50 protein-coding genes and 1 pseudogene (2 of these 51 only partly in view) are annotated in these 57,671 nt (G+C 61.1%); 23 read left to right on the top strand and 28 right to left on the bottom strand.

Annotated elements, in window-relative coordinates; all coding sequences use genetic code 11:
- Positions 1–112: the 5' portion of a pyridoxal-phosphate-dependent aminotransferase family protein gene (locus NCS00_RS21120; protein ID WP_008347825.1), read on the bottom strand. The gene continues 1,109 nt to the left of window position 1, outside the view; only the first 112 of its 1,221 coding nucleotides appear in the window; the start codon lies at positions 110–112; the stop codon falls past the left edge of the window.
- A gap of 164 nt (positions 113–276) precedes the next feature.
- Between NCS00_RS21120 and NCS00_RS21115 the strand changes: the two genes are divergently transcribed.
- Positions 277–1,032, top strand: coding sequence for a GntR family transcriptional regulator (locus NCS00_RS21115; RefSeq protein WP_034470980.1), 756 nt, complete (start codon positions 277–279; stop codon positions 1,030–1,032).
- Positions 1,033–1,110: 78 nt separating this feature from the next.
- Complete coding sequence (locus tag NCS00_RS21110) at positions 1,111–1,473, top strand: hypothetical protein (RefSeq protein ID WP_175980672.1); 363 nt, start codon at positions 1,111–1,113, stop codon at positions 1,471–1,473.
- Positions 1,474–1,485: 12 nt separating this feature from the next.
- On the opposite strand, the gene NCS00_RS21105 is transcribed toward NCS00_RS21110, so the two are convergent.
- Positions 1,486–1,653 carry a hypothetical protein gene (locus NCS00_RS21105; RefSeq protein ID WP_250440896.1) on the bottom strand — a complete coding sequence of 56 codons (168 nt, stop codon included), beginning with the start codon at positions 1,651–1,653 and terminating at the stop codon, positions 1,486–1,488.
- A gap of 160 nt (positions 1,654–1,813) precedes the next feature.
- On the opposite strand from NCS00_RS21105, the gene NCS00_RS21100 reads away from it, so the two are divergent.
- A complete protein-coding gene (locus NCS00_RS21100; RefSeq protein WP_008347822.1) occupies positions 1,814–2,737 on the top strand; it encodes a DNA-3-methyladenine glycosylase family protein in 924 nt (307 codons plus the stop codon).
- A 193-nt stretch (positions 2,738–2,930) separates the two neighbouring features.
- Positions 2,931–4,901, top strand: a complete 1,971-nt coding sequence (locus NCS00_RS21095) for an MFS transporter (protein WP_250440895.1) — start codon at positions 2,931–2,933, stop codon at positions 4,899–4,901.
- 5 nt (positions 4,902–4,906) lie between these two features.
- Here NCS00_RS21095 and NCS00_RS21090 read toward each other — a convergent pair whose 3' ends face one another.
- Positions 4,907–6,016, bottom strand: coding sequence for a peptidyl-alpha-hydroxyglycine alpha-amidating lyase family protein (locus tag NCS00_RS21090; RefSeq protein WP_284508164.1), 1,110 nt, complete (start codon positions 6,014–6,016; stop codon positions 4,907–4,909).
- Positions 6,017–6,161: 145 nt separating this feature from the next.
- Between NCS00_RS21090 and NCS00_RS21085 the strand changes: the two genes are divergently transcribed.
- Both NCS00_RS21085 and NCS00_RS21080 read left to right on the top strand, forming a co-directional pair.
- Positions 6,162–6,587, top strand: coding sequence for a hypothetical protein (locus tag NCS00_RS21085; protein ID WP_008347819.1), 426 nt, complete (start codon positions 6,162–6,164; stop codon positions 6,585–6,587).
- Positions 6,588–6,650: 63 nt separating this feature from the next.
- Positions 6,651–7,205 (top strand): TetR/AcrR family transcriptional regulator, encoded by a 555-nt coding sequence (locus tag NCS00_RS21080; protein WP_250440893.1) that lies wholly within the window; start codon positions 6,651–6,653, stop codon positions 7,203–7,205.
- Between the two features lies 1 nt (position 7,206).
- On the opposite strand, the gene NCS00_RS21075 is transcribed toward NCS00_RS21080, so the two are convergent.
- Entirely contained in the window at positions 7,207–8,160 is a 954-nt protein-coding gene (locus NCS00_RS21075) for a D-2-hydroxyacid dehydrogenase family protein (protein ID WP_250436418.1), read from the bottom strand.
- A 332-nt stretch (positions 8,161–8,492) separates the two neighbouring features.
- On the opposite strand from NCS00_RS21075, the gene NCS00_RS21070 reads away from it, so the two are divergent.
- The 3 genes from NCS00_RS21070 (at position 8,493) to NCS00_RS21060 (ending at position 12,608) form a co-directional block, all read left to right on the top strand.
- Positions 8,493–9,512, top strand: coding sequence for a hypothetical protein (locus NCS00_RS21070; protein WP_308196632.1), 1,020 nt, complete (start codon positions 8,493–8,495; stop codon positions 9,510–9,512).
- 171 nt (positions 9,513–9,683) lie between these two features.
- A complete protein-coding gene (locus NCS00_RS21065; protein WP_502801593.1) occupies positions 9,684–11,024 on the top strand; it encodes a TAXI family TRAP transporter solute-binding subunit in 1,341 nt (446 codons plus the stop codon).
- Positions 11,025–11,051: 27 nt separating this feature from the next.
- Positions 11,052–12,608, top strand: coding sequence for a phospholipase D family protein (locus tag NCS00_RS21060; RefSeq protein WP_250440892.1), 1,557 nt, complete (start codon positions 11,052–11,054; stop codon positions 12,606–12,608).
- 6 nt (positions 12,609–12,614) lie between these two features.
- On the opposite strand, the gene NCS00_RS21055 is transcribed toward NCS00_RS21060, so the two are convergent.
- The 4 genes from NCS00_RS21055 to NCS00_RS21040 form a co-directional block, all read right to left on the bottom strand.
- Positions 12,615–13,592, bottom strand: coding sequence for an aldo/keto reductase (locus tag NCS00_RS21055; RefSeq protein WP_008347811.1), 978 nt, complete (start codon positions 13,590–13,592; stop codon positions 12,615–12,617).
- A gap of 115 nt (positions 13,593–13,707) precedes the next feature.
- Entirely contained in the window at positions 13,708–14,604 is an 897-nt protein-coding gene (locus NCS00_RS21050) for a transglutaminase family protein (protein ID WP_008347810.1), read from the bottom strand.
- A complete protein-coding gene (locus NCS00_RS21045) occupies positions 14,601–17,225 on the bottom strand; it encodes a circularly permuted type 2 ATP-grasp protein (RefSeq protein ID WP_250440891.1) in 2,625 nt (874 codons plus the stop codon). Before NCS00_RS21045 ends, NCS00_RS21050 begins: the two co-directional genes overlap by 4 nt.
- 37 nt (positions 17,226–17,262) lie before the next feature.
- A complete protein-coding gene (locus tag NCS00_RS21040) occupies positions 17,263–20,697 on the bottom strand; it encodes a transglutaminase family protein (RefSeq protein WP_250440890.1) in 3,435 nt (1,144 codons plus the stop codon).
- A gap of 165 nt (positions 20,698–20,862) precedes the next feature.
- Here NCS00_RS21040 and NCS00_RS21035 point away from each other — a divergent pair, with 165 nt between their 5' ends.
- Positions 20,863–21,933, top strand: a complete 1,071-nt coding sequence (locus NCS00_RS21035; RefSeq protein WP_250440889.1) for a zinc-binding metallopeptidase family protein — start codon at positions 20,863–20,865, stop codon at positions 21,931–21,933.
- Positions 21,934–21,943: 10 nt separating this feature from the next.
- Here the strand turns inward: NCS00_RS21035 and NCS00_RS21030 are convergent, their stop codons facing one another.
- Together NCS00_RS21030 and NCS00_RS21025 are read right to left on the bottom strand one after the other, a co-directional pair.
- Positions 21,944–22,939, bottom strand: coding sequence for an alpha-E domain-containing protein (locus NCS00_RS21030; RefSeq protein ID WP_250436408.1), 996 nt, complete (start codon positions 22,937–22,939; stop codon positions 21,944–21,946).
- A gap of 60 nt (positions 22,940–22,999) precedes the next feature.
- Positions 23,000–24,472 carry a circularly permuted type 2 ATP-grasp protein gene (locus NCS00_RS21025; protein WP_250440888.1) on the bottom strand — a complete coding sequence of 491 codons (1,473 nt, stop codon included), beginning with the start codon at positions 24,470–24,472 and terminating at the stop codon, positions 23,000–23,002.
- 430 nt (positions 24,473–24,902) lie between these two features.
- On the opposite strand from NCS00_RS21025, the gene NCS00_RS21020 reads away from it, so the two are divergent.
- The 6 genes and pseudogenes from NCS00_RS21020 (at position 24,903) to NCS00_RS20995 (ending at position 30,852) form a co-directional block, all read left to right on the top strand.
- Positions 24,903–25,610 (top strand): YceH family protein, encoded by a 708-nt coding sequence (locus NCS00_RS21020; protein ID WP_033536182.1) that lies wholly within the window; start codon positions 24,903–24,905, stop codon positions 25,608–25,610.
- A gap of 3 nt (positions 25,611–25,613) precedes the next feature.
- A pseudogene (gene mnmC2 / locus NCS00_RS21015) lies at positions 25,614–26,341 on the top strand (tRNA (5-methylaminomethyl-2-thiouridine)(34)-methyltransferase MnmC2); the annotation flags it as partial.
- Positions 26,342–26,610: 269 nt separating this feature from the next.
- Positions 26,611–26,811: a DUF3311 domain-containing protein gene (locus tag NCS00_RS21010; RefSeq protein WP_309780095.1), complete on the top strand. Its 201-nt coding sequence runs from the start codon at positions 26,611–26,613 to the stop codon at positions 26,809–26,811.
- On the top strand, positions 26,808–28,289 hold the full coding sequence (mctP, locus tag NCS00_RS21005) for a monocarboxylate uptake permease MctP (protein WP_250436404.1): 1,482 nt from the start codon (positions 26,808–26,810) through the stop codon (positions 28,287–28,289). Before NCS00_RS21010 ends, mctP begins: the two co-directional genes overlap by 4 nt.
- A 128-nt stretch (positions 28,290–28,417) precedes the next feature.
- Entirely contained in the window at positions 28,418–29,353 is a 936-nt protein-coding gene (locus NCS00_RS21000) for an LLM class oxidoreductase (RefSeq protein WP_250440887.1), read from the top strand.
- 26 nt (positions 29,354–29,379) lie between these two features.
- Positions 29,380–30,852, top strand: a complete 1,473-nt coding sequence (locus NCS00_RS20995) for an amidase (protein WP_250441072.1) — start codon at positions 29,380–29,382, stop codon at positions 30,850–30,852.
- A gap of 14 nt (positions 30,853–30,866) precedes the next feature.
- Here the strand turns inward: NCS00_RS20995 and NCS00_RS20990 are convergent, their stop codons facing one another.
- The gene (locus tag NCS00_RS20990; protein WP_250440886.1) at positions 30,867–31,268 is read right to left on the bottom strand and encodes an H-NS histone family protein; all 402 of its coding nucleotides are present in this window, start codon (positions 31,266–31,268) and stop codon (positions 30,867–30,869) included.
- Positions 31,269–31,564: 296 nt separating this feature from the next.
- Positions 31,565–32,005, bottom strand: a complete 441-nt coding sequence (locus tag NCS00_RS20985; protein ID WP_008347795.1) for a DUF3331 domain-containing protein — start codon at positions 32,003–32,005, stop codon at positions 31,565–31,567.
- Positions 32,006–32,465: 460 nt separating this feature from the next.
- Here NCS00_RS20985 and NCS00_RS20980 point away from each other — a divergent pair, with 460 nt between their 5' ends.
- On the top strand, positions 32,466–32,735 hold the full coding sequence (locus tag NCS00_RS20980; protein WP_008347794.1) for a DUF1488 family protein: 270 nt from the start codon (positions 32,466–32,468) through the stop codon (positions 32,733–32,735).
- A 9-nt stretch (positions 32,736–32,744) separates the two neighbouring features.
- On the opposite strand, the gene NCS00_RS20975 is transcribed toward NCS00_RS20980, so the two are convergent.
- The 3 genes from NCS00_RS20975 to NCS00_RS20965 are packed head-to-tail and all read right to left on the bottom strand — an operon-like array spanning position 32,745 to position 36,706.
- A complete protein-coding gene (locus NCS00_RS20975; protein WP_008347792.1) occupies positions 32,745–34,004 on the bottom strand; it encodes a c-type cytochrome in 1,260 nt (419 codons plus the stop codon).
- A gap of 10 nt (positions 34,005–34,014) precedes the next feature.
- Positions 34,015–36,249 (bottom strand): xanthine dehydrogenase family protein molybdopterin-binding subunit, encoded by a 2,235-nt coding sequence (locus NCS00_RS20970; RefSeq protein WP_008347790.1) that lies wholly within the window; start codon positions 36,247–36,249, stop codon positions 34,015–34,017.
- A 1-nt stretch (position 36,250) separates the two neighbouring features.
- Positions 36,251–36,706, bottom strand: coding sequence for a (2Fe-2S)-binding protein (locus NCS00_RS20965; RefSeq protein WP_250440885.1), 456 nt, complete (start codon positions 36,704–36,706; stop codon positions 36,251–36,253).
- 708 nt (positions 36,707–37,414) lie between these two features.
- Here NCS00_RS20965 and NCS00_RS20960 point away from each other — a divergent pair.
- A complete protein-coding gene (locus NCS00_RS20960) occupies positions 37,415–38,539 on the top strand; it encodes a VIT1/CCC1 transporter family protein (RefSeq protein ID WP_008347784.1) in 1,125 nt (374 codons plus the stop codon).
- A 120-nt stretch (positions 38,540–38,659) separates the two neighbouring features.
- Here NCS00_RS20960 and NCS00_RS20955 read toward each other — a convergent pair whose 3' ends face one another.
- Genes NCS00_RS20955 through NCS00_RS20930 form a run of 6 tightly spaced genes read right to left on the bottom strand, consistent with a single transcriptional unit; the run spans position 38,660 to position 44,735 of the window.
- Positions 38,660–39,730: an alcohol dehydrogenase catalytic domain-containing protein gene (locus NCS00_RS20955; protein WP_250440884.1), complete on the bottom strand. Its 1,071-nt coding sequence runs from the start codon at positions 39,728–39,730 to the stop codon at positions 38,660–38,662.
- Between the two features lie 41 nt (positions 39,731–39,771).
- The gene (locus NCS00_RS20950) at positions 39,772–40,518 is read right to left on the bottom strand and encodes an SDR family oxidoreductase (RefSeq protein WP_250440883.1); all 747 of its coding nucleotides are present in this window, start codon (positions 40,516–40,518) and stop codon (positions 39,772–39,774) included.
- A 10-nt stretch (positions 40,519–40,528) separates the two neighbouring features.
- Positions 40,529–41,509 (bottom strand): sugar-binding transcriptional regulator, encoded by a 981-nt coding sequence (locus NCS00_RS20945; RefSeq protein WP_008347778.1) that lies wholly within the window; start codon positions 41,507–41,509, stop codon positions 40,529–40,531.
- Positions 41,510–41,543: 34 nt separating this feature from the next.
- Positions 41,544–42,395 (bottom strand): carbohydrate ABC transporter permease, encoded by an 852-nt coding sequence (locus NCS00_RS20940; RefSeq protein ID WP_284508162.1) that lies wholly within the window; start codon positions 42,393–42,395, stop codon positions 41,544–41,546.
- A gap of 11 nt (positions 42,396–42,406) precedes the next feature.
- Positions 42,407–43,336, bottom strand: coding sequence for a carbohydrate ABC transporter permease (locus tag NCS00_RS20935; protein WP_235366216.1), 930 nt, complete (start codon positions 43,334–43,336; stop codon positions 42,407–42,409).
- 28 nt (positions 43,337–43,364) lie between these two features.
- Positions 43,365–44,735 (bottom strand): ABC transporter substrate-binding protein, encoded by a 1,371-nt coding sequence (locus tag NCS00_RS20930; RefSeq protein ID WP_250440881.1) that lies wholly within the window; start codon positions 44,733–44,735, stop codon positions 43,365–43,367.
- Between the two features lie 190 nt (positions 44,736–44,925).
- Here NCS00_RS20930 and NCS00_RS20925 point away from each other — a divergent pair, with 190 nt between their 5' ends.
- Positions 44,926–46,047, top strand: a complete 1,122-nt coding sequence (locus tag NCS00_RS20925) for an ABC transporter ATP-binding protein (protein WP_175980626.1) — start codon at positions 44,926–44,928, stop codon at positions 46,045–46,047.
- A 453-nt stretch (positions 46,048–46,500) separates the two neighbouring features.
- Positions 46,501–47,370, top strand: a complete 870-nt coding sequence (locus NCS00_RS20920; protein ID WP_008347768.1) for an EAL domain-containing protein — start codon at positions 46,501–46,503, stop codon at positions 47,368–47,370.
- Between the two features lie 77 nt (positions 47,371–47,447).
- Here NCS00_RS20920 and NCS00_RS20915 read toward each other — a convergent pair whose 3' ends face one another.
- Complete coding sequence (locus tag NCS00_RS20915; RefSeq protein WP_250440880.1) at positions 47,448–49,355, bottom strand: M60 family metallopeptidase; 1,908 nt, start codon at positions 49,353–49,355, stop codon at positions 47,448–47,450.
- Between NCS00_RS20915 and NCS00_RS20910 the strand changes: the two genes are divergently transcribed.
- Positions 49,354–49,536, top strand: a complete 183-nt coding sequence (locus NCS00_RS20910) for a hypothetical protein (protein ID WP_008347765.1) — start codon at positions 49,354–49,356, stop codon at positions 49,534–49,536. The genes NCS00_RS20915 and NCS00_RS20910 overlap by 2 nt on opposite strands.
- 45 nt (positions 49,537–49,581) lie before the next feature.
- Here NCS00_RS20910 and NCS00_RS20905 read toward each other — a convergent pair whose 3' ends face one another.
- Together NCS00_RS20905 and NCS00_RS20900 are read right to left on the bottom strand one after the other, a co-directional pair.
- Positions 49,582–49,869: a DUF4148 domain-containing protein gene (locus tag NCS00_RS20905; RefSeq protein ID WP_008347763.1), complete on the bottom strand. Its 288-nt coding sequence runs from the start codon at positions 49,867–49,869 to the stop codon at positions 49,582–49,584.
- Positions 49,870–49,956: 87 nt separating this feature from the next.
- Positions 49,957–50,400: a MarR family winged helix-turn-helix transcriptional regulator gene (locus NCS00_RS20900; protein WP_175980620.1), complete on the bottom strand. Its 444-nt coding sequence runs from the start codon at positions 50,398–50,400 to the stop codon at positions 49,957–49,959.
- Between the two features lie 145 nt (positions 50,401–50,545).
- Here NCS00_RS20900 and NCS00_RS20895 point away from each other — a divergent pair, with 145 nt between their 5' ends.
- Entirely contained in the window at positions 50,546–52,087 is a 1,542-nt protein-coding gene (locus NCS00_RS20895; protein ID WP_033536180.1) for a DHA2 family efflux MFS transporter permease subunit, read from the top strand.
- Positions 52,088–52,170: 83 nt separating this feature from the next.
- On the opposite strand, the gene NCS00_RS20890 is transcribed toward NCS00_RS20895, so the two are convergent.
- From NCS00_RS20890 to NCS00_RS20880, 3 genes are all read right to left on the bottom strand, one after another.
- Positions 52,171–54,240: a putative bifunctional diguanylate cyclase/phosphodiesterase gene (locus NCS00_RS20890; RefSeq protein ID WP_008347756.1), complete on the bottom strand. Its 2,070-nt coding sequence runs from the start codon at positions 54,238–54,240 to the stop codon at positions 52,171–52,173.
- Positions 54,241–54,346: 106 nt separating this feature from the next.
- A complete protein-coding gene (cls, locus tag NCS00_RS20885) occupies positions 54,347–55,618 on the bottom strand; it encodes a cardiolipin synthase (protein ID WP_175980618.1) in 1,272 nt (423 codons plus the stop codon).
- Between the two features lie 78 nt (positions 55,619–55,696).
- Positions 55,697–56,476, bottom strand: a complete 780-nt coding sequence (locus tag NCS00_RS20880; protein ID WP_250440879.1) for a DUF4410 domain-containing protein — start codon at positions 56,474–56,476, stop codon at positions 55,697–55,699.
- Between the two features lie 258 nt (positions 56,477–56,734).
- Here NCS00_RS20880 and NCS00_RS20875 point away from each other — a divergent pair, with 258 nt between their 5' ends.
- Positions 56,735–57,523, top strand: coding sequence for an SDR family NAD(P)-dependent oxidoreductase (locus NCS00_RS20875; RefSeq protein WP_008347750.1), 789 nt, complete (start codon positions 56,735–56,737; stop codon positions 57,521–57,523).
- Between the two features lie 5 nt (positions 57,524–57,528).
- Here the strand turns inward: NCS00_RS20875 and NCS00_RS20870 are convergent, their stop codons facing one another.
- Positions 57,529–57,671, bottom strand: partial view of a UdgX family uracil-DNA binding protein gene (locus NCS00_RS20870; RefSeq protein WP_250440878.1) — the end only. It continues 1,279 nt past the right edge of the window; only the last 143 of its 1,422 coding nucleotides appear in the window; its start codon lies beyond the right edge, outside the window; it ends in the stop codon at positions 57,529–57,531.

Here is a 57,671-nt window from a genome sequence, read left to right as displayed (position 1 = left end):
GGTGATCGATCGTCGGATAGCTCATCGCGCGCAGGATGCGATCGGGCACAGGGCTCGGCCCCGGGATCTGCAGGAAGTGACGGCCAGCAGGATGGAAATCGAGCTTCAACATGGGTCCGCGTCCTTATAAATGTAATTTTGCATGCAAAATACAATAACGCAGCGACAACCGCAGGTAAAGGAATACATAGACCGAACGGCCTAGGGATAACCCGCTGGCGGTTTTTTCCGCTGGCACTGCGTTAAAATTGCCGCAAATAGATTGCGAGGTATTGAATGCAAAATCCCGATTTACCAGACGTGCACGTTTCGTCCTCGCTTCCGAAGCTAGAGCGCCTGCGTCTGCACGACACCGTCGTCGATCACTTGCGCGGCTTCATCGTCGAAGGCTTGCTTGCTCCCGGCGTCAAGCTCAACGAGCGCAAGCTGTGTGAGACGCTCGGCATTTCGCGCACGCCGCTGCGCGAGGCGTTGAAGGTGCTCGCGGCCGAAGGACTGATCGAGATTTCGCCGAACCGGGGCGCGTCGGTATCGCAGATGAGCGAGTTCGAAATTCGCGAGATGTTCGAATTGATGAGCGGGCTGGAGGCGTTCTCAGGCGAACTCGCGTGCGAGCGCATCACGCCGCTGGAGATCGCCGAGATCAAGGCGCTGCATTACGCGATGCTCGCGTGCCGCGCGCAGAACGATCTCTCTGGCTACTACAGCCGCAACCAGGCCATCCACGACAAGATCAACGAAGCGGCGCGCAATACGGCCTTGCGTCAGACCTACGTATCGATCAACCGGCGTCTCATGGCATTGCGCTTTCGTTCGAATTTCCAGACACCGAAGTGGGACAGCGCGATTCGCGATCACGAAGAAATGATCGAAGCGCTCGAAACGCGCGATGGCCGACGCATGGGCGAGATCCTGCGCAAGCATTTGCTCTCCAAGCGCGATGCGGTGCTCGCGGAGCGCACGTTGACGACGGTGAAGCCGGCGCCATCGAGAAAGCGCTCAACGGCCAAGCCGACGCCGGACGGGCGGTAGCGAATAGAACGGTCGCGTGATTTCGCGGAAGGTAAGGTATGGCGCGAAGGGCGTCAGAGCCTACCATCGGGGAAAACGATGACCAAGATTCGAGGGGCATGCATCGCACTCGGCGCGGCGTTCGTCATCACGGGCGCTACTTTCTATCACTCGACGGACTTCGACACTGCCCAAGCGGGAATGGACCGCGAGACCGTCGACTGTCTAACACGCGGACTCACGCGTGACGAGAAAGTCCGCATCGCCCGACTCACCACGGCGCACGACCGCGAAGGGCTTGATGCGATCTACGGCGATGTGCTCGCGCGCTGCGTCGTGCGCTCCGATCAGTGGGAGCGTCGCCCGCAACTGCTCACGAGCGCGCGCCAGATTCTTTCCCACGATCCCGAATTCAGACAGATGCTCAACGCGAGCACGATGGAACTGGCGACGCGCCGCTGATCGGCGCATCGATCACGCCGTCAGTCCGCTACCCGAGCCGATTTGGACTTCGGCGCGCGTGTTCGCGGCATGGGCGCTCAGCACGGCGATCTCACGCTGCGTGAAGTGCGTGACCGGCGCGATGGCCGCGAGCGCAGCGGTGATGACGATGGCGAGGATGCTGATCGAGATGGCGTTCATGTTCGGCTCCTTCGGTTGGCTGAGATGGACTAGCTGCTGTCGATGTGAGGCATTGTCGTCGCCGAGGGTTAGCGAAGAATGAGCTTGGCGCCGCGACGGGCATCCGGTTCGCCGGAGTAACATTCGCATTCATTCGACCATCGCACATTCGGCATTCAAAATGCATTCGACCATCAGCACATCGACCGCCACGCTCGAGCTGCCCTTCAAGCGGCCTTTCGACTGGACGCGGATGCTGAAATTTATCGGCGGTCGCGCGTCGGCGGGCGTCGAGTCGGTCGAGGACGGCGTGTATCGGCGCGCGATCGAATGGCAAGGCGCCGAGGGCACCGTCGAAGTCCGGCCGCATGAACGCAGGCATCGGCTCGTCGTGAATGTCGAGGGTGCGGTGGCGCAGCACGCCGGCGACCTCGCCGCGCCGCTCGCGCGCATGTTCGATCTGCACGCCGATCCGCACGAAATCGCTCGCTGTCTCGCCGGCGATCCGGTGCTCGCCCCGCTCGTCGAAGCCGCGCCCGGCCTGCGCGTGCCGGGTGCGTGGTCCGGCTTCGAACTTGTGGTGCGGACCATCGTCGGGCAGCAGGTGAGCGTCAAAGGCGCGTCGACGATCATGAACCGCATCGTGCAGCGCGCGGGCAAAAAGATCGAAGGCCATCCGCATGAGGGCACCGCGTGGCGCTTTCCGACGCCCGCCGAACTTGCCGCAGCGGATCTGGAGAAGATCGGCATGCCGACCAAGCGCATCGAGACCGTGCAGCGTTTCGCGCACGCGGTCGCAACCGGCGCGCTTCCTCTCGATGAACCCGGCGCCGATCCCGAACGCGTGAAACGCGACATGCTCGCCATGCCAGGCATCGGGCCGTGGACCGTCGGCTATGTCGCGATGCGTGCGCTGCGCGATCCCGACGCCTGGCCCGAAGCCGATCTCGTCCTGATGCAGGCGATCGCGCGCCGCGACCCATCGCTTGTGAAGCCCGCCCAGCAGCGCGCGCGTACCGAACGCTGGCGGCCCTGGAGAGCGTATGCGGCGATGCATCTGTGGAACGGCGTGGCAATGGAAACAGGACTTGCACACGGCGGCTGAACTCTCGGGCATGCAATCGACCGCTGTTGCATCCTGCATTCGGCATCACGCATGCAAAGTGCAAACACGGCGTCGATCATTTCGCACTATTGTCTAAAAAATGAACTAATCTGCTTCGAGCGGCCGGGCCGCTGCCGAAGCCGCAAAGCCGTGTACGTGAAAAGCGCTGACGAACCGCCATCGGGAGACGCTCATGGACGCATCATCGCAAACGACGCCCGCGCCCGAACTGCCGACAGCGCCGCGCGTGCAGAAGATCGTCGTCGCGATACACGGCATCGGCAATCAGTTGCACAGTGACACGGTGCGCTCGGTCGCGAGCCAGTTCGGCGCGCGTTATGACCCGCCGCTTCCCGTGATGCCGCTCGGCTACTTCGATATCGCGGGCGTCGGCGAAGTCGACGTGCGCCAGCTCGATCTGCCGCCGGGCGGTCCCTATACCGCGGAACAACGCGACTTCTATTCGGCGCTCGGTTTCGCGGAAGTGTATTGGGCCGACATTCCGCGCGAAGTCGTGAAGCAGGACGACACGCTCGAAGAGAGCAAGGCGTGGGGACTGTCGATCGTGAGTCGCGCGCAAGCGACCTACATGCTCAACGTCGATGAACGCAAGCTCGAACCCGCGGACTTTTCGCTCGCGTCGGGCGTCGTCGAAGAGATCGTCGAAACGGTGGCCGTCATGCAAAGCCTGCTCGCGGTGACGGAGAAAGCCGGCATTTTCAAGTTCGATCTCGCGCCGATGCTGCGCGATTATGTCGGCGACGTGCAGCTCGTCGCGGATTTCAGGCAGCATCGAGAGACCATCGTCTTTCGCTTTCATCGTGTGATGGAGCGGCTTGTTGCGCTCGCCACCGCGCGTTGTCAGTGTGCGCCCGAGGTGTATATCGTCGCGCATAGCGAAGGGACCGTGATCAGTTTTCTCGGCATCCTGCAGGCGCTATCGAGACCGACCGTCACCGACCCGAAGGACGGCAAGCAGATCATCGGTACTGACTGGGTGCAGAGTCTGCGTGGCTTCATGACCATCGGCTCGCCGATCGACAAGCACATCCTTTTATGGCCGAAGCTATGGGAAGGCATGGCGCTAAAGAGCGAACGCAAAGGCGATGCCGTCACGCAGATCGAGCGTCCAGGCGGCCCGATCACGCTGCCTTCACGCATCAGGTGGCGCAACTATTATGACTTCGGCGATCCCGTCGGCTTCGCACTCGATACGGCGCGCGCCTATCTCGGTCGTCATGGTTGTCTCGCATTCGAATTCGAGCCGGTGCATGACATTGGCTTTTCGCGCTACTGGCTGCCGGGGAAAGCGCACACCGATTACTGGACCGACGGCGATGTCTTCGGCCACTTCATCGAGAACGTCGTGCTCGACAGAAGCACCACGAAAACCCCTCAAAACAGGCATTTTCGCGGCATCGTGAGCACGGCAATTCCTTATCTTCTGAGCTTCGCGCTGCATCTGCTCGCGGTGTTCTTCATCTATAAAGCTGTCACCGCAACTTCCGATTCGGGCGCGGGCGGCACGAGCACCGCGCCCGAATTCATCTATCTCACGCGCTCGGTGTTCGCGCTCGCCTGCCTTTTGATGGGAACGACGGTTGCCGCACGCCTTCCGCGTCTCGTCAAGGCGCGAGGCACAAATCGCACGGCCGCATGGCTGCGTTGGCGCATCGTCGCGCTACTGTCGTTCGTCGCGGGTGCGCTGATCTTCTGGTTCGTGCTGTTGAGCGGCGTGGCGGCTTTTCTCGCGAGCCCGTTCGCCGATATGCTGCATCGCGATAGCGCCGATCCTGTCGTCGGCAAGGCGGTCTTCGTACTTGCGGGCCTCGTCTGCGCAATAAGCGGCTGGCTCGCGCCGCGCAAACCGCATTGGGGACGGCGTATTCTCGTCGCCCTCGGCACGCTGATGATGGTGCTGATCGTGGGCGTCAGACTATGGGGCGATCTCGCGGGCAAACCCTTGTGGCCCGTCGTGCTTGGTGGCGCTTTCTTTCTCTATGCGTGGTGGCTCGCGATCCTGATCTTCGATCTCGCATTCGTGTGGCATCGCTATGTGCGCAATTCCGTCGCGCTCGATACGTTGCGCGCGTGGCGCGAAGATCGATGCGACGCGCAGCCCAAGCCCATTATGTCGATGCGATCGAAGCCCTCGAAGCAGTGATGCGATCACCCATGCAGTAGGAGCTTCTGCACGCGCCAATTGAGCAACTCCGCGACGAACAAAGTGCCTTCTGAAGGACACGCCATTTCATGAATCCATCCGAACTGCTTCAATTGCTTGCCGGATCGTCCGAGTACGCCGAGCAATTTTCCGTCGAGCGATAACTTGTAAATCCGGCCGGGAAACGCATCGGCGGAATACAGCACTTGATTCGGCCCCGGCGAAATGCAAATGGCCCAAGGTGAACCCGGCGCAAATGTTCCCGCTGCGATCGCCGCTTCATCGGGCATGTTGCCGATAGCCGGACGCGCATCGGGCGGCACGGGTACATCGATCGTGAATTGCCGCTGAAAATTGCCTTCGCGGTCGAATACCTGAATGCGCCGGTTGCTTCGATCGGCGACATAGACAAGCCCGTTTCTATCGACAGCAATGCTATGCGGCGTATGGAATTGCCCCGGCTCCTTCCCGCGCTCGCCCCACGACTTGAGCCAGTTGCCGTCCTTGTCGACCTTCGCGACGCGCGAGTTGATGTATCCGTCGCTGATATAGGTATTTCCCGATGCGTCCCACGCGACGTCGGTGACTTGCCGGAAACGCCCCGGCTCCGAAGGCAGCGGCGGATTCGGATGCTTGAGCGGCGCAGTCTCTTCGTCCGACGCTTCCTGCTTGCGACCGAACACCATCGCGACGCGGCCTTCAGGCGTGAACTTGATGATCATGTCCGAGCCCTTGTCCGTTACCCAGACATTGTCTTGCCGATCTACTTTCACAGTATGGGCGAACGACCAGGCATAAAGGTTATGGCCGATTTCGCGCACGAAGCGTCCATTGCGATCGAATTCGAGCAGTTGCGCGGCGGCGGCGCCATAAGCGGGACCCGTGCTATTGCCGCGGGATAACACGAAGATATGCCCGGCCGAATTCAACGCCACGCCCGAGCATTCGCCGAAGTACATATCGCGAGGCAGGCGTACAGGGTCGGGGACGGAATGGTAGGCGATGGACGGTACGTCGTTATCGGCGTATGCGAGATGCGGAAAGAGCGCGAGCGCGGCGGCGCTTTGACCCGCGAGCGCAAGAAAGCGGCGGCGGCTTGCGGCGTTCGGCGCCATGTCGCAACATGGGCAATAGATCGAATGTCGAAGACTCACTGTTACTCTCCTCTTGTTCGATTCGCGATGCGAGAGGAAGTGTAGTGCATGAACTGCATTATTCACACGCGAAGTTATCAATAGCTTTCAACATGAAAAGGGCGTTATGACCGAATCCTTGCAATATCAAGTTCGAATCCGTCTCGCGCCCGAGTATGCGATGCTGGCGCGTCGAGATCCGGCAAACGAAAAGCTCGCGGCGATCAATGCGCTGCTGATCGAACACGACGCTCAATTGAAATGCCAGTACGACGCCTTCGTGGATTACGTCGCGCAGGCCGAAAGGGATGGCATCGAGCACTATCCGCTTTATCGGTGGACACGCGAAACCATCGAAAACCCGGCTAAAAAAGCGAAATATCTCGAAGCGTTCACGCTCTACGTGAATGGCGACGAAGTCTATGACAAGGCACTCGCCGATGCGCTCGAAGCCGATCTTCGATCGCTCGCGAGCGCTGCGATCACCGATATCCGCAAGTTCGACACGAACCCCGCGCATAATCCGCAACCACCGTCGTATGACAATTCATAAGGTTGACGCCGTGCATCGCCCGCGCTAAGGTTTGGTAATTCAACCAAACGTGGATCGCGCCCTGTGCAGGATCGTCGACAGACCATACTCGAAGCCGCCCTTGCCACTCTGCGCGAAGAAGGTTATTCGGGCTTCACGCAACCGCGCGTCGCTGCACGCGCGGGTCTGCGCCAGAGTCATCTGACTTATTATTTCCCCACGCGCCTCGCGTTGATCGAAGCTGTCGCGCGTACGGCCATCGATGGCCAGCTCGCCGCCGTCGATGCCTTCGCGGGCGAAGCATCGCCCAAGATCACAGCTGCATCGATCGCCAATGTCGCGATGCGCCACGAAAACACGCGCGTATTGATGGCGCTCGCGCAAGCCGCCGACGAAGAGCCAACCATTCGCAGCCTCTTTCGCGAGCTCGCGGAAGGCGTCGCGGTACGCATCACGCGCATGCTCGAAGCAATGGGTCTCGCCGTCACGAAAGAACATGTGTCGATGGTGCATGCGCTTGTCGTCGGGCTTGCGGTCATCGATCTCGCGATGGGCCGCGCGGATGGCAAGCGCCGCGCGAGCGCCGCGATCGAAACGTTGTTCTCGCTTCTGCCATCCGACAAATGGGGCGCGTCGTGATTCAACCCTGACGCGCATCGAGCCATTCGACGATATTGCGCACCGTATCGCCATAAAACGTGCGATACAACTCTTCCGCCACATAGCCGATATGCGGCGTCGCGAGCACGTTCGGCAGTGAACGCAGCACGTCGTTCGCAGCGAGCGGCTCTTCATCGTAGACGTCGATTGCCGCGCCCGCGAGCTTGCCCGACTTCAACGCATCGACGAGCGCGGCGCTATCGACGATCGGTCCGCGCGACGTGTTGACGATGCGGCTCGTCGGCTTCATCTGCGCAAATTCCCGCGCACCGACGAGATGATGCGTGCGCTCGCTGAGGCGAACATGAATCGAGAGCACGTCGGAGGTCTTGAAGAGCGTGTCCTTGTCCACTAGTTGCACGCCCTTTTCTTCCGCGCGCTCACGTGTGAGGTTCTGGCTCCACGCGATCACGTTCATGCGAAAGGCGCGGCCGATCACGCCGACGGCCGACCCTACGCGACCGAGACCGAGCAAGCCGAGCGTCTTGCCCGCGAGTTCGGTGCCGAGCGCAATCTGCCAGCCGCCCTCCTTGAGCGAGCGATTCTCGGCGGGGATGTTGCGCATCATCGAGAGAATGAGCGCCCACGTGAATTCGATCGTCGGTGTGGACGTATAGCCCGTATGCCGCACTTCGACGCCGCGTTCGGATGCGGCATCGAGATCGATCGATGCATTCGCCGCGCCCGTCGATGCAATCAGCTTAAGGTTAGGCAGGCTCTCGATGATGTCGCGCGAGAACGGCGTGCGTTCGCGCATCGCGCAGACAACATCGAAGGGGCGCAGACGTTCGAGCAACGCGCCGCGCTCCGCGATGTGATCGTTGAACACGGTAATTTCAGCGCGAGCCTCGAGCGGCGACCAGTCGGCCATCGAGAGCGCAATGTTCTGATAATCGTCGAGAACGGCGACTTTGATCGGAGTAGATGTGGCCATGATGATTTCGATTGTTATGACGATTAAGCCGGACGGCAGCAGCAAGTGACGCAATGCGCGAAATCGTGTTGCGCGCGCACTTCGCAAAGTTATTGGAAATGCTGCAAAAGCCCGTGCCATAAGGCATAGCACGATGCCATCAGCCATGACATGGCGTGAAACAAGTTACCGCGGGACTTCGCAAGACCGTTTCTCTATAGTTACTTCCGTCGCCACTCGAAACGCAACGTGGCCTAAAGAACCGAGAAGGACATCCCGTGAAAAACAGATCGACTTTCGCTTCAAACGCCCACGTTGCGTTCGCCTCCGACGCGCCCTCAAGCAAGCGCCGCGTGCGCAAGTTGCTCGTCGTCGCGGCGGCCGCCGCGCTTACGCTGTGCAGCAGCTCCGCCTTCGCGGGCTGGGCGCGTGGCGGCACGGCCTACACCGGTCGCGGCGAATACCAGGGCGCGCACGTCGGCTCGTGCGGCGGCGGCAGTTGCTCGCATGCGGGCGGCGTCGAGAATCCATGGGGCCGCGTCGGCACCAACTCCGGAACCGTTACGCGTACCGCGCCGGGCCAGTTCTCCAACTCCGGCACCGCATACGGCCCGAACGGCCGCTCGGTGCAACATGCGGGCGACACGAGCTGCGCGGGCGGCAGTTGCTCGCACACCGGCAGCGCGACCGGCCCGAACGGCAAGACCGCCACCGGCAGCGATACCGTGACGCGTACCGCGCCCGGCCAATACTCGTCATCGGGATCGGTGACGGGACCGAACGGCAACACGTCGACGCACTCAGCATCGACGAATTGCGCGGGCTACACCTGCAATCGCTCGGGCACGGTCAACACGGCCAACGGCGGCACCGTCACGCATTCAGGCAGCGCGACGAGCGTCGCGCCGGGCGTGGTCACGACGTCGGGCACCGCGACGGTCTCGAACGGGTCGCATAGCACGACGGTAGTCGGCGGCGGCACGGTGACGTCGAGCACGACGGTGGTCGCGACGGCGCCGGTCGTCACCGGAACAACCGTCGTCGCTGCGCCCGTGATCGTGCCGCCGCCCCCGCCGCCTGCGACGACCGTGGTGGTCGCACCGCCCCCGGCTTCGTCGACGGTCGTCGTCACACCGCCTCCGCCGCCGCCCGCCAAGACGGTGGTCGTCACGCCGCCTCCGCCGCCGCCCGCCAAGACGGTGGTCGTCGCTCCGCCGCCGGCCAAGACCGTGTACGTCGCGCCCGCGCCGGCTCCGGTCAGGACGGTGTATGTCGCGCCGCCCGCGAAGACCGTCTACGTGGTCCCGCATCGCGCGGTCCTGATTCCGGGCCACTGGGTCGGCAGGTTCTGGATTCCCGCACACTGGGCTTGATCGAGGATCGATTGAAAGCGAAGGCCGGCCGCATGCGAGCCGGCCTTGTCGTTTTGACCGCGCCGCGCGTTACACTGCGAAGCAACGCCGCTTCCGACACAGGCACGACATGCTCGATGTCTTTCCAGTCACGCAAGCAGTCACGAACGCACGCTCATGACGAGGCATCGCATGAAACGCCCGCATCTGCCTCGCGATCATGCGAAAGGCGTCCTGCATGACATCACATGGACGGCCGGTCCTGTCTTGCTGGTCATTGCGATCGTCGTCGCGCTCGTCTACTGGCTCGTCGATCCGGCGCCGCCCAAAACCATCACGATGAGCGCGGGTCAACCCGACAGCTCGTTCTACGTCATCTCACAGGAATACGCGAAACTGCTCGCGCGTAACGGCATCACGCTGAACGTGCTGCCTTCGGATGGCTCCGTGCAAAATCTCGAACGCTTGCTCGATCCGAAGCAGCACGTCGACCTCGCGCTCGTGCAAGGCGGGATCGCGACGAAGGAACAGGCATCGCAACTGATGTCGCTCGGCAGCGTGTCGTATGTGCCGCTTGTCGTGTTCTATCGAGGCAAGGGTCTCACCCTCCTCTCGCAACTGGAAGGCAAGCGCATCGCGATAGGCCGCGAAGGCAGCGGCACGCGCACGCTGTCGCTCAAGCTGCTGGAAGCGAACGGCATCTATCCTGGCGGCGACACGCAGCTTCTTCCGAGCGACGGCCTGCAAGCCGCGACGCAACTCGTCAGCAACGAGGCCGACGCAGTGTTTCTCTCCGGCGATTCCGCAACGCGCGGCCTGATGTTGCGCCTCTTGCGCGTGCCCGGCATCTCGGTGATGGACTTCAAGGAATCGGGCGCCTATACGCGTCTTTTTCCCTATCTCGACGATATCGAATTGCCGCCCGGTGTGCTCGATCTCGGCCGCCGCATCCCGCCGGAGACCGTGCATCTGATCAGCCCCACGGTCGAACTCGTCGCGCGGCCAAGCCTGCATCCGGCGCTATCGGACTTGCTCATCGAAGCCGCGCAGGAAGTGCACGGCTCTGCCGGTCTGCTGCAACGCGCGGGGCAATTTCCGAGTCCCGTCGCGCATGAGTATCCGATCAGCGAAGACGCGAGCCGCTATTACCGCTCGGGCAAGAGCTTCCTCTATCGCACGCTGCCGTTCTGGCTCGCGAATATCGCGGACCGCGCCCTTGTGCTGTTGCTCCCGGTCGCCGTGCTCATCTTTCCTGCGCTGCGGCTCGTGCCCGCGCTGTATCGCTGGCGCGTGCGCTCGCGCATCTATCGCTATTACGGGGCGCTGATCGCGGTGGAACGCGGCGCGATGCGCGTCACCAGCGAAGACGAACGGCGGGCGCTCGTCATCGAACTCGATTACATCGAGGAATCGCTCGATACGCTCAAGCTGCCGCTCGCCTACGCCGATGCACTCTATGTGCTGCGCGAGCATGTCAGCTTCGTGCGCGCGCGTTTGAACGAAAATTCGCGGAAGGAAAAGAACATGGCATAGTACGGACTCCGTAATTGAGGTCACGCAATGAAACTTCGTACCTGGATCGCCCTTGCTTTGACACTGTTGATGAGCGCATGCGCGAGCCTTCCGCCGCAGACGGGACGCGTGCAAACGCATGCACTGGCCGACACCGCGAACACGCGCCTCGGCACGACCTTCGCAGCGAGCGAAGCGGCGCATCCCGGCGACAATGCGTTTCATTTGCTAGCGAACGGCATGGACGCGCTCATCGCGCGCGTGATTCTGAGTGAAGCCGCGGAGCGCACGCTCGACCTCCAGTACTACATCTGGCACGACGATCTGACTGGCCGCGAAATGGCCGCATCGATCATGCGCGCCGCCGATCGCGGCGTGCGCGTGCGCCTCCTGCTCGACGACCTCGGCACCAATGCGGACGATCAGTTCCTGCTCGCGCTCGCTTCGCATCCGAACGTGCAGGTGCGGCTTTTCAATCCCGTATCGAATCGCACGTTCAAGAAGCTAGGCTCCGCGATCGAGTTCTTTCGCGTGAATCGGCGGATGCATAACAAGGCGCTCATCGCCGATAACCAGGCCGCGATTCTCGGCGGACGGAATATCGGCGACGAATACTTCGGCGCGTCGAGCACGGTCGCGTTCGGCGATCTCGATGTGCTCGTGCATGGCCCCGTCGTGCGCGACGTATCGAGCGCATTCGACCTGTACTGGAACTCGGATGCAGCCTATCCGATCGATAACCTGATGCGACGTCACGCCGACCCCGGCGCGCTCGCCGGTTATCGCCAGAAGCTCGACACGTATTTGTTGTCGGAACAGAGTTCGCCCTATGTCGCGCAAGTTCGCGAGCGTTACACCAAAGTTATCGAGGCGCACGACACGGCTTTTTCGTGGGGCAAGGCCACGCTTCTGTATGACGATCCCGCAAAGATCACGCGCGCGCCCGGCGACAGCGAAGGCCATCTGATGTCGCAATTCAAGGCGTTGGATTTCGAACCCGCGCGGGAAATGCTGATCGTGTCGCCATACTTCGTCCCGCGCAAGGAAGGCGTGCGATGGCTGCAATCGATGACATCGCGTGGCGTGCGTGTCACCGTGCTCACGAATTCTCTCGCCGCCACCGATGTCGCCGCGGTGCATGCGGGCTATCAGCGCTATCGAAAGGATATGCTCGAAGCCGGCGTGAGGCTATATGAGCTGAAGCCCGTTGCATCGAGCGACGCCGACAAGACCGCGAAGAAAACGACATTCGGATCGTCGAAGGCGTCGCTCCATGCGAAGACATATGTGTTTGATCGCAAGCGCATCTTCATCGGCTCGATGAATCTCGATCCGCGTTCCGTTGAGTTGAACACGGAAATCGGCGTCTATTGCGAAAGCGCGGATGCGGCCGAGTATGTGGCTGACGGCATCGGCACGAACATCGATCACATTGCGTGGCGCGTCGAATTGCACGATGACGGCAACGGCGGCAAACGCATGGTTTGGATCGACACCGACGCAAACGGCAACACGACCGAACTCGATAGCGAGCCGGACGTGTCTGCGCTCAAACGCGCAGGGATCTGGATGCTCGGGATCTTGCCGATCGAATCGCAGTTATGATTCGCGTCATTTGAAACCGGACACGGCATGCGGCACATACGGTGCTTCGAGTTGCGCGATCTCGTCCGCCGTGAGATTCAGCGATAAGGCCGCGACCGCATCGCTCACATGTCCCGGTTTCGATGCACCGATGATCGGCGCGCTCACTGGCGCCTTCTGCGCAACCCACGCGAGCGCCACTTGCGCACGCGGCACGCCGCGCGCCTTCGCGACTGCAGCCACGGCTTCGACGACCGCGCGATCGGCATCGTCGGTGCGATACAGCGTGCTGCCGAAGGTATCCGATTCCTGACGCGCGCTCGTCGCGTCCCATTCGCGCGTGAGACGGCCGCGCGCAAGCGGACTCCAGGGCAACACGCCGATGCCCTGATCTCTGCAAAGCGGCATCATCTCGCGTTCTTCCTCGCGATACAGCAGATTCAAATGATTCTGCATCGTTCTGAACTCGGTCCATCCGTTCGCGCGAGAGGTATAGAGCGCTTTGCTGAACTGCCACGCATACATCGACGATGCGCCGATATAACGCGCCTTGCCCGCCTTCACGACATCATGTAGTGCTTCGAGCGTTTCCTCAATCGGCGTCGTGTAATCCCATCGATGAATCTGATAGAGATCGACGTAATCGGTCCCGAGCCGCTTCAGGCTGTTATCGATTTCGTTGAAGATCGCCTTGCGCGAGAGCCCCGCGCCATTCGGACCGGGACGCATGCGATTGAATACCTTCGTCGCGATGACGATGTCGTCGCGCTTCGTGAAATCGCGCAGCGCACGTCCGACGATTTCCTCCGACGTGCCGTCCGAGTAAGTATTGGCAGTGTCGAAGAAATTGATGCCCGCGTCCAATGCTTCCTTGATGAGCGGACGGCTCTTTTCCTCATCGAGCGTCCAGGGATGCGTGCCACGATCGGGCGCGCCGTAGGTCATGCAACCAAGACAGAGCCGCGACACCTCGAGACCGGTCGAGCCCAGTTTCACGTATTCCATCGTGCGAATCTCCTTGCAAAGCGAAAGGCATGCGCTAAAGCCTGCGCATGGCGACGAAAGCCCTAAACATTAACGCAGTATGGGATCGCGTGCTTTCTTTGCATGGACATGCACCTTATAACGCCAGCACATTCACCGCCACATCCACATGGTGCGCGCCTCCGCCGAGAATCATCCCGCGCAGCAACGACACATCGCTGTAATCGCGCCCCGTCGCGAGCGTCACATGGTCGAGGTCCGCGAGCACATCATTGGTCGGATCGAGGTCGATCCATCCGCTTTGCGGACAATGCACCGACACCCACGCATGCGAAGCATCGGCGCCGATCAACCTCGGGTGCCCCGGCGGCGGATCGTTGCGCAGATAGCCGCTCACATAACGAGCAGGCAATCCAAGCGCACGCAGGCAGCCGATCATCACTTGCGAGAAGTCCTGACACACGCCATGACGCAATTCGAACGCACGCGATGCGGGCGTATCGAACGCAGTCGCAGACGGTTTGTAGTCGAAGTCCGCATGAATGCGATGCATCAGATCGATGGCGCCCGCGACGAGCGGCGTGCCCTTATCGAAGCTCGCTTGCGCATACGCGCGCAATGCATGATCGAGCGAGATATTGGGCGACGCATAACAGAATTCGCTTTCCGGATAGAACGAACCACTCGCGCTGTAGCGCAAGCGATCCGCGACATCTTCCCAAGGCGGCGTCGCTTCGGCATCGAGCGCATCCCAGCGCGGCGTAAGCCGGACCGTGGTTTCGCTCGTCATCGAAAGCCGTTCGTGCGGCGCATCGAGCGAGAAGTACAACACGTCATTGCCGAATGCATCGACGCGGCTATGCACATAAGACGGTACCGGATCGATGCGCTCGGTATGCGAGATAACCTGCTGCCAGGGGCAATGCAGCGGACGGATCGTCGCCAGGTGCTGCGCGATTTCGACGGGCGTCGAGTATCGATAGGTGGTCCGATGCGTGACCGCGAGCACGGTATCGTTCAGGCCAAGGCTCATGACGACACCTGTGCGGCAAGCGTATTCGCGTGACTGAAGTAGCGCGCGCTGACTTCGTTCGATGCCGCGCTGACCGACGCAACGAGCCGGTCGCATACCGCGATCAGCGCATCGTGACGGCCATCGGCCCGCGTTTCGCAGAGCGCGGTGAGATCGGGCAACGCATCGGCGTGAACGAGAAGATCAGCGAAACGTGTCGCTTGTGCGCGGCGTGCGCCACCGGCTGCGGCAGCGATCTCATCGAGCTTCGTACGCAAGCGCGAGTACACCCCATAGAGTCCGCGCGGATTGGTTTGATCGATGACGATGAGATCGATCAACGCCGGCACTTCGAGTCTTCCCGGATAAAGCGAGCGATACGTGAGCGTGCTGTCGAAGAGTTGCAAGAGAAGATCGAAGCCCGCGGGCGACGCGAGCGTGCCCCGCTCGGCGACGACATGCAGGATCGTAGCCATCGTCGATACGCGTTCGATATGTCTTCCGATGAAGAGCAGCCGCCATGCTTCATCACGCGTCATGCGATCGCCTTGCGCGCCGCTGATTGCGGACAATTGCGTCGCAAGATGTTCGAGCGCGCCTGCAAGCATCACGCGATCGTAATCGCGGCCGATGCGAACCGTGCCTTCATCTGCCTTATCGCTCGGCGAGAGACGCGCGAGCGCATCACGAAAGTCGTTGCGCGATGCGAGGATCGTGCGCCAGTGGTCCGTCGAAAGCCGGTCGCGAATTTCGCCACATGCGCGCGCCTGATCCGCGAGATTGTCGCCGATGCTCGTCGCTTTGCTCGATTCCGGCAAGCCCGCGACGAGCACACGTTCGAACGCTTGCGGCGTGCTGCGCGCGAGCGTTTCGCCCGATGGGATGAGTCCGCATTGCGATGCGAGTTCAGTGAGCGTCGGAAAGAGCTCTTCAGCATCGTTGCCATCGAGCATGCCGAGCAGAAGGCGGCACAAGCGCACGTTGTTTTCCGCGCGCTCGCCATAACGACCCGCCCAGAAAAGATTCTCCGCGGCTCGGCTCGACACGATGCGATGCTTGCGCAGCTCGCCCGGCTTCATCGGCGTCGGTTGCAACGACACGGCGCTGCTGGGCTGGCTCGACATCACCCATGTATCGACGCTGCTGCCGCCGAACTGCATCGACACGGTCGCGCGCTTGTCGGCCGCGAGCCGCGTGAAGCCGCCTGGCATCACGCTCCAGCTTCCGTCGATGTTGGCGATCGCATAGGCGCGCAGCACGCATGGACGCGAGCCGAGCGCGCCATCATGAAAGCGCGGCGCCGTGGAGAACGGCAGATTCTCCTGCACCGTGAAGACATCCGGCGCGCGTTCGATGCGTTCGCGCCATGCCGAAAGCGCCTGCACGCCCGCATCGATGCCCGGTGCGTGATCGGCCTGCGCGCCAGGCCATGTCGGCGCGATGAGCGCGTGATCGAGGCGCTCGAATACTTCGGACCGCGCGGCTTCTTCGCCGCACCACCATGTCGGCACCGTCGGCAATTCCAGGGTTTCATCCAGCAAGGCTTGCGCAATGCCCGGCAAAAACGCGTTGAGCGCGGGGGATTCCGTGAAGCCCGCGCCCGGCACGTTCGACACCATCACATTGCCCGCACGCATGACCTGCAGCAAGCCGGGCACGCCGATGGTGGAGTCCGCGCGCAATTCGACGGGATCGCAGAATGCATCGTCAAGACGCCGTATCACTGCGTGCACGCGCGACAGGCCGGCAAGCGTCTTCAGATAGAGCTTGTCGTGCCGCACCGTGAGGTCCTTGCCTTCGACGAGCGTCACGCCCAGATATCGCGCGAGAAACACATGCTCGAAGTAAGTCTCGCTGAATGGGCCGGGACTCAGCAACGCGATATGCGGCGCATCGTTCGATGCATCGCTGCGGCCGTCGTCGTCATCGTTCATCGTCGCGCGAGCCGCTTGCGCGATCGTCGCGATGAGTTGCGAATAGGTCGCCGCGAGACGGCTCACATGCATCGCGCGAAAGGGATCGGCGAAGAGGCTCGAGACGATCAATCTGTTTTCGAGCGCATAACCCAAACCGGAAGGCACTTCGGTGCGATGCGCGATGACCGTCCACGAGCCGGATGGCGCGCGCGCGAGATCGACAGCGACGATCTGCAGAAAGCGGCCGCACGGCGGCATGAAACCCTTCACCGCGCGCAAGTAGCCGGGATGCCCGAAGACGAGCGCGCCCGGCAGCAGGCCGCGATGCAGCAATGTCTGCGGACCATAGACATCCGCGACGATCGCTTCCATCAAGCGCGCGCGTTGCGCAACGCCGCGCTCGATCAGCGCCCACTCTTCTTCATCGATGATGAGCGGCAGGAGATCGAGCGACCACGCACGCGGCTTGCCGTTATCGGCATACACGTTGTACGTGATGTCGTTGTCGCGCACCTGCTGCGCGACGGCGGCGACGCCATCGTCGAGCCGCTCGACGCCCTGCTCGCCGAGCAATTCGAAAAACTGACGCCAGGGCTCACGCAACTGGCCTGCCGCGTCGCGCAATTCGTCCCAATGCCCTTCGCGCGCGGGCAGCGTGCGCAGCAGCGCGAGCGCATCGATGCGGGCCGAGGCGATGTCGAAAGGCAAGGTCGATTGATAGGCCAATGTCGTCTCTGTTCTTTATTCGAATGATGATTGCACTTCAACGATAGCGCAGGTCGAGCGTGAACGGGAATTCGAGGCTGCGTTCGCGGGCTTCGACACGCATCGCACCGGGCGTGTGTCCTGTCGCGAAGAAGCGTGCGCGCCTGCGGCTTTCGGCTTCATAGGCGTTGACCGGGAAGGTTTGATAGTTGCGTCCGCCCGGATGCGCGACGTGGTACTGACATCCGCCGATCGCGCGTCCGGTCCATGTATCGACGATATCGAAGGTAAGCGGCGCATGTACGTCGATGGTCGGATGCAGGGATGCGGCTTGCGACCACGCGCGAAAGCGCACGCCGGCCACGTATTCGCTTACGCGCCCTGTAGGTTGCAGCGGCAGCGTCTCGCCATTGACAGTTACGACATGCCGATTGCCATTCAGGCCGAGCACGCGCACTTCGAGACGTTCGACGGATGAATCGACGAAACGCACCGTGCCGCCGATCGCGCCCTCTTCGCCCATGACGTGCCACGGTTCGAGTGCATTGCGGATCGTGAGCGCGATGCCGTTCGTATCGTATGCGCCGACGAGTGGGAAGCGGAACTCGAAATGCGGCGCGAACCAGCTTCGCTCGAATGCGAAGCCCGCTTCGCGCAACTCGCTGAGCACGTCGTCGAAATCCAACTGCACGAAAGTGCCGAGCATGAACCGGTCATGCAGTTCGGTGCCCCAGCGCGTGAGTCGCGCGGTATAGGGCGCGTTCCAAAATCGTGCAACGAGCGCGCGCAACAACAGTTGTTGCACGAGACTCATGCGCGCGTGCGGCGGCATTTCGAAGCCGCGCAGTTCGAGCAGGCCGAGCCGGCCAGTGGGTCCGTCGGGCGAATACAGCTTGTCGATGCAAAACTCCGCGCGGTGCGTGTTGCCCGTTACGTCGATCAGGATGTTGCGCAAAATGCGGTCGATAAGCCACGGCGGCACAGTGGCATTGCCGCGTCCGCCGAGCATATCGAGTTGTCTTTGCAGTTCGGCGAACGCGATCTCGAGTTCATAGACCTGATCGTTGCGTGCTTCGTCGACGCGCGGCGCCTGACTCGTCGGACCGATAAAAAGCCCTGAAAACAGCATCGACAGCGATGGATGGTTATGCCAGTACGCGATCAGGCTCGCAAGCAGATCGGGGCGACGAAGGAATGGACTGTCGGCGGGTGTCGCACCGCCAAGCACGAAGTGATTGCCGCCGCCGGTGCCGGTGTGCCGGCCATCGAGCATGAATTTCTCGGGGCTTAAATACGACTCGTGCGCCGCGTTGTACAAGAACTCCGTGTGTTCGACAAGATCGTTCCAGTTCGCAGCCGGATGAATGTTCACCTCGATCACGCCCGGATCCGGCGTCACCTGGAGCATCTTGAGACGCGCATCGCGCGGCGGCGGATAGCCTTCGACAATGACCGGAATCTTCAGATCGGAAGCCGTGGCTTCGATGGCCGCAAGCAGATCGAGATAGTCGTCGAGTTCGGTGAGCGGCGGCATGAAGACATGCATCAGCTTGTTGCCGTTGCCGAGCTTTTCGAGGGCGTCGGCTTCCGCTTTCGGACCGGCCGCGCGCGCGGGGTCACGCGCTTCCACGCACACAGCGGTCCGCGCGATCCAGCCAGCCGACTCGCCGCGTTGCGGGACGCGCTCCCGCGACGGACCCGTTGCCATTGCATGCCGCGTTCCGACCGCATCGGCATTTTGCATGCGCGATTCATTATCCAAATCCGCATATTGCATGCGTAATTCAGTCGCGGTGCGCAATGGCGTCGACGGCGCGAACGGATCGTGCGCGTGCTGCCACGGATAATCGCCTTCCGAAACCCACGGCAGCGAGTCGAGCGGCAAACGGTAGCCCATCGGCGAATCGCCCGGAATCAGGTACATGCGCTCGTCGCGGAAGAACCACGGACCGCTGGTCCAGCGGCCCGGCTGCATCGTGGGGGCGTCTTCGCGCGAAATCGGCAGCGCGTAGCCCGTAATCGACGGAAGTCCTGCATCGAACACACGCCGCAGCCGGGCGCGCTCGAGTTCGTCGTCCAGACGCGAGTCGAAAGGATCGACGTTCACCGGCAAGCGGCGTTCGCGCCACAGGTAGTACCACGTATCCTCGTACGCGGGTTGAATGTATTTTGAATCCAAAGACAACTTGCCAGCGAGATGACGAATGAAGCGCGCGGCGTCATCCGATGTGTACGACGCCGGTTGACGTTCGTCCGCAAAAAGCGACGGATCGTGCCAGCACGGTTCGCCATCCGCGCGCCAGAAAAGCGACAGCGCCCAGCGCGGCAATTGCTCGCCCGGATACCACTTGCCCTGTCCGATGTGCAGGAAGCCGCTTGCGCCGTACTGCGCGCGCAGCTTGTCCATCAGCGAAACGGCGTAGGCGCGCTTCGTCGGGCCCAGCGCATCGGTGTTCCATTCCGGTTCATCGCGATCGCGAACCGAAACATAAGTCGGCTCGCCACCCATGGTGAGACGCACATCGGATGCATTCAATCGCGCATCCACCTGCTCGCCCATACGCAGCACCGCGTTCCAGTCTTCCTCGCTATAAGGCTTCGTCACGCGCGGCGTTTCGAGCACGCGCTCGATCGACATCGCATGAACGAATTCGACTTCGCATTTGTCAATCGCGCCAGAGACCGGTGCCGCACTGTCCGGCTCCGGCGTGCACGCGACCGGAATATGTCCTTCGCCGGCGAGCAGGCCGGAAGTAGGATCGAAGCCTATCCAGCCCGCTCCAGGCAGGAACACTTCGCACCACGCGTGCAGGTCGGTGAAGTCCACTTCGGTGCCGCTCGGGCCATCGAGCGATTTGGTATCCGGTGCGAGCTGCAACAGATAGCCCGACACGAAACGCGCCGCCAGCCCGAGATGACGCAGCGTTTCCACGAGCAGCCAGCCCGAATCCCGGCACGAACCCGCCGCGCTTTCAAGCGTTTCCTCGGGCGTCTGCACGCCCGGCTCCATGCGGATCAGATAGCGAATCTCGTGGGATAGCCTTTGATTCAATTCGACGAGAAAATCGATCGTCGCGCGCGGGGAGCGATCGATACTTTCGACAAATGCGGCAAAGCGCGGAGTCGGCTCACGCTTGACCATGTAAGGCGCGAGATCATGCAGCAATTCTGGCGCATAGCTGAATGGAAACTTTTCGGCGGCCGGTTCGAGAAAAAAGTCGAACGGGTTATAGACGGCCATTTCCGCAACGAGATCGACCGTTACCTTGAATTCGCGCGTTTTCTCGGGGAAAACCAGTCGCGCCTGATAGTTCGCGAACGCGTCCTGCTGCCAGTTGATGAAATGATCCTCTGGCTCGACACGCATCGAATACGACACGATCGGCGTCCGGCAATGGGGCGCAGGCCGCAAGCGCACGACTTGCGGCGAAAGACCGACGAGCCGGTCATAGCGATAGTGCGTGACATGGTTCAACGCGACACGAATGGACACACCGGACTCCTTTGCTCAATTGACGCCGCGCACGCAAGCCGCGCTGCAACGCGTTTTTCTGCTTGTCATGGAAAAAACGTTCTGACTACGGCACGATGTTTGCGACTGCTTCGCCGATAGCGCGCACACTGAACCTCGCGCAATAACACTTCCGCCGACCACACGATGAAGACCTTTCACTGCAATCGCTGCAACCAGCTCGTGTTCTTCGAGAACACGCATTGCGAAAACTGCGGCGCGCGGCTCGGCTATGTGCCCGAGATCAGTCAGATCAGCGCCTTCGAAGAAAACGGGGACGGTCGCTGGCGCAGCCTGCATCCGCTCGCCAAAGATCTCCTCTATCGGCCGTGCCATAACTACGTGGTCGAAAATGTCTGCAACTGGGTCGTTCCTGCGCCCGACGTCGATCCGGCCGACCCGCTGTGCTGCTCGTGCCAATTGACGAGCACCATTCCCAACCTCTCGAATCCGGAAAACCGCGTCTACTGGTATCGCATCGAAGCCGCGAAGCGCCGCCTGCTGTACACGTTTTCCGAGTTGGGCCTGCCCGTGAAGTCGCGTCAGGAAGATCCCGAGCGCGGCCTCGAATTCCAGTTTCTCGAAGCGGATGCGCAAGGCCATGGCGTAATGACGGGCCATAACAACGGCATCATCACGCTCAACATCGCTGAAGCTGACGATGCTCATCGCGAGAAAACGCGCTCTGCGCTTCACGAGCCGTATCGCACCTTGCTCGGTCATTTCCGTCATGAATCCGGGCACTACTTCTTTGATCGCCTGATCGCGGACACCGCTCGCATCGCACCGTTTCGCACTGCATTCGGCGACGAACAAGCCGACTACGCCGCCGCACTCGACCGCCATTACCAGGAAGGTCCGCCCGCTCAATGGGAAGACAACTTCATCAGTGCCTACGCCACGATGCATCCGTGGGAAGACTGGGCGGAGACCTGGGCGCATTATCTGCATATCGTCGACACGCTCGATACCGCCGTATCGTGCGGCCTCGTGCTCGTGCCCGATAGTCCGCACGAGCCGACGCTTACCGATCAGACGCCCGTCGACGAAACCACGTTTGATAACCTCATGAAACGCTGGTTTCCACTCACTTATGTCCTGAATAGCCTGAATCGCAGTCTCGGCATGCCCGACGGCTATCCGTTCACGCTCGCGCCGCCTGTCATCGACAAGCTCCGCTTCGTGCATCGTGTCGTCGCGGCGGCGGCCAAACGCTGAACGCACGCGCTCAGCCTTTGCTTTGCGACTGCGACTGCGTTTGCGATTGCATCGGCGGTTCCGGCGCGATCGGCAACAGAAAGTCGCGGCTCACACGGCCTGCGAGATCGTTCACGCGCGCGAGGAAATCCACGAGATAAGCGTGTAATCCGCCTTTCAGGATGTCGACGATGCGCCCGTTCTTCAGTTCCGAACTCAATTGCGCGGCGAGCCTCGCCGCTTCCGTATCCCGCCCTTTCGTCACGTGGCCGATCAACTGCTCCACTTCTGCGATGCTCGCTGCAAGGGAACGCGGCCAGTCGCCATAAAGAATCAGCAGCCCCGCCACGCGTTCGGGCGTAATGACATCGCGATAAACGCGGCGATACACCTCAAAACCCGATACCGACCCGAGCACCGCCACCCAATGGTGATAATCGAACGGCTGTGCGGAAGTATCCGCGCGCTGTTCCATCATTTCAAACTTGACGTCGAGAATGCGCGCTGTATTGTCCGCCCGTTCGATGAAAGTGCCGAGACGCATGAAATAGAACGCATCGTCCTTTACGAGCGTGCCGAGCTGCACGCCGCGCGAAAGATGCGAGCGGAACTTCACCCATTCGAAGAACGTATAGGGTTCGCGCTCGAGAATGCCGTCGGCAAGCATGCGCTGACAGTCGAGCCACGTCGTGTTGAGCGATTCCCATAACTCGCTGTTGGTCGAACTGCGCACGGCCCGCGCATTTTCGCGTGCAGCACGCAAACAACTGACGATGGACGAAGGATTCGACAGATCGCGCGCCATGAAGTCGATCACGTCGCGGCTTTTCATGCCGTGATGCGCGGCTGAATAAATTCCACTCAATTCCGATATCGACAACATCGCGCGCCATCCCAGTTCCGCATACTCATCGGACTGCGGCAAAAGCGAGAGCTGATAGTTCGCATCGAGCATCCGGGCGGTGTTTTCGGCGCGTTCGGTATAGCGCGCCATCCAGAAGAGATGATCCGCGGTACGGCTCAGCATGGGTGATCCCGGTTGTTTGTCGTTGTCTTTGGTGACGCAGCGCTTTATTTATGACTGACCTCAGCGCTCGAGTACCCACGTATCTTTTGTGCCACCGCCTTGCGATGAATTCACGACGAGCGAACCTTCCCGCAATGCAACCCGCGTCAGGCCTCCCGGCACCATTCGCACTTCAGTGCCCGATAGCACGAACGGACGCAGATCGATGTGACGCGGCGCGATTCCTGTCTCCACATATGTCGGACAGGTGGAAAGTGCGAGCGTCGGCTGCGCGATGTACTTCTCCGGATGCGCTTCGAGCACAGCACGAAACTCTGCAATCTGCGCCGCGGTCGAAGCCGGGCCGACCAGCATGCCGTAACCGCCCGCGCCATGCGTCTCCTTTACGACGAGTTCGGGAAGATGGTCGAGCACATACTTCAGATCATCCGGCTTGCGGCACATCCACGTCGGCACATTGTTGAGAATCGGCTCTTCGCCGAGATAAAAGCGCACCATGTCCGGCACATACGGATAGATCGATTTATCGTCCGCGATGCCCGTCCCCACCGCGTTGCATAACGAGACGTTACCCGCGCGGTATGCACCGATCAAACCGGGCACGCCGAGCGCGGAATCCGGCCGGAACACGAGCGGGTCGAGAAAGTCATCGTCGATGCGGCGATAGATCACGTCGACGCGCTGCGGCCCTTGTGTCGTACGCATATACAGATAATCGTTCTCGACAAAGAGATCCTGCCCTTCGACGAGTTCGACACCCATCTGCTGCGCCAGAAACGCGTGCTCGAAATAAGCCGAGTTATACATCCCCGGTGTCATCACGACGATGGTCGGATTTTCGACTGCCGCGGGCGCGGCCGCGCGCAAGGTATCGAGCAGCAAGTCCGGATAGTGCGCCACCGGCGCCACGCGATTGCGCGCGAATAGATCGGGAAATAGCCGCATCATCATCTTGCGGTTCTCGAGCATGTACGAAACGCCCGATGGCACGCGCAAGTTATCTTCGAGCACATAAAACTCACCCTGCCCGGCTCGCACGATATCGATGCCCGCGATGTGCGCGTAAATATCGCGCGCAACATCGACGCCACGCATCTCGGGACGATATTGAGCGTTGCCGAGTATCTGCGCCTCGGGAATGATGCCCGCGCGAATGATGTCCTGCTGATGATAGATATCGTGGATGAAGCGGTTGAGCGCGTTCACGCGCTGCCGCAGGCCGCGCTCCAACGCGCGCCATTCATCGGCGGGGAAGATGCGCGGAATGACATCGAATGGAATCGTGCGCTCCGGAATGATGCCGGGCAGATCGCTCGTTCCGTAGACCGCGAAGGTTATGCCGACACGCCTGAAGTTGAGATCCGCTTCGGCGCGTTTGAGATCGATCTGCTGCTCGCTTTGAGCGGAAAGCCAGGCCATGAAATCGCGGTAATGCGAGCGTGGATCACCCACGCCGCGAAATGCCACCGCCGGCAACCCGCGCGCCTCCAGATCGCTGCGCTCGAACATCTCGTTGAAGAATGCTTGCGTCATAGCCGGTCTTCCAAATGAAGTGCATGCCGGGGCGTCGATTCCCCTTCGCTCGTATTCCTGGTTGCACTCGCAAACGCTTGAAGAGCCCGAAAGACGCGACGTACCCGACCGCATGGTACGTCGATAGGCGACCTCGAAGCGCGATGCTCACTTATCCGTCACACCATTGCTGTGTGAAGCATCGATTGCGCGGGCAGCCCAGTGCCGATGCAGAAAAAGCAACTTCGATGCCAATGATTAATGCGGTTCGCCTCCTTATATAAAGCACGCTACGAATACGCCGTCGCGATCTTTTGCACCAAAACAGCGCATCGCTGCCGGACAATGCACGTGCGCTGGATGAACTTCATGCTGCATCGAGGTGCGTGAATGACAGAAGCTTCCTGCGGCGCCGGTATGATAGGCGTCTTACTGCACGTCAATCACGCTTATGAACACGCCCTCTGAAGCCACACCCCGTCCCGCACTGCGCGAACTCACGCCGCTTGAAGCCCGCGTGCTCGGCGTGCTCGTCGAGAAACAGCATACCGTGCCTGACACCTATCCTCTTTCGTTGAATTCCCTAACCGCGGGATGCAATCAGAAGACCGCACGCGCCCCGGTGATGAGCGTAAGCGAGGACGAAGTGCTGACGACGATCGATGGCCTTAAACGCCTGAGTCTCGTCATCGAAGGCAGCAGCAGCCGTGTGCCGCGCTTCGAACATAACGTGAACCGCGTGCTCGGCGTGCCGAGTCAGTCAGTCGCCCTACTTGCCACGCTATTCCTGCGGGGCCCGCAAACCGCGGCGGAGTTGCGCGCGAACAGTGCGCGGCTGCATTCGTTCGCGGATATATCATCGGTCGAGAGCTTTCTGGATGAACTCGCCGCGAATGATCCGCCGCGTGTTGTGAAGCTGCCGCGCACACCGGGCGAGCGCGAAAGCCGCTGGATGCATCTGCTTTGCGGCGAAGTAAGCTTGAGCGATATGCCTTCGCGCGAAACTCAAGGCGGCGAATCTTATTCCCTTTCCGAATTCGAAGCGTTGAAGTCCGAGCAAAAGCGCCTTGCTCATGAAGTCACGCAATTGCGCGCAATGGTTCAGCAAATGGCAGGCGAACTGGGCATCACGCTCGATCAATCGTCGCCCGATGCCTGAACGATGGAAGCGCCGCTGATTCCGGCATCGCTCGTGTTCCGTGACGGATCCCCGTATTCGCCGCGTCACGACGACATATATCACAGCGCGGCGGGCGCGCTGGCTCAGGCGCGCCATGTCTTTCTCGATGGCAATGACTTGCCCGCGCGCTGGCGCGGCAAGCATGGCTTCACGGTGCTCGAGACCGGCTTCGGCATGGGCATCAATTTCCTTGCGACGTGGGCCGCGTGGCTCGACGATGCACATCGGCCGCCGACGCTCGAATACGTATCGATAGAAAAGCATCCATTCCGCGCAGACGATCTACGCGCGGCGCACGCGGCGATCATCGACGATGCCGCTATCGCGCCGTGGCCGACGCGCTCATTCGCGCATTGCCTCTGCTCGAAGGCGGCGTGCATCGGCGAACGTTCGTTGCCGGCGCGGTCAGGTTGACGCTTGGCTATGGCGACGCCGCCGACTTCTTGCCACGCCTGGCCGATCATGGCGTTGCAGCGGACGCCATCTATCTCGATGGCTTTGCGCCAGCCAAGAATCCGGACATGTGGACGCCCGCCGTATTCGCTTCGCTGGCGCGCATGGCAAAAGACGACGCAACCTTCGCCACGTTCACCAGCGCGGGCATTGTCAAACGCGCACTCATCGAAAGCGGATTCGAATATCGCAAGCTTGCAGGCTTCGGCGGCAAGCGCGCGATGCTCGCCGGCATGCGAGCGAGTTCTCCGCGCGTCATAACTTCGTAAGCATAGATCGCGCTTTTTGAAGGCATGAAATGACCAAAGCTATCGGCGATTCGTCGAATTCGGCAGACGCGGAAAGCCTTGCGTAAGCATCGATTGGCACAAGCCCTTTCCATCTCTTAGGCGTCCGGCAATAAAAGCGAATTAGTTGGATAATGCGCAGCCGTTCGCGGCGCGGCGCTCACTCGCATCGGCAGAACATTCGCGGAGGCCGCGCGCCGGCAAGTTCTTATCAGCGCCGATTCACGAGGAGAATAGCTTTGGAATCCGATAACGATGCGCCCCGTGGCCCATGGCTTTGGGTTGCGCTTTTGATACCCTACGTCGCACTGCTTTGGCTGCCGTTCTATAACGACACACGGCCGTCCTTCGCGGGCTTTCCGTTTTTCTATTGGTATCAGTTCTTGTGGGTGCCGCTCACTTCGCTCCTGCTTTACATCGTGCACAGGGGCCTGAAATGAACGATCTCACGCCAGTCGATCCGGTCGCGATGACCATCTTCATCGCGTTCTTCGTGCTCGTGACCGTCGTCGGCTTCTTCGCCGCGCGCTGGAAGCGAGGCGATCTCACACAGCTTCACGAATGGGGCCTCGGCGGCCGCCAGTTCGGCGTATTGATTTCATGGTTTCTCGTCGGCGGCGATTTCTATACGGCCTATACCGTGATTGCCGTGCCGGCACTTGTGTATTCGGTCGGCGCGTATGGCTTCTTTGCACTGCCCTATACGATCATCGTCTATCCGTTCGTGTTTGCAGTGATGCCCAAGCTGTGGAAGATCGCCCATGCGAAAAATCACATCACGGGCGCAGATTACGTGCAGGGCGAATACGGCGGCAAATGGTTTCCTGCTGCGGTGGCGATCACGGGCATCGTCGCAACGATGCCCTATATCGCGCTTCAGCTCGTCGGCATGCAAGTTGTCATCAAGGGCCTCGGCGTGACGGGCGAACTGCCGCTCATCATCGCATTCGTGATTCTTGCGCTTTATACCTATACGAGCGGCCTGCGCGCCCCCGCGATGATCGCCTTCGTGAAGGACATCATGATCTATATCGTCGTGATCGCGGCGGTATGGCTGATTCCTTTGAAGCTGGGCGGTTACGCGCATGTATTCGATTCGGCCGATCAATACTTCAAGGCGAAAGGTGGCCCGACGGGCATCATTCTCAAGCCGGGACAATTCACGGCCTATGCATCGCTCGCGCTCGGCTCCGCGCTCGCCGCATTCATGTATCCGCATACGATGACGGCCGTGCTCTCGTCTTCATCCGCGATGACGGTGCGCAAGAACGCCATCTTCCTGCCAGCCTATACGCTGCTTCTGGGCTTGATCGCGCTGCTGGGCTATATGGCGATCGCGGCGGGCGTGCATGTGAAGTCGGCATCGGATGTCGTGCCGGCGTTGTTCGGCACGCTGTTTCCCTCGTGGTTCGTGGGCTTCGCGGCTGCGGCTATCGCGATCAGCGCACTCGTGCCGGCGGCGATAATGTCGATCGGCGCAGCGAATCTGTTCACCCGTAACTTGTGGCGTCCACTCGTATCGCCTGACATGTCATCCACGGCTGAAGCATCGACGGCGAAGCTCGTATCGCTCGTCGTGAAATTCGGCGCGTTGCTATTCATCGTGTTCCTGCCGACACAGTATGCGATCGACCTGCAGTTGCTCGGCGGCGTATGGATTCTGCAGATATTCCCGGCCATCGTGTTCACGCTCTATACGCGCCGATTGACCACGCCCGGCCTATTTCTGGGTTGGCTGTTCGGTATCGTGCTGGGCACCGGTCTCGCGATCTCGCAAGGCCTCAAGCCGGTTTATGTCGTCCATCTCGGTGATGCTTCGTGGCCGGTCTATATCGGCCTGATTGCACTCGTCGTGAATGTCATCGTCACGTATGTCGTATCGATCGTCACTCGGCGCAGCGTAGTGCCCGCTGCTTAAAGACTCGCGTTTCAACGATGCCTGGTGCTTTATCGCGCCGGGCATCGTTTATCAAGGCAGTGATACCATCAGCGTCGGACCCTTTCCTCGACGCAACGCGTGTCATGAACGCTAGCGAAAACACTCCAATGTCGTCTTCGATCGCGAACTCGGTTTTCGCGCAAGACAAGCTCTCTATCGGCATCACGCTGCCGATCACGCGCGATAACGAGAGCGTCGTCGACTACAGCGAACAGCTATCGCTGGCGCGGCTGGCCGACCGGCTCGGCTTTCGTGCGCTCTGGGTCCGCGACGTGCCGCTCAATAGTATCGAGTATCCCGATCCGGTCGGACATCTCGACCCTTGGGTGCTGCTCGGCGCGCTGGCATCGAACACGGAACGCATTGCGCTCATCAGCGGCGCAATCGTGCTGACGCTCAGACATCGCCTTCATGTCGCCAAAGGCGCAATCTCCGTCGACGCCCTGTCTCGGCAACGCTTCATACTGGGCGTCGGTTCAGGCGATCGTCCACCGGAATACGCCGCGTTCGGCCGCGATCCGGATACACGGCGCGATCTGTACAGGCAACATTGGGAAACGCTCGCCGCTGCCGTCACCGTGCCCTCTCGCGTGATCCCCGATCATGCACCTGGAGGCGCGCCCGACTTCTATCTTTTGCCTCGCCATAACACTTCCATTCCAATGCTCGCCGTCGGTTCGGGCGGTCAGAGCGTCGACTGGATTGCGCGTCATTCGCTTGGCTGGATGACTTATCATCGCGAGCCGCAAGCTCAGCGCGGGCGATATAGCATGTGGCGTGCTGCGGTCGATCGCGCGGCGTCCGGCGCTTTTCGTGCATTCGGCGTCGCAATGCGGCTCGATCTCAGCGAAGATGCGAACGAACCCGCTGTCGACATATCGCTCGGCTATCGCACGGGACGTCGCGCGCTCGTTGCGCTCTTGCGCGAGATGCGCGAGAACGGAACGCATCATGTGACGCTCAACATCACATCGGAACGACGAGCCGCGCGCGATATCATCGAAGAAGTCGCCGCACATGTTCTTCCCGAGTTTCATTGCTGAATCCGTCTGCCATTCACGACATAGCCATGACCGCACTCGACGCAAAGTCCGTCTCAACGCCCGATAAGGATATTGTTTCGCTCGAAGCTATCGCGCTGACTCGAGCAATTCATGCGCGCGACGTCTCGTGCGTCGAAGTGATGAACGCCTATCTCGCGCAAATCGATCGCTTCAATCCTGTCGTGAATGCGATCGTTGCGATGCAGGATCGCGATGCACTACGCTCTCTCGCCGCCGAGCGCGATGCACAGCTATCCCGCGGAGAGAGCCTTGGACCTCTGCATGGCTTTCCACAAGCGCCCAAAGATATCCTTCCCGTCGCGGGAATGGTCACGACGAAAGGCTCTCCTCTCTATGCAGGCGAACTTTCGAAGATGGACGCCGTCATCTTCGAGCGCATGCGCAACGCGGGCGCAATATTCATTGGCCGCACTAATTCGCCGGAATTCGGCTTGGGCGGACATACCTATAACCCGGTGTACGGGACCACGCGCAACGCCTTCGACCAATCGCGTTCGGGGGGCGGAAGCAGCGGCGGCGCGGCGGTTTCCGTCGCGTTGCACATGCTGCCCTTCGCGGACGGCACCGACATGATGGGCTCACTGCGCACGCCCGCTGCATTCAATAACGTCTTCGGCTTTCGCACGACGCCAGGATGCGTGCCGTATGCGCCAAGCGACGACGTCTTCTTCCAGCAATTCAGCGTCGCCGGGCCGATCGCGCGAACCATTCCCGATCTGGGACTATTGTTGTCGGTACAGGCCGGCTTCGACGTTCGCGCGCCTCTTTCACGCAGAAACGACAAGCCCGCTGACTTCGCGAACGCGCTCGAGCGCGATGTGCGCGGCACGCGTATTGGCTGGCTCGGCGACCTGAACGGACATCTGCCGATGGAAGCGGGTTTGATGGAGACGTATTTATCGGCGCTGCGTCACTTCGAAACGGCGGGCTGCATCGTGGAGGCTGCCGATATCGACTTTGATCTCGACTGTCTATGGAAAGCCTGGATCGATTTGCGCAGCCTTACCTTCTCCGGCACCAATGCGCCGCTTTATCGCGACGCCGCCAAGAGAAAGTTGCTCAAACCGGAAGCGGTATGGGAGATTGAACGAGGTCTGAAGTTATCGGGAGAAGATGCGTCCCGTGCAATTCGCGATCGGACGGCCTGGTATCAGGCAATCAATGCGCTATTCGATCGTTTCGACTATCTCGTGTTGCCTTCGGCGCAGGTCTTTCCGTTTGATGCGGACTTGGACTGGCCGCATGTTATCGACGGCCGCGAGATGGATACCTATCATCGTTGGATGGAGACCGTCGTTCCGGCGACGATGGCATCGCTGCCCGCGCTAAGCGCGCCAGCCGGACTGGGTGCCGGCGGCTTGCCGGCCGGATTGCAAATCATTGGACCGACGCAAGGCGATCTTGGCGTATTGCAGATCGGGCTTGCTTATGATCGGGCAAGCGGTTTTTCCCGCGTGCGCAGTCCCTTGCTCGCCTAAGCCTTCCCTTACCTTTAGGCAGCGGCGTTGCGTGCACTCTTTCTTTTGCGCGCGCCGTTCTTGCTGGCAGCACCATTGATCAGATACACGCTGCGGTCAGGCGCATCCTTGATCCAGGCGGGCGGACGAGCATGTCCGCTCCAGGTGGCGCCCGATTCCGGGTCGCGATATTTCGGCGGCAACTTGGACTTGGTCGCTCCTTTTCTGGAAACGGCCGATTGGCCAGAACCCGCAGGACGGCCGCGTGTTTTTCGCGTGCCTGAACCGGCCTTGGCGAGATCGGCAATGGTCAAGCCGAACTCGTCCATCATTGCCCGAATTTTGGCGATGACCTCGATCGACTTTCTTTCCCGCAATACATCCGCGCGACGCTGCAATTTCTGAATCTGGCTTTCCAACTGTGCCAATGTGGCCATAACTCCTCCCATGGATTTCTGCAAGCGGCGAATGGAATGAGCAATGTAATGCGTCCGCGCGACGCACGATTGCCATCCTTTGCAGATCTTATATGGATAACGCCCAAGCCAAGCGCTCTTGCAAGAAAAACGCAGATGTCGTTAGCGCGCTCGCAGATACACCTGAACTTGAACGAGCTTGGTCATCGTCCGCTCATCAGACGATACGCGATAACGCATCCCTTTTGATCATCAAGGCAGTTCGCGCATGGCCACAGACGCGTGCTTCGCGCACGCGTCTCGCGGACGAAAGCCGATCACTCGGAAACGAGGCTCGCTTCCTGCTCAGCCGGAGTGAGCGCAAGCGCCAGAATCATTGCGCCGCTATTGAGCGGGACCGAACTGCCGACACGCCTCGGCCTATAAACAGGCTGTCCGCGCCTGATCGCCTGACCGCTCAAGGCACACGTTCCGCGCTTGCGGGCAGTGCAAAGGGCCCAGACCTGCTCCGAGTAATTGAACGACGTGGGATCGTGCCAGGAAAGCGAGAGCGTCGATTCGCTCAAGCGCTCCAGCACGCGAATATTGACGCAATGCCCGTCGGTGGATCCGATGCATGCGGTCTTGCCTTGGACATTCCGTACGAGCGGTCGTGTCATCAGTGAGAGCTTCTCGTTCGCTTCCGAAGGGCGGTTCGGAAGGCTGTCGAGCATTGCCAGGGTACGGCTCCAGGGATCCATCAACGATGGATGCTTCATGTTCCGCTCCTGCTGGCGACAACGCCCGCCGCAACAGAAGCCGCGTAGACGTTGCCGGTGAAGTTCCGGGAATGCGCCGCACGCCCCGCTTGCTGATGCGGTGTGCCGCGCCGCTTCGGATGATCGTTCCTAGAGTAGTACACCTGAGCATGCTTTTCTTTTCATTTTTCATGGACATTCATGGACAACCGCGCCAGTCTTGCCGGTATGGGATCTCGCGCGGCGTCGAATCCCGCAGGTTGCACCTCAGACTACTCCGCAAATCTTTAACGTCGGTGAACGCCGAATACGAACGTTCGATTCATTCATATGAAGTTTGTCCCCCGCGTTGGAACCGCCTTGAAGCGAAAAACGCCTGCTTCTGGCCGTTTGCGCACGTTTCGCGCTCATTCGAGGATTCGCGAGTTCACCAAATTCTGACACAATAAAATTCAGCGAAACGTATCTCTCCTGCCGAACCATGACGAGCAAGCTCCTGATCCATGCCACTATTTCGGCGGACCGCGCCTCCGTCAGCTTCGTCGCGTTCTCTCGCGAGCAGGCCATTCAATGCAACATCACGCGCAAGGCGTTGGAACAGTGCTTTTGGGCACCGACAGGAGCAAGCGACGAGCGCTTGCTAAAAGCCCTGAGCGATGGTTATGAGCGCATCAGTGCACGTGTGCATCGCAAATTCCTCGCGCATCCATCCAGTTCGATTCACCTGGATGTCATCGATTTTTCTTCCTGACCCATACAGTCACTGCGTCGCCTTGCGCATCTTCGTCACGTCCGATGCCTGCACAGCCGGCGTGCCGTTGTTCCACGCGCCCCGGATGAAAGTAAGTACGTCCGCGATCTGCTGATCGTTCAGCACGGGTGCATAGCGCGGCATCGGGTAAGGCGCGGGCACGCCGCCGATAACCAGATCGCCGGTGCCGTTCAGCGTCACGTTGATCAGCGACGATGCATCCTTTTCCAGAACGTTTGGATTGCCCGCGAGCGGCGCAAGCATGGGTGCGAAGCCACGGCCGTCCGCACCATGACAATGCAAGCAATAGGCGGTATAGACCCGCGCTCCCGAATCCGATGCGGCCGGACGCGACAAGGACACTTTCGTCGCTTTGGGATCATATGAATAGCGCGGTCCACCATTGCCCCCCGACGCGGGCAACGACTTCAAATAGCGCGCCATCGCGGCAAGATCGTCGTCACTCAACATCTGCGTGCTGTTGTTGACGACGCTCGTCATCGAGCCGAATGCAGACGCGTGCGCGTTCGCGCCCGTCTTGAGAAAGCTGGCAATGTCCTGCTCCGACCAGCGCCCGAGGCCGGTATTGTGCTCGCCCGTCAGGTTGGAAGCGAACCAGTTATCGAGCAAGCCGCCCGTCAAATAGGCGCTATTGCTTTCGTCGAGTCCTTTTTCCTGAAATGCGATGCCCCGCGGTGTGTGGCATGAGCCGCAATGTCCGAGCCCCTGAATGAGATAAGCGCCACGATTCCACGCGACATCCTTTCCGGATTTGTTCTGATAAACGCCCTTTTCCAGAAAGACCGCGTTCCATAGCTTAAGCGGCCAGCGCATATTGAGCGGCCATTTCATGTCCGGCTCACGATTGGCCTGCTTGACGGGTGTGACGCCATGCATGAAATACGCGTACAGCGCATGCATGTCCTCGTCGTTTATCTTTGCATAAGAAGGGTAAGGCATTGCCGGATAAAGGTTATGCCCATCCTTCGCAACGCCCTCGCGCAAGGCGCGCGCGAAGTCCTCTTCCGTGTAGCGGCCGATTCCCGTGTCCGGATCGGGCGTGATATTGGTCGTATAGATCGCGCCCAACGGCGTCATCATCGGCAAACCGCCTGCGAGCGGCTTGCCTTTTTGAGTCGAGTGACAAGCGACGCAATCGCCTGCTCGCGCGAGATAGGCGCCACGCGTGACGAGTGCATCGTCGGCTGCATGAGCCGAGGACGCCAATGCAAACAGCATCGCAAAGAGAGGCTTGAATGCGTTTTTCATGACGGGCTCCTCACGCGCTACGCAATTGATCGCCTACGGGCAAGCGCCTCAATCGCTTGCCCGTTGCGGCATGGATCGCATTCGTGATAGCCGGCGCAAGCGCCGCTGTGCCTGGTTCGCCGATGCCGCCAGGAGCTTCCGTGCTTTTGACGATATGCACCTCCACCGGCGGCGTTTCGTGAATGCGCAGCATTCGATAGTCGGTGAAATTGCTTTGTTCGACGCGTCCGTCCTTGATCGTGATTTCGCTATAGAGCGCGGCGGTAATGCCGAATATGATGCCGCCTTGCACTTGCGCTTCGACCGTATTGGGATTGACGACCATGCCGCAATCGACGGCGCACACGATGCGATTCACCTTTACCTCGCCGTCTTTGTCGACAGCGACATCCGCGACGATGGCGAAGAAACTGCCGAATGCGTGCATCACCGAAACGCCGCGCCCTTGTCCCTGCGGCACGGATTGCTGTCCCCAGCCCGCCGCCTGCGTCGCGACATCGAGCACGTTGCGTGCGCGCGGCGACTTGCCAAGCAGATCTCGCCGATACTTGACGGGGTCGACTTTCGCCTGCACGGCCAATTCGTCGATAAAGCTTTCCACGACGAACGTGCCACGCGTCGGTCCCACGCCGCGCCAGAATGCGGTGGGCACGTCATGCGGTTCGAGCCGCACATAGTCGACGAGCTGATTGGGTAAGTCGTACGGAAGATCGGATGCCACTTCGACGGCATCGGGATCGACCCCATCCTTTACTGCCGGCGGCGCAAAACGCGCAAGCACAGACGACCCGACGATGCGATGCGTCCATGCAACCGGCTTGCCGTTGGCATCGAGTCCCGCAGATAACTTGTCGTAATAGCACGGCCGATACATGTCGTGCTGAATGTCTTCCTCGCGCGACCACGTTACTTTGACCGGAACGCCGAGCGCCTTGCCGATCTTGAGCGCCTGCGTGGCCATGTCGAATTCGAGCCGCCTGCCGAAGCCGCCGCCGAGCAAATGGTTATGCACATGAATCTTTTCCGCAGGCAATCCAGTCGCTTTCATTCCGGCATCGCGGATACGCGTGGGCACTTGCGTGCCAAGCCAAATATCGCAACCATCCGGGCGCACATGCACCGTGCAGTTGATCGGCTCCATCGTCGCATGCGCGAGAAACGGCTGAACGTACACCGCATCGACGCGCGTCTTCGCATTGGAAAACGCATTGTCGACATTCCCTTCCTTACGCGCCACCGCGCCCGTGCGCTGCGATGCATTGGCCATGTCGTCGACGATCTGCTTCGTCGATACGTTGGCGCTCGCGCCTTCGTTCCATTGGATCTGCAAGGCAGCCGCGCCGCGTTTGGCGGCCCACGTATGATCGCCGATCACCGCGACGCCATTGTCGAACTTTACGATCTGACGCACGCCGGGAATCTTTTTCGCATTGCTGTCGTCGACGGATGCGAGCGTTCCGCCGAACACGGGGCAATTCACGATCGCTGCATACACCATGTCGGGTAAGCGCACATCGAGACCGAACATTGCAGTGCCATCGACCTTCTCTGGCGAATCGAGCCTTTTCGCCGGCGTGCCGACGATCTTGAAGTTATTCGGATCCTTTAATTTGATGTCTTGCGGAACGGGCAATTTCGCGGCCGCTTCGGCGAGCTCGCCATAACTCGCGCTACGTTCTCCCGATGCATGCATAACCTTGCCGCCTTGCGCCTGGCAAGACGATGGATCGCATTTCCATTCCTGCGCCGCCGCCGCGACGAGCATCATGCGTGCGGCCGCGCCCGCTTTGCGTAACGGCTCCCACGCATAGCGCACGGACGTCGAACCGCCTGTCAATTGACCGCCCAACAGCGGGTCCGTGAAAAGTTTTTCGTTCGGCGGCGCATGATCGATCGTGACGCTATCGAGCGGCACTTCGAGCTCCTCGGCTATCAACATGGGCAACGCGGTATAGACGCCTTGTCCCATTTCGACCTTCGGCATGATGAGCACGACCTTGCCGCTCTTGTCGATCTGCACGAACGCATTCGGTGCGAATACGCCTTCTTGCGCGGACTCGACGCCATCGCCTCCGATAACCGACTTGCCTTTGCCCTGATCCTGGCTCGCGGCCGGCAAGCTGAAGCCGATCAGCAATCCGCCGCTTGCAGCGACGCCGGCGGTCACGCCGAACTTCAGAAACGTGCGGCGCGACAATCCCGCGCGAGCCGCATGACGCCCCGCCTCGATCAATCCTTGCGACATGTCACGCCTCCTTTGCGGCCTGCTTGATGGCGGCGCGAATGCGGTGATAAGTGCCGCAGCGGCAGATGTTGCCCGCCATCGCGGCATCGATATCGGAGTCGTTGGGATCGGGGACTGTCGCGAGCAATGCCGCGGCGGACATGACTTGTCCAGACTGACAGTACCCGCATTGCACGACATCGAGCGAACGCCAGGCCGCTTGCACTTTCTTGCCGGCGGGTGTTTCGCCGATGCCTTCGATCGTCGTCACCTTGCGATCGCCAACGGCGGCAATCGGTAAAACGCATGAACGAACCGCGACGCCATCGAGATGAACGGTACACGCACCGCATTGCGCAATGCCGCAGCCGAATTTGGTTCCTGTGAGTCCTACGATGTCGCGCAATACCCAGAGAAGCGGCATGTCGGGTGGCGCATCGACCGAATGGTTCTGGCCGTTAATGGAAAGCGTGGTCATGAGCGCTCCGGCTTTTGAGTGGTTTCAGCGGATATCGCAAATAGCCGACTGTGTGGGGCGCCAGTCGGTTTTAGGCATCGGGATTGTAGCGCCGCTTTAAAAATCGAGCTTGGATCGTGTAGCGCTTGCGGACAGCTTCGCTAATACGCATCGATTTGGTGCGCGGCCTTGAAGTAGTTCTTTGATTGCCTCAAACTCCGACCGCTCGCTCCTTCGATTCTTTTGCGTTGGCCTGGGCCCGGATTCGAAGTGGATAAGCGCAAAGGACAGTTAGTTGCATCGCTAATCGATTGATACCGATTGATACCTTCGCCTAGCGTCGGCATCGCGTCTCTTCCGGCTGGCGCTACACCGACATCGAAGCGCTTGAGGCGCGCATCGGCATCGCCTAACGGACACGGCAATACCGCATAGCCGGCACCCGATGCGCACATCGTTGCCTGCGCATCGCGATTGTTGCTGCCGAAAACGATCTTCGCTTTAGGCGAAACACGCTCCTCGCCGCCGCGCCGAACGTACCGCTTCGCGCAGTCGCGAGAAAGATTCGCACGTCGCTCCATTCGAGATTCAATCAAGCCCCATCTAAACAATGACGACGATGAGACGCGATTCAATTCTCACTCAGCGCGCATCGTAGGGCTATTAGCAACGCGACATGTCGTTCGTCTTTACTCTTGAATCAACGAGACGAACGAAAAAGGTGACGTCATGGCGTCCCAGACAGAACTCAAGCGCTTTACCTCCAATCTCGCGGACGAACTCGACAGCGCCGCGCTCTACGACACGCTCGCACGAGCGGAAAAGCAGGACGACAAGCGGCGCGTCTATGCCGAGCTGGCCGAAGCGGAGCGCCGTCATGCGGACATATGGGCCGCGAAATTGCGCGCGAATGGCGTGTCCGTTCGAACGCATCGCATCAGCGCAAAAACGCGGATCATGCGTACGCTCGCACGCGCGTTCGGACCGGACTTCGTGTTGCGCTCGGTCGCCGCAAACGAAATGGCCGATCGCGATAAATATGCCGGCCAACCCGATGCCGCGCAGATGTCGGCGGAAGAGCGGCATCACGCGGATATCGTGCAGGAAGTCGCGAGTCGCAGCAAAGGGCTGAGTAAAGGCGGTGCGATCGCAGCGGCCGAGTCGTGGCATCGCGGCGTCGCATCGGGCAACGATTTACGTGCCGCAGTGCTCGGCGCGAACGATGGCCTCGTGTCGAACTTTTGCCTCATCATGGGCGTCGCGGGTGCAGGCAGCGATAGCAAAACGGTCCTGCTCACGGCGTTCGCGGGACTCATCGCGGGCGCGGCATCGATGGCGCTCGGCGAATGGCTCTCTGTCACGAATGCGCGCGAACTCGCGCGCACGCAAATCGCGCGGGAGAAGGACGAGCTCGATCATATGCCCGACGCGGAGCGGCATGAGCTCGCGCTCATCTATCAGGCAAAGGGCATCGATGCAGCCGAAGCGAAACGCGTCGCCGCGCAAATCATGCGCGACAAGGACAAGGCGCTCGACACGCTGACGCGCGAAGAACTCGGCCTCGATCCGCGCGAGTTGGGCGGCAATCCCTGGACGGCCGCGCTCGCATCGTTCACGTTGTTCGCCGTGGGCGCGATCATTCCGGCCATCGCCTTTCTTTGGGCAAGCGGTACGGAAGGCATCGTGCAATGCATCGTTTTGAGCGGACTCGGGCTTGCGGGCATCGGCGTGTTCACGTCGCTGTTCAATGGACGGGGCGCGCTGTTTTCCGCCGTGCGACAAGCGTTGATCGGAATGATCGCGGCCGCTTGCACATATGGAATCGGCAAGTTGCTGGGCGTGTCGCTTTCGTGAACGATGCGCCATGCAATGCAACGCATGGCGCATGGGTTTCACATCATCAGATCCTGAACGACTCGAACGTCTCCGGCGCGAACGCATGCATCGGAATCGCGACGCGCACGCCGGCAGTCGTTACGGCTTGAGCAGCACCTTGATCGAATCGAGCGAATTCGCGATCCTGATGGCTTCGTCCCACTCGTCGAGCGTGAAGCCATGCGTGACGATGCCCTTCGACGTGACGAGTCCGCGCGCGAGCAGATCGATCGCGATCGGATAGCAATACGGTCCGAGATGCGCGCCGCGCACGTCGAGCTCCTTGCGATCCCCGATGATCGACCAGTCGACGGTTGTATCCGCGCCGAACACGGAGAACTCGACGAAGCGGCCGAGCTTGCGAATCAGCTCCAGTCCTTGCGTAACGCCCGCAGGAACGCCGGTCGTTTCGATATATACGTCGCAGCCATAGCGATCGGTGATCGAGCGAATCGTTTCGAGCGCATCGTCGGTCTTCGGGTTGATCGTGATGTCCGCGCCGTACTCGCGCGCCAACGCTAGCCGCTCTTCGACGAGATCGATCACGACGAGCTTCTTCGGCGTCTTCAGATGCGCGACTTGCGTCATCATCAGACCGAGTGGCCCCGCGCCCGCGATCACAACGACATCGCTCAACTGGATATCGCCGCGATTCACCGTATGGATCGCGCACGCAAGCGGCTCGATGATCGCCGCATCTTCCAGTGAAATGCCGTCCGGAATCTTATGCACGATCGCCGTCGGCGGAAAGCGCATGTATTCGGCCATGCCGCCATCGGCGACTTCGCGCTGGAAGCCGAAGATGTTATGCACTTCGCACATCCAGTACTCGCCCGACTTGCAATAGCGGCATTTCGCACAAGGCACGATTTGCTCGGCAATCACGCGATCGCCCTTCTTCACGCCAAAATGTTCTTCCGCGCCCTCGCCCAGTTCTTCGACATAACCGAAGAACTCGTGTCCCGGAATGACCGGCGCCTTGACCCACGGATTCGGGCCGCCCCAGAACATCTTCGCGCCCGACCAGCATTTGCAATCGCTCGCGCAAATGCCGCATGCCGCAATGCGGATCACGAGTTCGTTTCTCGCCGCGCTCGGGCGTTGCACGCGTTCGACGCGATAGTCTTTCGGCGCGCGGCATACGATCGCGGTCATCTGTGAATCGGTCATTACAAGTCTCCGGTGTCGTTGATTGAATCGCGAAGCTAATCTCAGCGCGCCTGAAATCCGCCATCGACCAACAGGCTCACGCCGCTGACCATGCTCGAATCGTCGGAAAGCAGATAGGCAATCGTGCGCGCGACTTCCACCGGCTCCACGAAGCGGTTCATCGGAATGCGCGCAAGCATCGGTTCGGATTTGGCGGGATCGCTCCACGCTCTTTCACCCATCGGGGTCATCGTGACGGTCGGGAGCACCGCGTTCACGCGTATGCCGTGCGGGCCGAGCTCGTTGGCCATGACGCGCGTCATCGCGTCGAGTCCGCCTTTCGATGCGCAATACGACGCGTGCAGCGCGAAGCCCACATTCGCCGACAGGCTCGATACGTTTACGATCGAACCGCCCGCGCCACGCGCGATCATGTTCTTCGCGCACTCTTGCGCGACGATCATCGCTGCGCGCACGTTGACGTTCATCGTCAGATCGAAGGCTTCGACGGTCGTATCGAGAAACGGCTCCAACACCGCGATGCCCGCGTTGTTCACGAGCAGATCGACGGGCTGAACGGCGCGCGCCGCTTCGCGTGCACCGTCGGCATCGGCGAGATCGGCGGCAATGATCTCGCAACCCGTCTCCTTCTTCAGCAGATCGAGATCGGCTGCGCTGCGGCTCAATGCAATGACACGCGCGCCACGCTCGATCAGCAGATGAACCGTTGCATGACCGATGCCCTTGCCCGCCCCCGTGACGAGCACGGTCTTGCCCGCGAATTCGCGATTTCTGTCGATGGTCGTCATGGTGTCCTCTTCAGGGCTCGTCGCACAGGCGTCTTGCGGTGTCCTCGTCGGTCACGAGCACGGATGGATAACGCCCGCGCAATGCCGCGCGCGTGACATGAAATTTCTTCTTGCCGCCGCTCACGAGAATCACGCGTTTGATCTTGCGCAGGTCGTCCAGCGTGATCGCCACGGTGCGTCGATTCAACGGATGATCGATCAGCTCCCCGTCTTCATCCATGAAGTGGCCGAGCATGTCGCCGACCGCGCCCGCCTTCTGCAACGTGCGCAATTGCTCCGGATTGTCGATGCCGTATGTCACGACGAGCGATTCCGTCAGATCGCCGCACGTCAGCAAGGCGAGATCGGCACTGCGCGCGAGTTCATAGGTCTCGCGCACGGTTTCTTCCTGCAGGATCACGTCGCGCGCTTTCTGGCTGCTCACGTAGATCGGCGCGGCGAACAGATAACTGTCGGCGCGGCAGATGTTCGCGAAGTCCGACACGATATCGAACGTATTGATACTCGGGCAATGCGACAGCCCGCCCTGCAGCGACACCGCCGACACCGCGCCGTACGTGCGCTGCGGCAGCGCGCGCAACACGGCGCGGATCGTGCGGCCCCAGCCGAGGCCGATAGTTTGCCCTGCAACTATCTGCCTCGCGAAGTACGACGCCGCGCCGATGCCGAGCGCCGCATTGTTCGCCTCGTTGTTCGCGCCGCTCGGCACGACCACCGCGCATTCGAGGCCGAAGCGTTTCGCGAGCGCTTCTTCCAGCGCGACGCATGGCACGATCTTGCTATTGATCGTGATCTGCACGAGGCCGGACTCGCGGCTCGCCGCAAGCAGCCGGTTCACGCGCACGCGATTGCTTCCGATCCGCTGCGCGATTTCCTGCTGCGTCAGATTGCCGACGTAGTAATGCCACGCGACGCGCGCCTGCAGTTCTTCTTCCGAATCGATGGAATCGTCCGCTTCCGCGATGGCGATGGGCGGTGCGCTCTTGCTCATGTTGTCCTGTTGTTCAATGAAAGGCCGCGCGATTTTATTTCACCGCGCCCATCGTGAGCCCTTGCACCAATCGCCCGGACACGGCCAGCGCGAACACGACCATGGGCAGCACGATCAGCGTGCCCGTCGCCATGATCTCGCCCCAGGGCAATTCATAACCGCTCATGTAGCTCGTCGCCGCAACCGGCGAGGTAATCGCGTCGCTGCGCGTGAGCACGAGCGCATAGAGCAGATCGTTCCACGAGAAGATGAACGCGAAGATCGCCGATACGACGATGCCCGGCATCGCGAGCGGCAGATTGATGCGCCAGAACACGCGCCACGGCGATGCGCCATCGAGACGCGCGGCTTCGTCGAGCTCGACGGGAATGTTGCGGAACTGGTCCGTGCAGATCCATACGACGATGGGCAGCGAGAACGTCAGATACAGCAGGATCAGCACGATATGCGTATCGACGAGATCGAGCTTCGTCGCGATCAGAAAGAACGGCACCGCGAGCACGACGGGACTCACCATGCGGTTCGAGATGAACCAGAACCAGAGGTCTTCCTTGCCGCGAAATTCGTAGCGCGCGAGCGCATAAGCGGCTGGCGTGCCAAGCAGGATGGCGAGGACGGTCGTGCTGCTCGCGATGATGAGCGAGTTCAGCAAACTGCTCGCGACGTCATGTTCGAACAGTGCCGCCGAGTAGTGATGAAACGTCGGCGAGAACAGCCATTTCGGCGGATACGCGAGCGCATCGGCCTGACTCTTGAGGCTCGTCGTGACCATCCAGTAGAACGGAAACACCGACGACATGAACACTACGACGAGGCCCAGAAAGTGCCATACAGTAGCGCGTTTTCTTGCCGCGCGTGCGCGCTCTGCGCGTTGCGTGCCTTGCATGCCTATCGAACTCACGCGGCCTCCCGATACACGAAGCGAATATAGAGACGCGACAGCACGATCGTCAGAATGAGCAGGATGATCGCCTGTGCGGAAGCCATGCCCTGATCGAAGAGACGAAAGCCGACGCGCTGGATATAGACGCTGATGAATTCCGTCGCGGCGCCGGGCCCGCCGCGCGTCATCGTGAAGACGGCGTCGAACATCTTCAGCATATCGGCGGAACGAAGAATAAGAATCGCAGTGAGACCCGGAAGAAGATACGGACGCTGCAGGTGCCACAAAATCATGCTCCACTTCGGCGTTTCGAGGCGCGCTGCTTCTTCGGCTTCCTTCGGCACCATCGAAAGCCCGGCGAGCAGGATCAGCGCGCAGAAGGGCGTCCATTGCCAGATATCCATGATCATCACGGAGACGAACGCGAGCGTCGGGTCCGCAAGCCAGTCCTGCGGCGGAATGCCGATGAGACCTGTCAGATAGTTCGCCACGCCGAACTGCCGATTGAAGATCAGGCGGCCGATGAGCCCGACCACCGCATACGTCGTCGCCATCGGAATGACGAGACTCACGCGCGCCGCCGCGCGCATCCACGGCAGCTCCGTGCGATGCAACAGCAGCGCTGCAAAGAGCCCGAGCGCGACTTCGATCGGCAAGGTCACGCACAGGAACAATGCCGTGCGTCCGAGCGCTTCCCAGAAGGTCGGATCGGTCAGCGTCGCGATGTAGTTATCGACGCCGACGAACGGCGTGCCCGAGGCCAGGTCCGCGAGCTTGTATTGATGAAACGAGTTATAGAGCGCAAGCAGTAGCGGATAGATGCCGATGATCGCGAGCGCCGCGATCGCGGGTATCAGGAACCAGAAGGCGGGCGAACGCGGCAGGACGCCGAAGTAGCGCGCGGGCTTGCGCGGTCCGCGCGCATGCATTACAGGTGATGCCATTCGATCGCCTCCGGTCCCGTGAACAGAATTACTTCAGCAAAGGCTTCTTGCCGTCGTAATAGCCCGCTTTCTTCAGGATGTCCTCGGTCTTCTGACCGATGGTCTGCGCGCCCTCCTTCACCGTCACCTGGCCGAGCATCATCTTGCTGCCCCATTCGCCGATAACTTCTGAAATCGCCGGCCACTCCGGGAAGCGCGGACGATAATCCGGCACGCCGCCCTGCCACGATTCGACCATCGGCTTCACGAACGGATACTTGTCCTGCACGGCCTTGTCCTCATAGATCGCCATGCGCGCCGGCACGCCGCCCGCTTCGAGATAAGGCTTCGCCATGGCTTCGGACGTGATCCATTGAATGAAGAGCCACGACGCGGCCTGCTTCTTCGCATTCGACTTCGCGTTCACTGCAAGCGAGAAGCCGCCGAGCGCGGGCTTAAGTCCGGCCGGTCCCTTCGGTTCGGTGGTGATCGCGAGACAGTTGCCGATCTTCGACTTGCTCGGATCGGTGAGCGTCGGATAGAACGCGGACCATTCGGTGATCATCGCGACCTGTCCTTGCGCAAGCGCGTTCACCGCTTCGGCGTGATCGAAGTCGACGATGCCCGGCGGCATGTACTTCATCAGCTTCTGCCGATATTCGAGGCCCGCCTGCGATTGCGGCGACATCAGATTCGACTTGAACTTCGCATCGAGAAGCGACCCGCCGTTCGGCCACAGCACGCGCATGAAGCTATCGGCCGACTGCGTTTCGCCTCGCCGCGATTGCAGCGCGAACGCGAACTTGTCGCCCTTCGTGAGCTTCGGCGCGTAGGTGTTGAGCAAGTCGTCCCAGGTCTTCGGCGGCTCGTCGAAGCCCGCGTCCTTCAACATGCACTTGTTGTAGAACATCAGGCCCGAGTAGTTATCGAACGGCAGGCCGTAGGTGACCTTGTCCCACGAGCCGAACGAATCGAGCAGGATCGGAAAGAAGCCCTTCAGGTTGAGATTCGGATCCGCGAGCTTCGGATCGTCGGTGAACTTCTTGATCGGCACGAGCCACTTGTTGCTCGCGAATTCGCCGATCCACACGACGTCCACGAGCACGATGTCCTGGTCGCCGCCGCCGACGAAGTTGAGCACTTCCTTTTCGCGCGTATTCTCATAGGGAATCACTTCCCAGCGCACCTTGATGCCCGTTTCCTTTTCGAATTGCGGAATGAGTTGCTGCGCGGCCTTGTAGCCGGGACGATCGAGAAAGATGGCCTTGATCGTGGTGCCCGAATACGGCTGCGCCGCTTCCTTCAGAGTCCAGGCCTGCGCGTTCGATGTTGCGAACGCCGCGCTCGCCGTGAGGAGCGCGACTGCCGTGGCGTGTTTGATCGGACCGGCTTGCATGGCCGGAATGAAGCGCTTCTTCATGCCTGTCTCCTTGGTATTTTTCGAGCGGATACGGCTTCTCTGGTGCGTTCGTTCGTGATCCTTGGTGCGCGTCGTTTCACTTGTAATTTCGGTTTTACAATTGTATATTTTGGCGCGAACAGCTTGTCAAGAACAAATTCGACGACGCATCGGATGCTGCGCTGCCGCAGCAGCAAACGGGAGACAACGCATGAGCGCAGTTCATTTGCAGCAGATCCGCAAGGCATTCGCTGGCGTCGACGTGCTGAAGGGCGTCGACATAGAAGTGACCGATCGCGAGTTCATGGTTTTCGTCGGTCCTTCGGGATGCGGAAAGTCGACCTTGCTTCGCACCATCGCCGGACTCGAACGCTGCGACTCAGGGCAAGTACTGATTGGCGGCGAGGACGTCACCGAACTCGAGCCTTCGCAACGCGGCGTCGCGATGGTGTTTCAGTCGTATGCGCTTTATCCGCACATGTCGGTGTACGAGAACATCGCGTTCGGTTTGCGCATGCTCAAGTTGCCCGAAGCGCAGATCAAGGAACGCGTGCATCGCGCGGCCGAGATTTTGCAGATCGGCCAGTTGCTCGAACGGCGTCCGCGCGCGCTGTCGGGCGGGCAGCGTCAGCGCGTGGCGATCGGCCGGTCCATCGTACGCGAGCCGAAAGTCTTTCTCTTCGACGAGCCGCTCTCCAATCTCGACGCCGCATTGCGCGTGCAGATGCGCCTCGAACTCATCAAGCTGCACAAGCAGCTCAATGCGACGATGATCTACGTCACGCACGATCAGACCGAAGCGATGACGATGGCCGATCGCATCGTCGTGCTGAATCATGGACGCGTCGAACAGATCGGCTCGCCGCTGGAGCTGTATCGCACGCCGCACAATCGCTTCGTCGCGGGTTTCATCGGCTCGCCGAAAATGAACTTCATGGATGTGCGCGTGTTGCGCGTGGATGCTATGGGCGTCACCATCGAATTGCCGGGCGGCGAGTCGTTGACGCTGCCGTTCGCGGCTTCGTCCGTGCACGCGGGCGAGACGCTTACGCTTGGCATCCGGCCCGAGCATTTCGTCGAATCGGGCGGCGGGGATATCGACAGCGGCCTTGCAGGCGAAGTCATGGTGATCGAGCATCTCGGCGGCGAGACGCTGCTGCATGTCCGTTTGCCGAACGAACTCGTGATTCAGGTGAAAGGCTCGGGCGAATCGACGGCCGTCGAAGGACAGCGCCTGAACGCGGGCTTCAGCATTCGCCATGTGCATCTGTTCCGCGAGGATGGCAGCGCGCTGGAACGCATGCGCCCTGTCGCCGAAACCGCGACCGCCTGACGGTCGACGTCGCGGAAAGACTGTCGTAAGCGAAGACAGCGGCATACCCATGCTCATCGACCGGCGGTCGCCTGTGCGGAAGCGCCGCGTGTCCCATTTTTGGTGCGCGCCCGCCGTTCGCAGCGATCATTTTCCCGGCGCCGGCACTAGTCGGGATTACAAATGTTCCGGAATCGCTATATACAAAACTGCAAAACGCCATGCCGATGCAGCGCAATATGTGCTTGCGTTATGTGCGCCAGCCCACACAGACCATCACGCGTTACGGTTGCGTTACGTGACTCGGGATGGCTGAACGATGCGTCCACACGCAAGCGCAAGCGCTCCCTTAAGAGGCAAACGTTGTCTCCAAGGGGCTCACCGAATTTACTTGGATTGGACGACGCGCGATCATAGTTTCTGGCACGACTCGTGCAACCGCTTCCACGACCAACTGGGAGGGATGGCTAGAGCATGAAAAGAACGACACACGGCTCGCCTGTCGCGAAAGCCGCGCCGGAGTCAGATCATGCATTCAGGCATCGCATACTCGAAGGCCTCAAGGCCGGAGAATTCTGCATCGCCTATCAGGGAATCTACCGAGTCCACGGCGGCGAACTCGCGCAAATGGAAGCGCTCATTCGCTGGCGTCATCCGGAATACGGCGTATTGCTGCCAGGCGCATTCAGCGAGGCGTTCAAGGACGCCGACATCATGCGCGAACTGACATGGTTCGTGCTGGACGCGGTCGCGTCCGAAATTGGCGAGTGGCGCGAAAGTGGCGGCGCACACTATTCGGTCGCCGTGAACGTCCCGCCATCGGTCGCGGCGTTGCCGGGCTTCGCCGAGCGGATGGAATCGATTTGCCGCGCGCACGACATCACGCCCGATTGCATCGAACTCGAACTGCTGGAAAGCGAGGATCTCGCGCGCATGCCGGCGATGCGCAAGGTCGTGCGGCGTCTCAAGAACAAGGGCGTGAGCGTCGCGATGGACGATTTCGGCACCGGCTATTCATGTCTCGCCGCGCTCGGACCGATCGACTTCGGCACCGTCAAGATCGCGAAGGAACTGCTCGCCGAAGCGCCGCGCTGCCCGAACGCGTGTCTGGTCTTTTCGTCGGTGCTCACGCTTCTTACGCGGCTGAAGGTGGCGATCGTCGTCGAAGGTGTGGAAACGGCCGCGCAGGCGCAATGGATTGCGCAGTGGCCGCACGTGCTCGCGCAGGGTTTCTTTCTCGCGCGACCCGCGTTCGGCATCGGTAATGTGCCGGGCGCGCTCATCGGCCGGCCGGGGACGCGGCGCAAAGAACAGCAGACCATTCGGCTCGCGGATGCAGCATGAGGAACTGAAGCGTTTCTGGCAGCCCTCGTAAAAGCCAGGACTTCGCCGACGCGTGCATGCGTCGGCGTTTTTTTGCCTTAAATACGCGTGCGCGTCAAATCGGTCTTCGGCGCGCTCAGCTTCAGCCCGGCAATCGCCGCACGCGTGCCAGCATCGACCGGCAGTCCCCATCGCTCGAAGAAATCCGTCAGATCGAGATTGGCCGCCATGCACGCACGCAGCACGAAGCGTTGCACTTCGTTCTGGTCGCCGCCTTCATCCTCCGTCAGCGGATGCCGCCGATACAGCTTGTGCAGCCGCGCATAGAAGCCGTTGCCGAGTGCGCGGCGCAACTGCTCGTACATGACGAGCCTGATCCAGAGCGCTTCCGATGGCATCGGAAACGACGCATCGTCGAGAAAATTGCGTGACGGCTGCGCGAAATACTGCGCCGCGAGATCGATGCGATTCTTCTTGCCGCGCGCGTCGACGACTTGCAGCAGCGGCGAAGGCATCGGCGTGCCGAGGCGTTCCAGCGCATGCAGCGAATAGACGTTCACCGTCGTCTCCGTCACGCCCGGCCATGTCCAGTCCCATTGCTGATACATGTGTCCCATCTCGTGCCATACGCCCCATTCGTCGGCTTTCGCGGGCTTGAGCAAGGTCTCGGCCGCGCTATTGAGCGGCAGGCCGATCATGTAGTACGTCGCGTAGAGATACGTGTTCTGCAACTCGGCGTGGGTCGAAATCGCGTCCTGCACGAAATGCACGCGCAACGGCGACGGCGCATCGAGTGCTTCCGTGCCATCGAGTCCGGACAGTTCGTCGTGATAGCCCATGATGCGCTCGACATAATCGAGCAATGCGGCCGGATCCGCTGCGCCCGACTTGTCGTACATGGCGCGCGCGACGGTGAACATCGTGCGCTTGCCGACCATCTCGACGAGCGGCGCATCCGCATGACGCTGCAGCATCGCGCGCCATTCGGCGGGCGTCGTCGCACCTTCGACATAGAACGGCACCGGCTTGCCGCCTTCGCGCACGATGACATCGATCGACGTACGTGGCCGCTCGTTGTATCCGCTGTCGATGTATTCGAAGTAGAGCAAGCCATCGCGCGATGCGACGAACGCGTTGCGTCCTTCGGTCGCGAGGATCGTTTGCGGATCGCCCGCGGCTTGCCGCCGATAGAAGCCGTTCTTGTTGCCGACCATGACGATGAGGCCATCGGGACCATCGTCGGCGAGACCGTTCACATCGATCACGACGGTTTCGCCCTTCGACACATACAGCCCCGACGGATGATAGTCAGTCCAGCGAAAACCGCCGAGCCGTTCGGCCTCGATCGCATCGGGTGCATACGCGCTCAAGTGATAGCGCCTGCCGATGTTGTCGTAAGTCGAGCGCGCCGAAGCATCGAGCGTGCGATACGCATGATCGCCGCCATCGCTTCCGGTCTTGTACAGACGCCACTGTCCGGCCTGCGCACTGACTTCGACGGACGCACCGTCGCGCAACGCATGATGCCCGACGACGAGTCCCGTCTTCGTGCCGGTGGCCGCGATGGTCACGACGTTCGCATCGGCTTCGATGCTCCAGTTCTGCCGCGCATCGCCCGATGGCGCTTCGAGCTCGACACGCGCGCCGAGCGTCACGTAACGTCCATATAGCTTCGAGTAAAGACGAAAGCCGCTGCCTTCCTTGTCGATGGTCCAGATCTGGCTCGCGGCGCGTTCGGGCGTCCACTCGGACTGCACGAGCGCGATCGTGCCATCGCGTTGCACTTGCGCGGTCAGCGTCTTGAAAGTTGCGTTCGAAACGATATAGAAGTCGCCTTCCTCGACTTTCGCGCCTGCGCCGTAAGGCACCTGCATCGCCCCGGCCTTCGATGCGAAACGCGATACCCGCACCGCGTCGTGCGGATAAAACGTCACGGGCGCGTAGTAGCGCGATGCCGCGTGTGCGTCGCACAGCGCGAAGATCAACAGCCATGACCGCCATCGCATGCGTGGCCTCCCCGATACATCGGCCGTATTCCGGCTCTTCGTCGCATATCTGGAACTTGCGCCTGATGCCGAGATACTGCCGTATCCCGCCGTCGGCGTCGAGCCCGGACATCACGCGATTGCCGCATCATGCGTCGCGCGCTTTGCGATCAACGCGATCTCGTCGTATCGACTGCCTTAATGAAGCGGATGGCGTTTTCCGCGTCGTCCCGGAACAAGCGTCCGATTACGGCGTCGATGCCGGCGCCGGCTTGCCCGCCTTCTGCGCATTGATCTTCGACTGCGCGTTTTGCAGATTCTGCGGGTAGTTGGTCTGCTCGCCAGCGGGGTTGTAGCCGTTCTGCTCGAGTTGCTTCAGCTCGGCGTTCTTCTTCGCGCGCGCTTCCTTTCGCTGGGCTTTCTTGATCTGCTTCGGCGTGGATGCGGCCGTGTCTTGCGCCTGTGCGATGGGCATCGAGACGAAAGCGGCGACGGACAGCGCGAGGACGGCCAACGGTGCGGTGCGTTTGTTCATGATCGATCTTCTCCGGATGGATGGCGGCGCTTGACAACGACGCTTGCGGACAACGCTGAAGCAATCGGCGATCCAAGCGCGGATGAATCACCGATCGACGATACGGCTCAGATTGCCGCGCACGCGTTGCAGAAGCGCGATCAATTGCTCGCTTTCCTGCCGGCTGAAGCCCGCGAGCGCTTCTGCTGCGATCTCGTCGCCGACGCGCCGCGCGCGGTCGAGCGCCTTCTCCGCCTTCGCGGTCATGCGAACCTGACGCTCGCGACGATCGTCGGGATTCGGGCGGCGCTCGATCCAGCCGCCCTCTTCCATGCGATCGAGCAGACGGCCGGCGGAAATCGGCGCGACTTCCAGCAGCCCGGCGAGCCGCGCCTGATTGACCTCGCCGTAATGCGAGAGATACGCGAGCACGCGGCATTGCGCGCGCGTCAGATTGAGCGATGACTTCGCCAGCACGTCGAAGCGGTTGCCGCACAGGCGGTCCACGTCCGCGACCAGAAAGCCGAAGCGTTTGTCGAGTTGGGTTTCCATCGCGCGATTATATGTAACGCCTTTCGATGCGCGCATCTCGTGCACACCCGGTAATTGACCGCATTGCGCGAGATCGCGGCCGCTCTATAATAAGCCTGCTTATCATCATCGTACTTACAAAAGCCGCCGCCTTGCGGCCACGTCCATGTCCCTCGAAGTCCCCACGGAACGCGCCGCAGCGCCATTGAACCGCGGCATGCTGACTGTCTCGATCATGCTCGCCACGCTGATCCAGACGCTCGACAGCACCATCGCGAACGTCGCGCTGCCGCATATGCAGGGCACGCTGTCGGCGTCGCAGGACGAAATCACCTGGGTGCTGACCTCGTATATCGTCGCCGCCGCGATCGCTACGCCGCTCACTGGCTGGCTCTCGGACCAGTTGAGCGTGAAGAAGCTGCTGTGTATTTCGATTGCGGGTTTCACCGTCGCGTCGGCGTTTTGCGGGCTGTCGGAGACGCTCACGCAGATCGTCGCGTCGCGGCTGTTGCAGGGCGTGTTCGGGGCGTCGCTCGTGCCGCTGTCGCAATCGATCCTGCTCGACATCAATCCGCGCGAGAAACAGGGCCAGGCGATGGCCGTCTGGGGCATGGGAGTGATGGTCGGTCCGATTCTCGGTCCGACGCTCGGTGGCTGGCTCACGGACAGCTACAACTGGCGCTGGGTCTTTTTCATCAACGTGCCGATCGGTGCGTTCGCGCTCTTCGGCGTAGTGACGTTTCTGCCCGCGCAGATCGCGCGCCGCGCGGTGAAGTTCGACGCGTTCGGCTTCGCGACGCTCGGCCTTGCGATCGGCGCGTTCCAGGCGATGCTCGATCGCGGCGAACAACTCGACTGGTTCGGATCGATGGAAATCCGCATCGAGGCGATTCTCGCGGCGCTGAGTTTCGTGTTCTTCATCGCGCATACGGCGACGGCCGGGTCGCGCTCGTTCTTCAAATATCAGTTGCTGAAGGACCGCAACTTCGCGACCGGAACGTGCTTCATCTTCGTGATCGGCGCGGTGATGTACGCGACGCGCGCGCTGTTGCCGCCGATGTTGCAGAACCTGATGAACTATCCGGTCGCGACGACAGGCCTCGTCACGGCGCCGAGCGGCGCGGGCACGATGATCGCGATGCTCGTCGCCGGACGCCTGCTGAAGCACATCGATGCGCGTGTCCTGCTGCTGTCGGGATTTCTGATTTCGGCGTTCGCGCTCTGGCAGATGATGCATTACACGATCGTGCTGTCGGCATCGGATATCGTTTGGCCGGGCGTGATTCAGGGCTTCGGGCTGGGACTCGTGTTCGTGCCGCTGTCGGCGCTGACGTTTTCGACGCTCACGCCCGAGTTGCGCGCGGATGGCACCGCGACTTACAGCCTGATGCGCAATATCGGCAGCAGTATCGGTATTTCGATCGTGCAGACGCTGATGACGCGCAACACGCAGGTCGCCCACGCGGACCTCGCCGCGCAAGTGACGCCGTTCAATCCGGCGATGCAGCCGATGCTGTCCGGCGGCTCGATGACGGACATGGCGATGCTCAATCAAACGATCACGCAGCAGGCTTCGATGATTGCTTATCTCAACGACTTCAAGCTGATGTTTGTCGCGACGTTGTTGGTGGTGCCGTTGCTGCTGCTGATCCGGCCGGCGAAGAAGGCCGCGGCGGAGGAGTCGGTGGCGCACGCGGCGATGGATTGAGGTTCGTGTTTGCGTCTTTTGTGTGGCTTTCCCTCGGGCTCGTTTCGTGAAATCCTGATTTCACAGGATTCCACGACCAAAAATCAAACACCGACAGCAGCCTTCTCCAGCATCCCCCCAAACGCATCCGCCGACAAAGGCATCGCCAGCAAGAACCCCTGCATCTCATCGCACATCATGTCCTGCAAGCGATCGAGCTGCGACCCGGTCTCGACGCCTTCCGCCACGACATCCATATCGAGCGAATGCGCGAGCGCAATAATCGCCGATACGATCGCGCGCCCCTCCTGCCCGTTCTCATCCAGCCCGTTCGTAAAGAACCGATCGATCTTCAACTGCTTCGCGCGAAACCGCTGCAAATACGCGAGGCTCGAATATCCGGTGCCGAAATCGTCGATTGCGATCTCGAAACCATTCTCCTGAAACGCGCGAATCATCTCGATGGTGCGCGGCGCGTCCTGCATCGCCACCGACTCGGTGATCTCGAACATGATCTGCTCGCTCTCGACGCCTTCCTCGCGCACGATCGTCATGATGTTCGCGACAAGATCCGCCTCGTGCATCTGCCGCGGCGACAGGTTGATCGCCACCTTCACCGGCGGACGCCCTTCCGCGCGCCAACGCGACATGTGCCGGCACGTTTCGCGCACGACCCAGTATCCGATCTGCACGATCTGTCCGGAACGCTCCGCGATCGGGATGAACTCGAGCGGCGTCAACGTGCCGATCTCCGGATGATCCAGCCGGATCAACGCTTCCGCGCCCGCCAGCTCGCCGCTTTTGCCTCGGAACTTCGGCTGAAACAGAAGATAGAAATGGCCGCCATTCAGCGCCTCGTGCAACGCCTGCTGAATCTGCAACGTCCGCACCGCCGCCTCGTTCATGCTCGCCTCGAAGAAGCGATACGTGCTGCGCCCGCCGCGCTTCGCTTCGTACATCGCGACGTCCGCGTGCTTGAGCAGCGATTCGACGCTGTCGCCATCCTGCGAAAAGAGCGCAATGCCGATGCTCGGCATCACCTGCAACGGATGACTCCCGACGACGAGTCCCTTTTTCATCGTATCGAGGATGCGTTCGGCCATCTTCTCGGCATCCGTCGGCGCGTGCAGGTGTTCGAGCATCACGACGAACTCGTCGCCGCCCAGACGCGCCACCGTGTCGCCGCCGCGCACGCATTCCTGCAGACGTCGCGCGAATGCCTTCAGCACTTCGTCGCCGACCGTATGGCCCAACGAGTCGTTGATCGTCTTGAAGCCATCCAGGTCCATGAAGAGAATCGCGAAACGGCTGTCGCTGTGACGCGCGTTTCGGATCGCGCGATCGATGCGCTCGTTCATCGTGCGGCGGTTCGGCAGGTCCGTGAGCGTATCGAAGGTCGCCATGCGTACGATCTGCCCGTTCAGCCGCGACACCGAACCTGCAAGCAGCGCCGTGCGCGCATCGAAGCGCGACAGCACGAGCGTGATGATCAGAATGGTCAGCGTGAATAGCACGACAGTTGTCGCGAGCCAGCGCGAGTCGATGTCGTTGGCCGCGCCGCAGATCGAGCCCGGCAGAAACTCCGCCGCCGCGTTGCCCGTGTAGTGCATGCCGGTGATCGCGAGGCCCATCACCAGCGCCGACCCGAGTCGCTTGGCGAGCACGTTCGTCTGGTTCGCATCCGAGAGCGTATGGGCGATCCACAACGCCGCCCCCGATGCGACCACCGCAATCACGATCGACGCCGCGAACAGCAGCGGATCGTACGTGATCGCGGGCTGCATCCGCATCGCGGCATCGCCCGTGTAGTGCATCGCCGCGATGCCCGCGCCCATCAAGAGACTGCTCGCGACGAGGCGCTTCATCGTCAGACGCCTGCTCGTAATGACGAGCAGCGCGAAGAACGACACGAGCACCGCGATGCCGAGCGACCCGGCGGTGATCTTCAGGTCATAGCCGAGCGGGATAGGCAATTCGAACGCGAGTACGCCGATGAAATGCATCGACCAGATGCCGATGCCCATCGACGCCGCACCGCCCGCGAGCCAGACGTGCCGCGTGCGCGACTGCGCAAGCGATGCGATGCGGCCCGAGATATCGAGCGCAGTAAAGGAAGCGAGCGTGGCGACTACGAGCGATGCCGCGACCAGCCAAAAGTTATAGGTGCCGTGCATGATTGCCGTAGACCGAGAGACCCGTTTGCGTGAGCGTCTTATCGGCTTTCGTCAGGCGATCTTTAGGCCAAGATGAGAAATATTCGCAACACGGAATGCGCGAAAGTCAAAGCTGCGGATCGAGCAGCGCGGCCACGCGCTCCAGCAGCTTCTCGGTGAGCGAACGGCGGCGCCAGTCTTCGAACGTGATGCGTTTCGCGCGGGCGACGTCGTCATCGAAAATCGCCGTTTGCTGGCGCGCGAAGTCGCGGTCGTAGATGTTCAGATTGGCTTCGTCGTTCAGCTTGAAGGAGCGGCTGTCGAAATTCGTCGAGCCGACCGACACCAGATACTCATCGACGACGATCAGCTTGCAGTGGAACATCGTCGGCTGATATTCGAACATTTCGACGCCCGCCGCGAGCAGGTCGCCCCAGCACGCGCGCGATGCCTCGCGCACCGTATGCGTGTCGATGCGCTTGCCCGGCGTGATGATGCGAACCCGCACGCCGCGCCGCGCCGCCTCGACGATCGCGTTGATCGTCAGCTTGTCCGGCACGAAGTACGCGCTCGACAAGTGGATGGAACGCGTCGCCGCGGTGATCGCCATGAGGTACATCAGCTGCATGTCGTCGCTGCCGCCGGACGGCGAGCTGCTGAACATGTGCGCGAAGCCGCCGCCCGCATCGTCGATGTCCGGAAAATAGCGCGGGCCGTGCAGCACGTTGCCCGTCGTCTTGATCCAGTTGTCCATGAACACGGCCTGCATCTGCCCGACGGCCGGGCCTTCGACGCGAAAATGCGTGTCGCGCCAGTGCTTCTCGTCCTGCGCGTGTCCGGTCCATTCCTCGGCAATGCCCACGCCGCCCGTGAAGCCGATGCGCCCGTCGATTACGAGCAGCTTGCGGTGCGTGCGGTCGTTCATGCGGCCGAGCCCGGTCCAGTGCGGCTTGTGATACTGGATCACTTCCGCGCCCGCGTCGCGCAGCATGCGCAGATAGCGCTTGTCCATCTTCGACGTGCCGACCCAGTCGAGCAGCACATGCACCGATACGCCCGCGCGAGCCTTGTCGGAGAGCGCCTGCGCGATTTGCTCGCCGATCGCGCCCGACCAGTAGATGAAGGTTTCGAAGGTGATCGTCTCTCGCGCCGCGCGAATGCCTTCGAGCATCGACGGGAAAATCTCGTCGCCGTTCACGAGCACCTCGAAGCGGTTGCCGCCGACCACGGGCGGACCGAGCAGCAAGCCCATCGAACGGAGAAACTGCGGGTCGTCGCTCGCGTACAGCCGTTCGATCCTGTGCTCGATCTTCTTTTCGCCGCTCGTCAGATTCGCGATCACCAGCACGACGACGAGCGTCACGACAACGGTCAGGACAATCAGGGCAATCGTCGGCATGCGCGGCCTCGCGAAGCGAACATTCGTCCGGATTCTAGTGCAAGCACGTTCCGGACCGCGCAACGGCCGCCGCTTCCCTTAGCTCTTCGCCGGCATCCAGCCCTGCTCCTGGCCGAGCTTGGCGATCTGCTTGGCGATGGTGTCGCCGAGGCGCTTTTCATCGGACGACACATCCGCGTGCTTCGTCTCCGACACCGCGTGCAGCCCGCCCGACACCGCGAGCGATGTCGCGACGTGCCCCGCCGCCGCGCCGACGCCCGCCATTTCCGCGACGCCCGGCGCGTGGCCGCTGTCGGCTTTCGCGTCGAATTGTTCGAGCAGTTGCGGCACGCCGTTCGCGGGCTTGAGGACGAGCTGCACCGTCGCGCCGACCTTGCTTTCGCCCGCGCCGAGGCCGATCACCATGCGGCGGCGGCGATTGCCCGCATCGATCGTATTGATGCTTCCTTCGACGACGAGCACGCTCCGATCTTGCGGCGGCGGCACGTCGGCGCGGACCGCGGGCAGACCCATCGATTGCAGTTTGGCGACGATTTCGTTCGCGACTTCCTCGCGCGCCGCGATGGCGTCTCGCGTCTGCTTCCGCGCTTGCGAATCGCCGGACATCGCCGAGCCGAGCTTCGAAATCAGGCCGTGATTGTCGAGCTTGACGTCGTTCGCGTCGCTGGCGAATGCGTAGACGTAGATCGTGTCGGGGCGCACGGCGGGCGCAGCCGCGACGGTCTGCACGTACTGCCCGTACTGATTCGATGCCTGCGCCGGATTGCTCGCGCATCCCGCAAGCAGCGCCGTGCCGACGACGAAACCGGCGAGCGCCGCGCCGCGCACTTTCTTGAACAAGTTGATCGAGCTGGACATGTTGCACCTCCTGTGTGGATTCGTGGATGCGTGACACGGCTCGGTTCTCGCTGCTGCATCTGCTTCGTTTCACGCTGGACGCAACTATGGACGATGACCGCGGCGGAAGCCATCGAGCATTTATGTCGCGGGGTTTCACGGGCGGCGAACGCTTGCCGGACGCGGCTTCAGCAACGTACTGCGCTTATGGCTAACATCCCGGAACGCGTCGTGGCGAAATCGCCGGCGCATTCCGCCAACCCAATCGAAGGAGCAGATATGGATCTCAAGATCGGCAACAAGCTCGCGCTGGTATCCGGATCGACGAAGGGCATCGGACATGCCATTGCCGTGGCGCTCGCGCGTGAAGGCGCGCGCGTGATCATCAACGGCCGTTCGCAGGCGTCTGTCGATGCGGCGCTGGCGAAACTGCGCGAACTCGTGCCCAACGCGCAGGGCGAAGGCTTCGCCGGCGACGTCTCCGACGCAGCGCAGGTCGACGCGCTCGTGAAGCGCTTTCCGCACGTCGATATTCTCGTGAACAACATGGGCATCTTCGATCCGAAGCCGTTCGAAGAGATTCCCGACGACGAATGGCTGCGCTTTTTCAACACCAACGTGATGTCGGGCGTGCGCCTGTCGCGCGCGTATCTGCCGAAGATGAAGGAGAAGAACTGGGGCCGCGTCGTGTTCATCAGCAGCGAGAGCGGCATTCAGATTCCCGTCGAGATGATTCATTACGGCGTGACCAAATCGGCGCAGATTTCGCTCGCGCGCGGCCTCGCGGAAACCTGCGCGGGCACCGGCGTGACCGTCAATTCGGTGCTGCCGGGGCCGACGAGTTCCGAAGGCGTCACCGAGTTCGTCGAGAAACTGTCGGGCGGCAAGAGCTTCGGCGAATTCGAGAAGCAGTTCTTCGAAGAAGCGCGGCCCACGTCGATTCTCAAGCGCTTCATCACGCCCGAGGAAATCGGCAGCATGGTGGCGTACGTGTGCTCGGAGCTTTCATCGGCGACGAACGGCGCGGCGTTGCGCGCGGATGGCGGCGTCGTGCGCGCGGCGTTCTGAGCGCGCTAGGCCTTCAACGACGACGCCAGCTCCAGCGCCGCAACGATAGCCGCGACGGTTTTTTCGCGCGCGGCTTCGTCGTTCTGGCGCAGCGCGTAGGACGGGTGATACGTCGCGACGACCAGCTTGTCCCGATACGGCACGACGC

It is taken from the genome of Caballeronia sp. AZ1_KS37, from assembly GCF_023631165.1.
Lineage (GTDB): Bacteria > Pseudomonadota > Gammaproteobacteria > Burkholderiales > Burkholderiaceae > Caballeronia > Caballeronia zhejiangensis.
Note: the sequence above shows the minus strand (reverse complement) of the source record. Positions and strands in the feature narration are given on the sequence as shown.

Excerpts from the sequence above, each read along its gene's own strand:
- NCS00_RS21115 (WP_034470980.1), top strand. The coding sequence starts at position 277 with ATGCAAAATCCCGATTTACCAGACGTGCACGTTTCGTCCTCGCTTCCG.
- NCS00_RS21110 (WP_175980672.1), top strand. The coding sequence starts at position 1,111 with ATGACCAAGATTCGAGGGGCATGCATCGCACTCGGCGCGGCGTTCGTC.
- NCS00_RS21105 (WP_250440896.1), bottom strand. The coding sequence starts at position 1,653 with ATGAACGCCATCTCGATCAGCATCCTCGCCATCGTCATCACCGCTGCG.
- NCS00_RS21100 (WP_008347822.1), top strand. The coding sequence starts at position 1,814 with ATGCATTCGACCATCAGCACATCGACCGCCACGCTCGAGCTGCCCTTC.
- NCS00_RS21095 (WP_250440895.1), top strand. The coding sequence starts at position 2,931 with ATGGACGCATCATCGCAAACGACGCCCGCGCCCGAACTGCCGACAGCG.
- NCS00_RS21090 (WP_284508164.1), bottom strand. The coding sequence starts at position 6,016 with ATGGCGCCGAACGCCGCAAGCCGCCGCCGCTTTCTTGCGCTCGCGGGT.
- NCS00_RS21085 (WP_008347819.1), top strand. The coding sequence starts at position 6,162 with ATGACCGAATCCTTGCAATATCAAGTTCGAATCCGTCTCGCGCCCGAG.
- NCS00_RS21075 (WP_250436418.1), bottom strand. The coding sequence starts at position 8,160 with ATGGCCACATCTACTCCGATCAAAGTCGCCGTTCTCGACGATTATCAG.
- NCS00_RS21065 (WP_502801593.1), top strand. The coding sequence starts at position 9,684 with ATGAAACGCCCGCATCTGCCTCGCGATCATGCGAAAGGCGTCCTGCAT.
- NCS00_RS21060 (WP_250440892.1), top strand. The coding sequence starts at position 11,052 with ATGAAACTTCGTACCTGGATCGCCCTTGCTTTGACACTGTTGATGAGC.
- NCS00_RS21055 (WP_008347811.1), bottom strand. The coding sequence starts at position 13,592 with ATGGAATACGTGAAACTGGGCTCGACCGGTCTCGAGGTGTCGCGGCTC.
- NCS00_RS21050 (WP_008347810.1), bottom strand. The coding sequence starts at position 14,604 with ATGAGCCTTGGCCTGAACGATACCGTGCTCGCGGTCACGCATCGGACC.
- NCS00_RS21035 (WP_250440889.1), top strand. The coding sequence starts at position 20,863 with ATGAAGACCTTTCACTGCAATCGCTGCAACCAGCTCGTGTTCTTCGAG.
- NCS00_RS21030 (WP_250436408.1), bottom strand. The coding sequence starts at position 22,939 with ATGCTGAGCCGTACCGCGGATCATCTCTTCTGGATGGCGCGCTATACC.
- NCS00_RS21025 (WP_250440888.1), bottom strand. The coding sequence starts at position 24,472 with ATGACGCAAGCATTCTTCAACGAGATGTTCGAGCGCAGCGATCTGGAG.
- NCS00_RS21020 (WP_033536182.1), top strand. The coding sequence starts at position 24,903 with ATGAACACGCCCTCTGAAGCCACACCCCGTCCCGCACTGCGCGAACTC.
- mctP (WP_250436404.1), top strand. The coding sequence starts at position 26,808 with ATGAACGATCTCACGCCAGTCGATCCGGTCGCGATGACCATCTTCATC.
- NCS00_RS21000 (WP_250440887.1), top strand. The coding sequence starts at position 28,418 with ATGTCGTCTTCGATCGCGAACTCGGTTTTCGCGCAAGACAAGCTCTCT.
- NCS00_RS20995 (WP_250441072.1), top strand. The coding sequence starts at position 29,380 with ATGACCGCACTCGACGCAAAGTCCGTCTCAACGCCCGATAAGGATATT.
- NCS00_RS20990 (WP_250440886.1), bottom strand. The coding sequence starts at position 31,268 with ATGGCCACATTGGCACAGTTGGAAAGCCAGATTCAGAAATTGCAGCGT.
- NCS00_RS20985 (WP_008347795.1), bottom strand. The coding sequence starts at position 32,005 with ATGAAGCATCCATCGTTGATGGATCCCTGGAGCCGTACCCTGGCAATG.
- NCS00_RS20980 (WP_008347794.1), top strand. The coding sequence starts at position 32,466 with ATGACGAGCAAGCTCCTGATCCATGCCACTATTTCGGCGGACCGCGCC.
- NCS00_RS20975 (WP_008347792.1), bottom strand. The coding sequence starts at position 34,004 with ATGAAAAACGCATTCAAGCCTCTCTTTGCGATGCTGTTTGCATTGGCG.
- NCS00_RS20970 (WP_008347790.1), bottom strand. The coding sequence starts at position 36,249 with ATGTCGCAAGGATTGATCGAGGCGGGGCGTCATGCGGCTCGCGCGGGA.
- NCS00_RS20965 (WP_250440885.1), bottom strand. The coding sequence starts at position 36,706 with ATGACCACGCTTTCCATTAACGGCCAGAACCATTCGGTCGATGCGCCA.
- NCS00_RS20960 (WP_008347784.1), top strand. The coding sequence starts at position 37,415 with ATGGCGTCCCAGACAGAACTCAAGCGCTTTACCTCCAATCTCGCGGAC.
- NCS00_RS20955 (WP_250440884.1), bottom strand. The coding sequence starts at position 39,730 with ATGACCGATTCACAGATGACCGCGATCGTATGCCGCGCGCCGAAAGAC.
- NCS00_RS20950 (WP_250440883.1), bottom strand. The coding sequence starts at position 40,518 with ATGACGACCATCGACAGAAATCGCGAATTCGCGGGCAAGACCGTGCTC.
- NCS00_RS20945 (WP_008347778.1), bottom strand. The coding sequence starts at position 41,509 with ATGAGCAAGAGCGCACCGCCCATCGCCATCGCGGAAGCGGACGATTCC.
- NCS00_RS20940 (WP_284508162.1), bottom strand. The coding sequence starts at position 42,395 with ATGCAAGGCACGCAACGCGCAGAGCGCGCACGCGCGGCAAGAAAACGC.
- NCS00_RS20935 (WP_235366216.1), bottom strand. The coding sequence starts at position 43,336 with ATGGCATCACCTGTAATGCATGCGCGCGGACCGCGCAAGCCCGCGCGC.
- NCS00_RS20930 (WP_250440881.1), bottom strand. The coding sequence starts at position 44,735 with ATGAAGAAGCGCTTCATTCCGGCCATGCAAGCCGGTCCGATCAAACAC.
- NCS00_RS20925 (WP_175980626.1), top strand. The coding sequence starts at position 44,926 with ATGAGCGCAGTTCATTTGCAGCAGATCCGCAAGGCATTCGCTGGCGTC.
- NCS00_RS20920 (WP_008347768.1), top strand. The coding sequence starts at position 46,501 with ATGAAAAGAACGACACACGGCTCGCCTGTCGCGAAAGCCGCGCCGGAG.
- NCS00_RS20910 (WP_008347765.1), top strand. The coding sequence starts at position 49,354 with ATGCGTGGCCTCCCCGATACATCGGCCGTATTCCGGCTCTTCGTCGCA.
- NCS00_RS20915 (WP_250440880.1), bottom strand. The coding sequence starts at position 49,355 with ATGCGATGGCGGTCATGGCTGTTGATCTTCGCGCTGTGCGACGCACAC.
- NCS00_RS20905 (WP_008347763.1), bottom strand. The coding sequence starts at position 49,869 with ATGAACAAACGCACCGCACCGTTGGCCGTCCTCGCGCTGTCCGTCGCC.
- NCS00_RS20900 (WP_175980620.1), bottom strand. The coding sequence starts at position 50,400 with ATGGAAACCCAACTCGACAAACGCTTCGGCTTTCTGGTCGCGGACGTG.
- NCS00_RS20895 (WP_033536180.1), top strand. The coding sequence starts at position 50,546 with ATGTCCCTCGAAGTCCCCACGGAACGCGCCGCAGCGCCATTGAACCGC.
- NCS00_RS20890 (WP_008347756.1), bottom strand. The coding sequence starts at position 54,240 with ATGCACGGCACCTATAACTTTTGGCTGGTCGCGGCATCGCTCGTAGTC.
- cls (WP_175980618.1), bottom strand. The coding sequence starts at position 55,618 with ATGCCGACGATTGCCCTGATTGTCCTGACCGTTGTCGTGACGCTCGTC.
- NCS00_RS20880 (WP_250440879.1), bottom strand. The coding sequence starts at position 56,476 with ATGTCCAGCTCGATCAACTTGTTCAAGAAAGTGCGCGGCGCGGCGCTC.
- NCS00_RS20875 (WP_008347750.1), top strand. The coding sequence starts at position 56,735 with ATGGATCTCAAGATCGGCAACAAGCTCGCGCTGGTATCCGGATCGACG.